The 57671-nt window shown below is 38.2% G+C and carries 56 protein-coding genes, 2 riboswitches and 1 other annotated feature (2 of these 59 running past the window's edge); of the genes, 43 read left to right on the plus strand and 13 right to left on the minus strand.

What is annotated here, in order from left to right; translation table 11 throughout:
- The 3 genes from CZ490_RS18735 to CZ490_RS18745 form a co-directional block, all read left to right on the plus strand.
- Nucleotides 1–519, plus strand: partial view of a DUF5722 domain-containing protein gene (locus tag CZ490_RS18735; RefSeq protein ID WP_142255401.1) — the final stretch only. The gene continues 3429 nt to the left of window position 1, outside the view; only the last 519 of its 3948 coding nucleotides appear in the window; its start codon lies off the left edge, out of view; the stop codon is at nucleotides 517–519.
- A 104-nt stretch (nucleotides 520–623) separates the two neighbouring features.
- Nucleotides 624–2315: a glycoside hydrolase family 71/99 protein gene (locus CZ490_RS18740; protein WP_077620286.1), complete on the plus strand. Its 1692-nt coding sequence runs from the start codon at nucleotides 624–626 to the stop codon at nucleotides 2313–2315.
- A gap of 42 nt (nucleotides 2316–2357) precedes the next feature.
- Nucleotides 2358–4409, plus strand: a complete 2052-nt coding sequence (locus CZ490_RS18745; RefSeq protein ID WP_077620287.1) for a prenyltransferase/squalene oxidase repeat-containing protein — start codon at nucleotides 2358–2360, stop codon at nucleotides 4407–4409.
- A gap of 62 nt (nucleotides 4410–4471) precedes the next feature.
- Here CZ490_RS18745 and CZ490_RS18750 read toward each other — a convergent pair whose 3' ends face one another.
- Together CZ490_RS18750 and CZ490_RS18755 are read right to left on the minus strand one after the other, a co-directional pair.
- Nucleotides 4472–5110, minus strand: coding sequence for a YesL family protein (locus CZ490_RS18750; RefSeq protein WP_077620288.1), 639 nt, complete (start codon nucleotides 5108–5110; stop codon nucleotides 4472–4474).
- A gap of 412 nt (nucleotides 5111–5522) precedes the next feature.
- Nucleotides 5523–6275, minus strand: a complete 753-nt coding sequence (locus CZ490_RS18755; RefSeq protein ID WP_077620289.1) for an SDR family NAD(P)-dependent oxidoreductase — start codon at nucleotides 6273–6275, stop codon at nucleotides 5523–5525.
- 236 nt (nucleotides 6276–6511) lie between these two features.
- On the opposite strand from CZ490_RS18755, the gene CZ490_RS18760 reads away from it, so the two are divergent.
- From CZ490_RS18760 to CZ490_RS18810, 11 genes are all read left to right on the plus strand, one after another.
- Nucleotides 6512–8209, plus strand: coding sequence for an alpha-L-rhamnosidase-related protein (locus CZ490_RS18760; RefSeq protein ID WP_077620290.1), 1698 nt, complete (start codon nucleotides 6512–6514; stop codon nucleotides 8207–8209).
- A 473-nt stretch (nucleotides 8210–8682) separates the two neighbouring features.
- Nucleotides 8683–8910, plus strand: coding sequence for a sulfurtransferase TusA family protein (locus CZ490_RS18765; RefSeq protein WP_077620291.1), 228 nt, complete (start codon nucleotides 8683–8685; stop codon nucleotides 8908–8910).
- 25 nt (nucleotides 8911–8935) lie between these two features.
- Nucleotides 8936–9415, plus strand: a complete 480-nt coding sequence (locus CZ490_RS18770) for a DsrE/DsrF/DrsH-like family protein (protein WP_077620292.1) — start codon at nucleotides 8936–8938, stop codon at nucleotides 9413–9415.
- 44 nt (nucleotides 9416–9459) lie between these two features.
- Nucleotides 9460–9819 carry a rhodanese-like domain-containing protein gene (locus CZ490_RS18775; RefSeq protein ID WP_077620293.1) on the plus strand — a complete coding sequence of 120 codons (360 nt, stop codon included), beginning with the start codon at nucleotides 9460–9462 and terminating at the stop codon, nucleotides 9817–9819.
- Between the two features lie 61 nt (nucleotides 9820–9880).
- On the plus strand, nucleotides 9881–10177 hold the full coding sequence (locus tag CZ490_RS18780; RefSeq protein WP_077620294.1) for a rhodanese-like domain-containing protein: 297 nt from the start codon (nucleotides 9881–9883) through the stop codon (nucleotides 10175–10177).
- 143 nt (nucleotides 10178–10320) lie between these two features.
- Nucleotides 10321–10896: a sulfurtransferase TusA family protein gene (locus CZ490_RS18785; RefSeq protein WP_077620295.1), complete on the plus strand. Its 576-nt coding sequence runs from the start codon at nucleotides 10321–10323 to the stop codon at nucleotides 10894–10896.
- Between the two features lie 58 nt (nucleotides 10897–10954).
- Nucleotides 10955–12082, plus strand: a complete 1128-nt coding sequence (locus CZ490_RS18790; protein ID WP_077620296.1) for an MBL fold metallo-hydrolase — start codon at nucleotides 10955–10957, stop codon at nucleotides 12080–12082.
- 57 nt (nucleotides 12083–12139) lie between these two features.
- A complete protein-coding gene (locus CZ490_RS18795; protein ID WP_077620297.1) occupies nucleotides 12140–12916 on the plus strand; it encodes a sulfite exporter TauE/SafE family protein in 777 nt (258 codons plus the stop codon).
- Nucleotides 12917–13021: 105 nt separating this feature from the next.
- Nucleotides 13022–13387: a rhodanese-like domain-containing protein gene (locus tag CZ490_RS18800; protein ID WP_200801605.1), complete on the plus strand. Its 366-nt coding sequence runs from the start codon at nucleotides 13022–13024 to the stop codon at nucleotides 13385–13387.
- A gap of 38 nt (nucleotides 13388–13425) precedes the next feature.
- Entirely contained in the window at nucleotides 13426–13686 is a 261-nt protein-coding gene (locus tag CZ490_RS18805; protein ID WP_077620298.1) for a metal-sensitive transcriptional regulator, read from the plus strand.
- An 83-nt stretch (nucleotides 13687–13769) separates the two neighbouring features.
- Nucleotides 13770–14216 carry a hypothetical protein gene (locus tag CZ490_RS18810; RefSeq protein ID WP_077620299.1) on the plus strand — a complete coding sequence of 149 codons (447 nt, stop codon included), beginning with the start codon at nucleotides 13770–13772 and terminating at the stop codon, nucleotides 14214–14216.
- Between the two features lie 63 nt (nucleotides 14217–14279).
- On the opposite strand, the gene CZ490_RS18815 is transcribed toward CZ490_RS18810, so the two are convergent.
- Nucleotides 14280–15479 (minus strand): phosphoglycerate dehydrogenase, encoded by a 1200-nt coding sequence (locus CZ490_RS18815; RefSeq protein WP_077620300.1) that lies wholly within the window; start codon nucleotides 15477–15479, stop codon nucleotides 14280–14282.
- A 136-nt stretch (nucleotides 15480–15615) separates the two neighbouring features.
- Nucleotides 15616–15693: riboswitch (ZMP/ZTP riboswitch) on the minus strand.
- 154 nt (nucleotides 15694–15847) lie between these two features.
- Nucleotides 15848–15960, plus strand: a riboswitch (SAM riboswitch).
- A gap of 111 nt (nucleotides 15961–16071) precedes the next feature.
- On the opposite strand from CZ490_RS18815, the gene CZ490_RS18820 reads away from it, so the two are divergent.
- Complete coding sequence (locus CZ490_RS18820) at nucleotides 16072–17217, plus strand: alpha-hydroxy-acid oxidizing protein (protein ID WP_077620301.1); 1146 nt, start codon at nucleotides 16072–16074, stop codon at nucleotides 17215–17217.
- Between the two features lie 50 nt (nucleotides 17218–17267).
- On the opposite strand, the gene CZ490_RS18825 is transcribed toward CZ490_RS18820, so the two are convergent.
- Nucleotides 17268–17978 carry an MOSC domain-containing protein gene (locus CZ490_RS18825; RefSeq protein WP_077620302.1) on the minus strand — a complete coding sequence of 237 codons (711 nt, stop codon included), beginning with the start codon at nucleotides 17976–17978 and terminating at the stop codon, nucleotides 17268–17270.
- A gap of 455 nt (nucleotides 17979–18433) precedes the next feature.
- Between CZ490_RS18825 and proC the strand changes: the two genes are divergently transcribed.
- The 3 genes from proC to CZ490_RS18840 all read left to right on the plus strand — a co-directional run bounded on the left by proC (nucleotide 18434) and on the right by CZ490_RS18840 (nucleotide 21806).
- Complete coding sequence (gene proC / locus CZ490_RS18830) at nucleotides 18434–19288, plus strand: pyrroline-5-carboxylate reductase (protein WP_077620303.1); 855 nt, start codon at nucleotides 18434–18436, stop codon at nucleotides 19286–19288.
- A gap of 88 nt (nucleotides 19289–19376) precedes the next feature.
- The gene (gene proB, locus CZ490_RS18835) at nucleotides 19377–20498 is read left to right on the plus strand and encodes a glutamate 5-kinase (RefSeq protein WP_077620304.1); all 1122 of its coding nucleotides are present in this window, start codon (nucleotides 19377–19379) and stop codon (nucleotides 20496–20498) included.
- Nucleotides 20499–20543: 45 nt separating this feature from the next.
- Nucleotides 20544–21806, plus strand: coding sequence for a glutamate-5-semialdehyde dehydrogenase (locus CZ490_RS18840; protein WP_077620305.1), 1263 nt, complete (start codon nucleotides 20544–20546; stop codon nucleotides 21804–21806).
- A 94-nt stretch (nucleotides 21807–21900) separates the two neighbouring features.
- Here CZ490_RS18840 and CZ490_RS18845 read toward each other — a convergent pair whose 3' ends face one another.
- Nucleotides 21901–22728: a TetR/AcrR family transcriptional regulator gene (locus tag CZ490_RS18845; RefSeq protein WP_077620306.1), complete on the minus strand. Its 828-nt coding sequence runs from the start codon at nucleotides 22726–22728 to the stop codon at nucleotides 21901–21903.
- A gap of 98 nt (nucleotides 22729–22826) precedes the next feature.
- On the opposite strand from CZ490_RS18845, the gene CZ490_RS18850 reads away from it, so the two are divergent.
- From CZ490_RS18850 to CZ490_RS18905, 12 genes are all read left to right on the plus strand, one after another.
- On the plus strand, nucleotides 22827–25910 hold the full coding sequence (locus CZ490_RS18850) for an efflux RND transporter permease subunit (protein ID WP_077620307.1): 3084 nt from the start codon (nucleotides 22827–22829) through the stop codon (nucleotides 25908–25910).
- A 122-nt stretch (nucleotides 25911–26032) separates the two neighbouring features.
- The gene (locus tag CZ490_RS18855) at nucleotides 26033–26800 is read left to right on the plus strand and encodes a MerR family transcriptional regulator (RefSeq protein WP_077620308.1); all 768 of its coding nucleotides are present in this window, start codon (nucleotides 26033–26035) and stop codon (nucleotides 26798–26800) included.
- 138 nt (nucleotides 26801–26938) lie between these two features.
- On the plus strand, nucleotides 26939–27175 hold the full coding sequence (locus CZ490_RS18860; RefSeq protein WP_077620309.1) for an indolepyruvate ferredoxin oxidoreductase subunit alpha: 237 nt from the start codon (nucleotides 26939–26941) through the stop codon (nucleotides 27173–27175).
- A 390-nt stretch (nucleotides 27176–27565) separates the two neighbouring features.
- Entirely contained in the window at nucleotides 27566–28417 is an 852-nt protein-coding gene (locus CZ490_RS18865) for a 2OG-Fe(II) oxygenase (RefSeq protein WP_077620310.1), read from the plus strand.
- 159 nt (nucleotides 28418–28576) lie between these two features.
- A complete protein-coding gene (locus CZ490_RS18870; RefSeq protein ID WP_200801648.1) occupies nucleotides 28577–29032 on the plus strand; it encodes a flavin reductase family protein in 456 nt (151 codons plus the stop codon).
- A gap of 72 nt (nucleotides 29033–29104) precedes the next feature.
- A complete protein-coding gene (locus tag CZ490_RS18875) occupies nucleotides 29105–29584 on the plus strand; it encodes a DUF1189 family protein (RefSeq protein ID WP_142255402.1) in 480 nt (159 codons plus the stop codon).
- Nucleotides 29585–29726: 142 nt separating this feature from the next.
- Nucleotides 29727–30653, plus strand: coding sequence for an ABC transporter ATP-binding protein (locus CZ490_RS18880; RefSeq protein ID WP_077620313.1), 927 nt, complete (start codon nucleotides 29727–29729; stop codon nucleotides 30651–30653).
- Nucleotides 30646–31884, plus strand: coding sequence for an ABC transporter permease (locus tag CZ490_RS18885; RefSeq protein WP_077620314.1), 1239 nt, complete (start codon nucleotides 30646–30648; stop codon nucleotides 31882–31884). Before CZ490_RS18880 ends, CZ490_RS18885 begins: the two co-directional genes overlap by 8 nt.
- 114 nt (nucleotides 31885–31998) lie before the next feature.
- Nucleotides 31999–32856 (plus strand): MBL fold metallo-hydrolase, encoded by an 858-nt coding sequence (locus CZ490_RS18890; protein ID WP_077620315.1) that lies wholly within the window; start codon nucleotides 31999–32001, stop codon nucleotides 32854–32856.
- 187 nt (nucleotides 32857–33043) lie between these two features.
- Nucleotides 33044–34495, plus strand: coding sequence for a cardiolipin synthase (cls, locus tag CZ490_RS18895; protein WP_077620316.1), 1452 nt, complete (start codon nucleotides 33044–33046; stop codon nucleotides 34493–34495).
- 108 nt (nucleotides 34496–34603) lie between these two features.
- On the plus strand, nucleotides 34604–35173 hold the full coding sequence (locus tag CZ490_RS18900; RefSeq protein ID WP_234987319.1) for an undecaprenyl-diphosphatase: 570 nt from the start codon (nucleotides 34604–34606) through the stop codon (nucleotides 35171–35173).
- A 71-nt stretch (nucleotides 35174–35244) separates the two neighbouring features.
- Nucleotides 35245–36087, plus strand: a complete 843-nt coding sequence (locus CZ490_RS18905; protein WP_077620318.1) for an SAM hydrolase/SAM-dependent halogenase family protein — start codon at nucleotides 35245–35247, stop codon at nucleotides 36085–36087.
- Between the two features lie 45 nt (nucleotides 36088–36132).
- On the opposite strand, the gene CZ490_RS22570 is transcribed toward CZ490_RS18905, so the two are convergent.
- Nucleotides 36133–36300: a hypothetical protein gene (locus CZ490_RS22570; protein ID WP_200801606.1), complete on the minus strand. Its 168-nt coding sequence runs from the start codon at nucleotides 36298–36300 to the stop codon at nucleotides 36133–36135.
- A gap of 405 nt (nucleotides 36301–36705) precedes the next feature.
- Between CZ490_RS22570 and CZ490_RS18910 the strand changes: the two genes are divergently transcribed.
- Nucleotides 36706–37503, plus strand: coding sequence for a polysaccharide deacetylase family protein (locus tag CZ490_RS18910; protein ID WP_159439986.1), 798 nt, complete (start codon nucleotides 36706–36708; stop codon nucleotides 37501–37503).
- 47 nt (nucleotides 37504–37550) lie between these two features.
- Here the strand turns inward: CZ490_RS18910 and CZ490_RS18915 are convergent, their stop codons facing one another.
- From CZ490_RS18915 to CZ490_RS18925, 3 genes are all read right to left on the minus strand, one after another.
- The gene (locus CZ490_RS18915; RefSeq protein ID WP_077620320.1) at nucleotides 37551–37952 is read right to left on the minus strand and encodes a DUF6220 domain-containing protein; all 402 of its coding nucleotides are present in this window, start codon (nucleotides 37950–37952) and stop codon (nucleotides 37551–37553) included.
- Between the two features lie 50 nt (nucleotides 37953–38002).
- A complete protein-coding gene (gene liaG / locus CZ490_RS18920) occupies nucleotides 38003–38854 on the minus strand; it encodes a LiaG family protein (RefSeq protein WP_077620321.1) in 852 nt (283 codons plus the stop codon).
- A 157-nt stretch (nucleotides 38855–39011) separates the two neighbouring features.
- Nucleotides 39012–39326 carry a winged helix-turn-helix transcriptional regulator gene (locus CZ490_RS18925; RefSeq protein ID WP_077620322.1) on the minus strand — a complete coding sequence of 105 codons (315 nt, stop codon included), beginning with the start codon at nucleotides 39324–39326 and terminating at the stop codon, nucleotides 39012–39014.
- 131 nt (nucleotides 39327–39457) lie between these two features.
- Here CZ490_RS18925 and CZ490_RS18930 point away from each other — a divergent pair, with 131 nt between their 5' ends.
- Nucleotides 39458–40309 (plus strand): VOC family protein, encoded by an 852-nt coding sequence (locus CZ490_RS18930; protein WP_077620323.1) that lies wholly within the window; start codon nucleotides 39458–39460, stop codon nucleotides 40307–40309.
- A 109-nt stretch (nucleotides 40310–40418) separates the two neighbouring features.
- Nucleotides 40419–40654: a binding site (T-box leader), on the plus strand.
- Between the two features lie 59 nt (nucleotides 40655–40713).
- Nucleotides 40714–41958, plus strand: coding sequence for a tyrosine--tRNA ligase (gene tyrS, locus CZ490_RS18935; RefSeq protein WP_077620324.1), 1245 nt, complete (start codon nucleotides 40714–40716; stop codon nucleotides 41956–41958).
- 52 nt (nucleotides 41959–42010) lie between these two features.
- Here tyrS and CZ490_RS18940 read toward each other — a convergent pair whose 3' ends face one another.
- From CZ490_RS18940 to CZ490_RS22425, 3 genes are all read right to left on the minus strand, one after another.
- The gene (locus CZ490_RS18940; protein WP_077620325.1) at nucleotides 42011–42841 is read right to left on the minus strand and encodes a CAP domain-containing protein; all 831 of its coding nucleotides are present in this window, start codon (nucleotides 42839–42841) and stop codon (nucleotides 42011–42013) included.
- A 154-nt stretch (nucleotides 42842–42995) separates the two neighbouring features.
- Nucleotides 42996–43511, minus strand: a complete 516-nt coding sequence (locus CZ490_RS18945; RefSeq protein ID WP_077620326.1) for a DUF3231 family protein — start codon at nucleotides 43509–43511, stop codon at nucleotides 42996–42998.
- Between the two features lie 335 nt (nucleotides 43512–43846).
- Nucleotides 43847–43996: a hypothetical protein gene (locus CZ490_RS22425; RefSeq protein ID WP_159439987.1), complete on the minus strand. Its 150-nt coding sequence runs from the start codon at nucleotides 43994–43996 to the stop codon at nucleotides 43847–43849.
- Between the two features lie 305 nt (nucleotides 43997–44301).
- Here CZ490_RS22425 and nagE point away from each other — a divergent pair, with 305 nt between their 5' ends.
- The 4 genes from nagE (at nucleotide 44302) to CZ490_RS18965 (ending at nucleotide 48838) form a co-directional block, all read left to right on the plus strand.
- Nucleotides 44302–45747, plus strand: a complete 1446-nt coding sequence (gene nagE / locus CZ490_RS18950; RefSeq protein WP_077620327.1) for an N-acetylglucosamine-specific PTS transporter subunit IIBC — start codon at nucleotides 44302–44304, stop codon at nucleotides 45745–45747.
- Between the two features lie 131 nt (nucleotides 45748–45878).
- Nucleotides 45879–47048 (plus strand): N-acetylglucosamine-6-phosphate deacetylase, encoded by a 1170-nt coding sequence (gene nagA, locus CZ490_RS18955; RefSeq protein WP_077620328.1) that lies wholly within the window; start codon nucleotides 45879–45881, stop codon nucleotides 47046–47048.
- Between the two features lie 2 nt (nucleotides 47049–47050).
- On the plus strand, nucleotides 47051–47845 hold the full coding sequence (gene nagB, locus CZ490_RS18960; protein WP_077620329.1) for a glucosamine-6-phosphate deaminase: 795 nt from the start codon (nucleotides 47051–47053) through the stop codon (nucleotides 47843–47845).
- 75 nt (nucleotides 47846–47920) lie between these two features.
- A complete protein-coding gene (locus CZ490_RS18965; protein WP_077620330.1) occupies nucleotides 47921–48838 on the plus strand; it encodes a DUF7916 family protein in 918 nt (305 codons plus the stop codon).
- A gap of 39 nt (nucleotides 48839–48877) precedes the next feature.
- Here CZ490_RS18965 and CZ490_RS18970 read toward each other — a convergent pair whose 3' ends face one another.
- The gene (locus tag CZ490_RS18970) at nucleotides 48878–49291 is read right to left on the minus strand and encodes a VanZ family protein (RefSeq protein WP_268762198.1); all 414 of its coding nucleotides are present in this window, start codon (nucleotides 49289–49291) and stop codon (nucleotides 48878–48880) included.
- Nucleotides 49292–49465: 174 nt separating this feature from the next.
- Between CZ490_RS18970 and CZ490_RS18975 the strand changes: the two genes are divergently transcribed.
- From CZ490_RS18975 to cshA, 6 genes are all read left to right on the plus strand, one after another.
- Nucleotides 49466–49870 (plus strand): rhodanese-like domain-containing protein, encoded by a 405-nt coding sequence (locus CZ490_RS18975; RefSeq protein WP_077620331.1) that lies wholly within the window; start codon nucleotides 49466–49468, stop codon nucleotides 49868–49870.
- An 83-nt stretch (nucleotides 49871–49953) separates the two neighbouring features.
- Entirely contained in the window at nucleotides 49954–50406 is a 453-nt protein-coding gene (locus tag CZ490_RS18980; protein WP_077620332.1) for a MerR family transcriptional regulator, read from the plus strand.
- 213 nt (nucleotides 50407–50619) lie between these two features.
- Nucleotides 50620–51942 (plus strand): hemolysin family protein, encoded by a 1323-nt coding sequence (locus tag CZ490_RS18985; protein WP_200801607.1) that lies wholly within the window; start codon nucleotides 50620–50622, stop codon nucleotides 51940–51942.
- Nucleotides 51943–52896: 954 nt separating this feature from the next.
- Nucleotides 52897–53982, plus strand: coding sequence for a D-alanine--D-alanine ligase (locus CZ490_RS18990; RefSeq protein ID WP_077620334.1), 1086 nt, complete (start codon nucleotides 52897–52899; stop codon nucleotides 53980–53982).
- A 63-nt stretch (nucleotides 53983–54045) separates the two neighbouring features.
- Nucleotides 54046–55419 (plus strand): UDP-N-acetylmuramoyl-tripeptide--D-alanyl-D-alanine ligase, encoded by a 1374-nt coding sequence (locus tag CZ490_RS18995; protein ID WP_077620335.1) that lies wholly within the window; start codon nucleotides 54046–54048, stop codon nucleotides 55417–55419.
- An 894-nt stretch (nucleotides 55420–56313) separates the two neighbouring features.
- Nucleotides 56314–57671, plus strand: partial view of a degradosome RNA helicase CshA gene (cshA, locus tag CZ490_RS19000; protein WP_142255403.1) — the 5' portion only. It continues 136 nt past the right edge of the window; the window shows 1358 of its 1494 coding nt (coding positions 1–1358); its start codon is at nucleotides 56314–56316; its stop codon lies off the right edge, out of view.

The following is a 57671-nucleotide window of genomic DNA, read 5'->3' on the forward strand; positions in this document are numbered from 1 at the left end:
CTTTATAAGTATAAAAACTCAGGCGGCGAACAATTACCAGGAGGAATAACGGTTCTTTATAATTTTGAAGATGATGTAAACGGTTGGAAGGCTGGAGGAAACGTTGCAAATATAATAAGTACAAAAAGTTTTGCAAATGCCCCAACAACAGCTTACTTAGGGTCGTCTGTTCTTGAAGTGACCGCAGAAGGTGTTGCGGCGACGGACTGGAAAACGGTTGTTATCGAACCTGAGACACCACTAAATCTAAATGCAGCTACTGATTTCTTTTATTACATCAATTCGTATGGGGGCCTACCTAATGGAACATATGAAAGTAAACTCACTCTGTATAGTGGTGAAGAGACCATTTCAGAGACAAAGGCGATTAACCCAGATTCGTGGAATGAAGTAAGAGTAAATATACATGATTGGGTCGGAAAACAAGAAGTAACAAAAATAGAGATATCTTTCCGTGGTGTTGGAAATGACATGGCGTGGGCACCAAAATTCCAACTTGATTTTATTGGTTATCAATAACAAAATTAATAGACTTTTTGAACTAGCATAAGAAAATACCTGCATGATCAACTATATAGAAGAGAATGCAGGTATTTTTAAAAGAAAGATAGGTGGTGTGTGTAATGGACTACAAGCAATATTGTCAACAATCTATAAGCAATTTAGGTGGGACAGATGGGCTCGGTAGAAAAATACCACAATATGGTGAAGTACCTGATAGAAGAACAGATCGATTTGTAGGTTTATTTTATTTTCTATGGTTAGGGCAGCATTCTACTGAAGGACCTTATGATATTACAAAAATCCTTGAGGAAGAGCCAAATGCTGTGAAGGATGCTCAGCATCCGTTATGGGGCCCAATGAAGGAATTCCATTTTTGGGGGGAGCCTCTCTATGATTACTATTTAGCTGATGATGCATGGGTGCTCAGAAAGCATGTTCAATTACTAACCAATGCGGGTATCGATTTCCTTGTTTTTGATACAACGAATTCAGGTATTTACAAAAAAGTATATGATAATCTTTTTGCTATTCTAGATGAAGTAAGAATTCAAGGATGGCAAGTACCAAAATTTGTTTTTTATACGAACACCGATACTGGGGATAGGATTCAGCAGATTTATGATGATATATATAAACCAGGTAGATATAAAGAACTTTGGTTTAATTGGGAGGAAAAGCCACTGATCATTGGGGATCCTGAACAATGCTCAGATGAAATAAAAGAATTCTTTACATTTCGCCTTAACCAGTGGCCAAATGAAGATCAAAAACATGGAGGCTTTCCTTGGATTGATTTTGTCCGCCCACAACGTGTATTTTCAGATCTTAATGGTAATCCAGAGGTTATAAATGTATCAGTTGCCCAGCATCCAAGTGTAGTACTAAGTGATACCCCTTTTTACGAATATGGTGGTAACTGGGGAAGAAACTATCATGATAACAAAAATGATCAATCAAAGGATGCAATCAACTGGGGATATAATTTCCAGGAGCAATGGGAATTCGCATTACAACAAGATCCCAAAATAATCTTTATCACAGGCTGGAATGAATGGATCGCGATGCGTTTTGAAGGCCCGCCTGAAAGACCAGTCCAATTTATTGATCAGGCAACTCTTGAGTTTAGTAGAGATATAGAGCCTTCTAAGAATGGGTATAAAGATCACTACTATATGCAAATGATTGCTCAGATTCGCAGGTTTAAAGGATTATCAGCACCTTTGAAAAATAAGGACAGGTTTACAATCAATATTCATGAACCGTTTTCTCAGTGGGAGAAGGTCGAAAATAGCTACCTTGACTTTACTAATGATATTAGTGAGCGGAATCATCCAGGATATGGTGGAGTTAAGTATGTAAATAATACAGGGAGAAATGATATTAAGTTGATGAAAATTACAAGGGACGATGATTCGCTTTATTTCTATGTCCAAACAGCAAATAAGTTAACAGCATATACAGATTCTAATTGGATGATGTTATTGTTGAAAACAACTGAAGGTCAACAAGACACATGGGAAGGCTATGATTATATGCTTAACCGCCGGATTATAGATAAATCAGTAACCGTGCTTGAGAAAAGCACAGGTGGCTGGAATTGGGAGGACGTGGGGCGTGTGTCCTACCTTGCAGAAGGAAATGAACTGCAACTCGCAGTACCACTAAAGATGCTCAATTTAGATGGGACAAAACCACTCAAATTTGAGTTTAAATGGGTTGATAATTTGCAAGATGAAGGGGACATTATGGGTTTTTACTTGAATGGGGATGTTGCACCAAAAGGACGGCTCACCTATTTATATGAGGAGTAATTTCTTTGTTAAATATTGATATAATTGGAGGCGTTAACTCTCATGCCAATCTATCAGAGTGCGAGTTTTGGAGGGAAGACTGTATCCTTAGGTAATGAACATATCCGTGTGGATATCCACAAACGGTTAACAGGTTGGGGTTGGGTGGAAATATTTTCTGCTGATGGAGCGTATTTAGGAGTAATAGATCATTTTGGTGAGGTCATGTTAAGGGATCAAGAAATACCGATTCGCTTAGAAGCAGAAGACTATGAGAAACAAACGGGTGACTTTGGTGAAAAGTTAATTTTCCATGTAAAATCAATGATTGTTCAGGATAAATTAAATGGGACATCATTTGAGCAATGGATTAAATATCCTTTTGGTGAGCATTGCTTAGAAGGTGTAGTGATCTTATGGCTTAAGCCTAATTCATCCGTTATCGAGCTTTCTTTCCGATTCGAGGCTAAGGCTAATCTATTTGTACGTTATGTTAGGGGACCATGGCTGAAGATAGGGGCAAATGGATCTGGTGTAAAAAAAGAGGATGCCATTTTCCCCGGTATTGAATGGCTACAGGCAGATGAATGGTCCAGTGGGACAGATTGGTTTAAAGACCCTTGGGCCCAGCGATTTGCACCACATCATCATAAAGTAGCGATTCCAATGATGACAGTCAGTAATGATAACCATGTAATTAGTTTGTCTTGGAATCCGAACCAAACCGTTACACAATGGTTTAATTACCGAAAACATGTTGCACAACCAGTATTTGCATCCCCAAATTTTATTGACAGGATGAATAACCACTTATTGGGCTTAATGGTTCCAAATGCAGCCACGGAGGAAGAAGAAAATAAGGTGTATGCGAATCCTGTTTTAGAACTGCATCCAGGTCAACCGATTGAATTTGATGCTGAATTATCGGTCGGAAGGGGTAATAGTCTAGATGGTGTTATTCAATGGGTGGAGAGAAATGGATTACCAGATGTCCCTGAACCAAGGTGGTCACTGGCTCAAGCATTGGATCGAATTGCACATGCCTATAATACTCACTTATGGTTTCAAGGAAAGGGATTTGGTACGAAGCAAACAGACAATGGGATAAAGCCAATTGTTCCGCGTTTTATCCATGACTATTTAGAAATGTTTCCAGAAAAAAGGGTATCAAAGGAACTTGAAGAGAATGTAAATTGGTGTAAGGAGCAGCCAGATTATCACCAAGCAAGCTTTAATCTAGGTAAAGTAGCTTCGATTCCATTATGGTCACAAGAAAAACAAGTAGCGTATGGTAGGGAATTACTGGACTACCAAAATGAGGATGGGTCTTTCTCTTTTGAGCCAGATGGAAGACATTATCAAAAAGATGATTTTGTTGTTGCAAGGGAATTTCTTGAACCGATGGCTCAATCAGGTGAGACGGCATTAGATATCTCAATAATTCCAGCAGCAGAGCTGCTTACTTTATGGAAGAATACGGGTAATGAAATTTATAAAAAAAGTGCGGTTAAAACGCTGGATTACTGCCTGAATATGAGACGACCTGAGGGTGGAGACTTTTGGGAGACTCCATTGCATAGTCCGAATCTTCTTGCCGCTGGCCATGCAGCAATCACTTATTATCTTGCGTTTCAAGAGTTTGGTGATGAGAAGTACAAGAATAAAGCAGTTTATTGGCTTCGCTCATTGTTACCATTTACTCATTTGTGGCAACCTGATGGTATGCAGATGGTCTATAATACAAAACCTTGTTTTTGTTCAAGTGATTGGTATTTCGCTAATTGGGTGAGAGATCATGTTCAGTGGGAAGTACTAGAAACGTTTGCTGCATCTTCTGCCTTGGAGATTGATTGGAATGCATTGGATGCTAAAGTCGATTGGGAGAAGTACCAGGAAGGTATTACTGTTGCAGCTTTAAGATGGATGCTTAACCATGAAGATAAAAACTGGCAGCCTCACAATCTCCCAATCACAAGAGAGTTATATAAAAATGGAGAATTGGATGAGTGTTTTGCTGACACACATAATAGCATCACAGGTCATTACGGGGGGATGGCCATTCTCCCTGATGTGATTGCAGTTAATCTAGTTTCCATCATCAAGCGAAATAGATAAACAAAACGCAAGCGGGGATTTGTTTTACTCCACTTGCGTTCTTTTAATAGAATGCTACCAAGTTAATTAAATGTCTCATTATTCCCCATTTTTTGCTGTGCTAGATGATACCTTAAGAAAGCAAGATTTGCACACCACATGATTACAAAAGAAACAAGGCTTACACTAAAAAAAATAATAAATATAGGAACCATATAAAGAATTAAATACACTAATGAAATTCCAATAACCATAAGTATGGAAATAATAGGACTAGAGATTGCGAATAAAAAGGCATTTTTAATGATGTGAATGAACTTTAGTTCGAAATGCACATAAACAGGGAAGATATATAGTACAGTAAACAAATAAAGAATAACGATCGGTATGTAAATAAAAGGTAAGTAGTCTACGAAACTATTTTCAATCGAACGAAAAAAATGCAAATCTAGATACAGGAATAAACCAAAGAATAATAAGAGATAACCTAAGAGATTTACTTTAAGGAATTCCTTCTTATATGTATCCCAAAATGTTATAAAAAGCTTTGGTTCTTCCTTCATTACCCATTTACGGGTAACGGCAAATACAGCAACTGTAGCAGGAAATAATCCGAATATACCTAAACCTAATAGAGTGAATACAATCCATAATATATTTAAACATGAAAGTCGGAATATCCAAATACATACTTCGTTTACCTTTAAAATGAACTTTTCCATTGATATCCTCCCTATACGTGACGCATTGTCAAAACTTTTACTAAAAGAGCTTTAAATAGCTTGATAGAAGGCTTTTGGATAAATAAATTGCTATTTCTTGATTTCTGGGATAATGGAGGTTGCTGTACACCCGAATTTCAGAAAGGAAGAGATACCCACAAATTATACCCTATTTATTGACATCTATAAATTATATCAAACAGATTATTCAAACTGTTTAAAATACACGCAACACCACATATAATGGGACTTATAATAACCTACCATCTGGACTATTAACAGTGATTAAACTATTTTATTTAGCAGATCCCTTTAAGATATTAAGCAACTGGCAGATTGGGCTCGTGACAACCGAGTGGGAAAAGGTTGAAAATTGGTAACGAAACTGGAAAAAAAGAACTAATGTGAGGGTTCACTTAACAAATGTCCCTCCATCAACTGGAATCAAAGCCCCTGTTACCCATGAACTGTCATTAGAACTTAAGTAAACAACGGCTTTTCCTATATCTTCAGGCTTACCCACTCGATTAGGAGATAGTTGGTTTTTCTCATCCATTAACTCTTTTTCATCAAACATCCATTTATTAATATCTGTCGGAATTCCTCCACATAATATCGCATTAACCCGAATTCCATATTCGCCAAGAGCATTTGCCATTGAGGTGGTTAATGAATCGACTCCACCTTTACTGGCTGCATAATGAACCTGTTTCGGGCCGCCTTTAAATGCAGTTACAGATGAGATATTAATAATAGAACCTTCCTTTTTGTCTACCATGTAATTTGCAGCAGCTTGAGAACATAAAAAAATTCCGCGTAGATTGACATTTATGGTTTTATCCCATGTCTCTAGGTCAATATCAAAAAAATTCCGAAACGGACAGATGCCCGCATTATTAACAAGTATGTCTATTCGTCCATAATGTTCAATTACCTGTTTAATTAGTCCATCAATTTGATCTTTCTCTGACACATCTGCTTTAACAATAATTCCGTTTCCTCCAAGACTTTTAACTTCTTGTAAAAGACTCTCAGCTTCCGAGCTATGCGAAAGATAATTAATTACGACCGTTGAACCTTCCTTTGCCATCTCTAAACATATACCTCTACCAATTCCACGGCTGCCACCAGTAACGATGGAGACCTTACCAGCTAACTTACCCATCTATCAAAACCTACCTCACGTTTCATTCTAAAATGTATTGTTTCTATCCGCAAAAGGAATTATTCAGAGGATGTACCCCTGGGACTGAAAACGCTTAATATTTTTCGGTAATAGTCTTGACTTTGTTTTAAGATTATATAATGATAAATGAAGTGTAAAGTATATTTTATCATAAGTAAGTATACTTTTTAATAGTCTATTTTAATCTGAAAATGAATCATAAAGGGGATAGTGTAATGGGGAAGGTATCAAATGTATTAAAATCGCAAATAAAGGGTCGCTCAGAAAAGGATAATAGAGTTAGAGAGTATATCCAACCAAACCGTATTCTATGGAAAACAGATGGAGAACATGCAAAAGTAGAGAATGAGTCCGGACTGTTGGAGAAAAGTAGTGGACAAATTACGTTAAATACAGGGAATGCCTGTGTTCTTAGAAATAATGGAGGCAATGCAGGTTTATTACTTGATTTTGGGGTAGAGCTACAAGGAGGAATTGAGATATTGGTTTGGGGTTGTGGTCCTTCGAATAAGGCAAAGCTCCGTGTAAGGTTTGGAGAGTCTGCCATGGAGGCGATGAGTGAACTGGGTGAAAATAATGCAACAAATGATCATGCTATACGCGATCAAATAATCGATGTAAGCTTTTTAGGTATGATTGAGGTAGGAAACACAGGTTTTCGATTTGCACGTGTTGATTTATTGGAAGAAGATAGCTTTGTAGAAATAAAATCGATTAGAGCTGTATTTCAATATAAAGATATTGAGTATAAAGGCAGTTTTGCAAGTAATGACCCACTCTTAAATCAAATTTGGGAGACTGGTGCATATACTGTTCATCTGAATATGCAAAATTATTTGTGGGATGGGATTAAACGAGATCGATTAGTATGGGTTGGTGATATGCACCCCGAAACATCTACCATTCAAGCTGTGTTTGGCTATGATGATTCAGTCCCAAGAAGCCTTGATATTATAAGGGATGATACAGAGATTCCTAACTGGATGAATAGTTTTCCATCTTATTCAATGTGGTGGATTATTATTCAGCATGATTGGTATATGCAAAATGGTGATCTGAGTTATTTAAAGGAACAAGAGGATTATTTGGTAAAATTATTGGATTTATTGTCTGAATATATAGAAAAGGACGGAAGGAGCATGACACCAAATCAATTTTTAGATTGGCCATCCTCTGAAAATCCGAGAGCGGTCGAAGCTGGTGTGCATAGTTTGCTAACGATAGCAATGGAAAAGGGAGCAAAACTAGTAGACATTTTAAAAGGAAAAGAAGTTTCCGGCAAATACATTGGGTTTGTCAACACCCTAAAACAATATATCCCAGATCATGCAAATAATAAACAAGCAGCAGCTTTAATGGTGTTAGCGGGACTTGAAAATGCGAATTCGATTAACAACGATGTACTCGCGGTGGATGGGGCCCATCGTATTTCAACATTCTTAGGATATTATGTTTTAAAGTCTAGAGCACTTGCAGGTGATATTAAAGGATGTTTGGAAAGTATACGTGAATATTGGGGAGGAATGTTAGCGCTCGGTGCAACAACTTTCTGGGAGGATTTCGATCTTAATTGGTTGGAAAATGCAGCTAGAATCGATGAGCTCGTTCCAGAAGATAAGGTCAATGTTCATGCCACGTATGGTAATTACTGCTATAAAGGCTACCGTCATAGCCTCTGTCACGGATGGGCTTCAGGACCTACAGCATGGATGGCAGAATACATTTTAGGTATTAAAGTGCTGGAACCTGGATGTAAGGCAGTTGAAATTAAACCATCTCTAGGAGACCTAGAATGGGTTGAAGGTACCTACCCAACTCCATTAGGCACTATTTATGTGAGACATGAAAAGCAGACAGATGGAACGATAAAAAGTGATATTCAAGCACCTGATGGGGTAAAAATCATCCATTAAGGTCGGTACGATCCAACCTGGAAAAAGCCGTCTTAATCATGGAGAGAAACCATTTGTCTTTACAGAATATGAAAAAACTGGGTTTGTTACAACTAAATTTCTATAACTAAAAAGACGACTCAACTTTTTTTGAATTAAGAGTCGTCTTTTTTAATGGCTGTTTCCGAGGGCGTGGCTTGAGCCTCCTCGTCGCTCTCGCTCCTGTGGGGCCTCAAGTCTCACGATCTGCCCGCAGGAGTCACCGCCTTCTTCTACAATCAATTAATTTGTACTTGTTCCTAAGAGCAACAATCTAATTGAAAAGAACATCAGCTTATTATAGTATTGACATTATACCTACAGGGGTATATTATATAAATTGTGAGTTACTCACAGAGACTTGAAAGACAACTAGATTGGGTTGACACCCGTTTTTATTTTAGTTAACATTATACCCATAGGGGTAATTGTAAAATAGCATAGGAGGTAATAACATGAATGTAGATAAAGTATTAGATGCGAAGGGCTTAGCTTGCCCGATGCCAATCGTAAAAACAAAAAAGGCAATTGATGGTCTTGAATCAGGACAAATTTTAGAGGTACTTGCAACTGACAAAGGTGCGAAAAGCGATTTAACAGCATGGACAGCATCAACTGGGCATGAATTAATTGAGTCAAAAGAAGAAAATGGAATTCTATATTTTTATATTAGAAAAGGCTAATTCATTATAACGGGGAGGTAACAAAATGACTGAAAGAAAAAAAACAACGATCGTATTATTTAGTGGAGATTATGACAAAGTAATGGCTGCTTATATTATTGCAAATGGTGCAGCAGCATATGATCATGATGTGACAATATTCCATACTTTTTGGGGATTAAATGCTTTACGTAAAGATGAGGAAATTAAAGCGGATAAAAGCTTTATTGAAAAGATGTTCGGCAAAATGATGCCAAGAGGCGCAAATAGAATGGGTCTATCCAAAATGAATATGGCAGGCATGGGGCCAAAAATGATTAAAGATGTTATGAAGAAACACAATGCGCTATCGTTACCACAGCTTATTGAAATGGCTCAAGAGCAAGACATAAAGCTTGTAGCTTGTACAATGACAATGGATTTACTTGGGCTTAAACAGGAAGAGCTTCTAGACAATGTTGAATTAGCGGGAGTTGCAGCCTATTTGGCAGATGCTGAAGATGGCAACGTGAATTTATTTATCTAATAATATAGGGCATTTTGCCCATCATAATTAGGAGGCATTAGACCATGGATTATATCAATTACATCATTTTTGCATTAATCGTAATCTTTATCGTACAGCGCCTCATCCCAGTAAAAGGAATCAGAAATATGACTACAGCTGAATTGAAGAATGAGCTAAAGGACAAGAACAAGCAATTTATTGATGTACGTACTCCAGGTGAGTTCAAAGGCTATCATATCAATGGATTTAAAAACATGCCTCTCCATCAGCTTTCTCAGAAAGCCAATCAGCTTTCAAAGGATAAAGAAGTGGTTGTTATTTGCCAAAGTGGCATGAGAAGTCAAAAAGCTAGTAAGCAGCTTAAAAAGCTAGGTTTTAAACAAATAACGAATGTTAAGGGTGGCGTAAGTTCTTGGAGATAAGAATCTCTTGAACGATAACCAAAATAAAAATTTAACAATAACCAAATAGGAGGAAACTATAATGAAACGATTAACAGCTAAAGAAGTTGAAACTTTACTAAGTGAAGGAAACACATTAAATATTATAGATGTACGTGAAGTTGATGAGGTTGCAGCTGGAAGAATCCCTGGGGCAGTTAATATTCCATTGGGACTAATTGAATTCCGTACGCAAGACTTAGATAAGTCAAAGGAATATGTAATGGTTTGTCGATCAGGTGGTAGAAGTGGAAGAGCTTCGGAATTCCTTGAGGGACAGGGATTCAAAGTGATTAACATGGAGGGCGGAATGCTCGCTTGGGAAGGTAACGTCGAATAATTTTTTGAGATTTTAAATACCCCTCTAGGTATATGTGTGTTGCGTAGTTTCCTATTAAATATGGACATCTATAAAGCTTTTGTATAGATGTCCCAAGACTGATTTTGGTTGTACAATTTATCATTTTTTCAGGAGGTAATCGAATGGAGTCATTAAAAACGAATCTTGTATTAGATGCAAAAGGATTGGCATGTCCAATGCCAATTGTGAAAACAAAGAAAGCGATCAATAATTTAGAAGGCGGGCTAGTTATCGAGGTGCAAGCAACTGATAAGGGGTCAAAGGCAGATCTTAAAGCATGGGCTGCGAGCACTGGACATCAATACCTTGGCACAATAGAAGAAGGCGATGTACTGAAACATTATATTCGAAAAGCAAGCGGTGAAGAAGTTGCGGAGAAAAAACACTCTCATGTAGCATCGAACGAGGATTTAGAAAATGTTATTTCTTCTGGTAAAGAGGTTCTTGTCCTCGATGTGCGTGAGGCTGCCGAATATGCATTTAATCATATTCCAGGAGCTGTCTCTATTCCATTAGGAGAATTAGAGGAAAGAATAAATGAACTAAGTGAAGAAAAAGAAATCTATGTCGTTTGCCGCACAGGTAGCCGAAGTGATTTGGCATCACAAAAACTTACAGAAAAGGGCTATAAAAACGTAATCAATGTTCTTCCTGGAATGAGTAATTGGACTGGAAAAACAACAAGTATTACAAATTAAGGTGATTAATAAATCAAAAATTTTTAAACTTAAATATACCATAGGGGGTAATTGGTAGATGACTGTTAATGTAATGACTGCAAAAGATGTTACGAGAAAAGTGTTTGATAGAGAACCGTTTTTTATCTTAGATGTTCGTAACGAGAGTGATTTTAACGATTGGAAAATTGAAGGTGAAAACTTCGACTATTTAAACATTCCTTACTTCGAATTACTAGACGGGGTTGAGGAAATCCTAGAAAAGTTGCCTAATGATAAGGATATCTTAGTAGTTTGTGCCAAGGAAGGTTCATCCATCATGGTAGCAGACATGCTTTCTGAGGCTGGGCTAACTGTATCCTACCTTAAAGGTGGCATGAAGGCTTGGAGTGAGCACTTAGAGCCAGTTAAGGTAGGGGACTTACAAGATGGTGGAGAAGTCTATCAATTCGTTCGTATCGGAAAAGGTTGTCTATCTTACATGGTGGTATCAAACGGTGAAGCAGCTATTATCGATGCAACTCGTATGACGGATATCTTCCTTGATTTTGCTACTAGCAAGGGTGTGAAAATTAAACATGTATTTGATACTCATTTACATGCTGACCATATTTCTGGAGGAAGAAAAATAGCTGAAGCGACAAATGCAACTTACTGGTTACCACCTAAAGATGCTACAGAAGTTACGTTTGAATACGCGGCTCTAAAAGGTGGTCAGGATGTGACGATTGGAAATACAACCATTACCATTCATGCATTATATTCTCCAGGTCACACAATTGGATCTACTTCATTTGTTGTTGATGAAAAGTTCTTACTTTCTGGTGATATTCTATTTATCGATTCAATTGGTAGACCGGACCTTGCTGGTTTAGCTCAGGATTGGGTAGGAGATCTTAGAGAAACTCTCTATAACCGCTATAGAGAATTGTCTGATGATCTAGTTGTTTTACCAGCTCACTTCATGATTATCGATGAATTAAAGGAGGATGGTAGTGTATCTGAACGACTTGGAACACTATTTGTGAAAAACCACGGTCTTAATATTATGGATGAAGCAGAATTCAGAAAAATCGTAACAGAAAACTTACCACCACAACCAAATGCATATCAAGAAATTCGTGAAACAAATATGGGGAAAATCTCTCCTGATGAAGAAAAACAACGCGAAATGGAAATAGGTCCAAACCGCTGTGCCGTTCGTTAATGAATATTGTGAGGGAACCAATAGCAGGTTCCCTTTTCTGTAGAAGGGGGAAAAACGATGGATTTTGCATTTATAATAATAATCTTTTTAATTGGTTTTATAGGTTCATATATATCTGGTATGTTAGGAATCGGTGGATCTATCATTAAATATCCAATGCTATTATATATTCCACCTTTATTTGGATTAGCAGCCTTCAGTGCCCATGAAGTGTCAGGGATCAGTGCTGTTCAAGTATTTTTTGCAACCATTGGTGGTGTCTGGGCATACCGTAAGGGTGGGTATTTAAATAAAAAACTTATTCTCTATATGGGGATTAGTATTTTAGTAGGTAGTTTTGTAGGTGGGTTTGGTTCGAAGTATATGTCAGAAGGCGGAATTAATGTTGTCTATGGTTTGTTAGCGTTAATTGCTGCAATCATGATGTTTATTCCGAAAAAGAATGTGGATGATATTCCGTTTGATCAAGTCACATTTAATAAATGGCTTGCTACCATACTTGCACTTATTGTAGGTATTGGTGCTGGAATTGTAGGAGCAGCAGGAGCTTTCTTGCTTGTGCCAATTATGCTTGTTGTATTAAAAATTCCTACCAGAATGACCATCGCATCTTCACTTGCGATTACGTTTATATCTTCAATTGGTTCAACTGTAGGGAAAATAACGACAGGACAAATTGAATACTTCCCAGCAGTTATAATGATTGTAGCTAGCTTAATTGCATCACCACTAGGTGCAAACGCAGGAAAGAAGATGAATACAAAGGTTCTTCAGATTATCCTCGCAATCTTAATCGCTGCAACCGCCGTGAAGATATGGATGGATATTTTATAATAATGAAAGATTCCCTATATCGGTGGGTGGATGCTTAGTAGAACCCTACTAGAGTAAGGAGTTTATCTAGAGTGTTCCTTAATTTATTATATTAAGGGGGTTGGTGTGCTATTGATTTTGTTTTTCCTTTTGGTACTATTTATACTATGGGAGTTATATAAGAGGTATTTCCCTGTAGTTGGTATTCGTTGTGAAGATGCGTTAAAAGTAAATTTAATGGATATTGAGGTCATAGATGTAAGAGACTACAATATATCATACAAGGATGTAATTGAGAAATCTATTAATATACCTGTGGCCTACTTGGATAGGTATTGTTATGAAATACCAGACAAAAAAGTCCACATAGTGGCTTCATCTAGATTAGATAAAAACGTAGCGATCCGAATCTTAAGACGTAAAGGATTTCAGGTGACTGGATATACAGTGAGTGATTCTCATAAAATGACTAGAAAATTGGCATTAAAATAGGAAAATCATTCACCCTACGATGAAAGGGGGCAATATACATGGATTACGATGATAAAATAAAGAACCGCGTAAAACGTATTGAAGGACAACTACGTGGTATTTTACGAATGATGGAAGAAAATAAGGATTGTAAAGACGTTATTACCCAACTTTCTGCAGCTCGTACAGCTATTGATCGAACAATTGGAGTGGTTGTTAGCTCCAACCTAGTGGAGTGCGTACGTAACGCTGATGAAAAAGGGGAAAATACAGAGGAACTAGTAAAAGAAGCAGTTAATTTACTTGTGAAAAGTAGATAAAGACCTAAAAAGGTCTTTTTTTTATACAATAAATGTTACAAGGGTTATGAGGAGTTAATATAGGAGGGGTGGAGGATGAATTAATGGAAAGAATTCACTTAATGAAGTGGTTACTGGATGTCGATCTAACTAAGACAAGAGATTTCTATAGTAAAGAAATTGACCTGTGTAATTGTTTGTACTGTCAAAATTATTATGAAGCGTGTAAGCATTTGGAATCGTCGGTAATGGATCCATTTAAAACGCTGGGAATGAATCCTTTAACACCAAGCCACTTATCTGAGTTTGGTGAGGTAGAAGGTGGTTTTCGATTATACACGGGGAGCTACCATATAGTTGGTACTATAGTAGATGGTGAACTTTGCACAGATTCTGATTGGAATGATACGAATACAGCTACTCTAGAAAACTTTACCTTTGGATTTAAGAAGGAGTTACAGTTTGTTCATGACGAGATGCCACTTCCAGTATTGCAAATGGATTTCGAAGCCCGAATTCCGTGGTTATTGGATGAAAATCCAGAGGACTAAACATTAGAGGGTCAAAATTTACTTTAAGACATTAAAAAGCAAGGGGAGAACCCCTTGCTTCTTTTAGATTACACGTGCTGATATGATTCCACTAATTTGCTCGATTCTTTCAAGTAGGCTAGGTATGATTTCACCACTTACTTCATTATCAATATCAATCATCGTATATGCGTATTCGCCACGACTTCTGTTCACCATGTCAGCGATGTTTAATTCATAGTTTGAGATAGCTGAAGTGATTTGACCAACCATATTTGGTACATTCTTATGAAATGCAGTTACACGTGTTTTTCCTGTGTATGGAAGAGCTGCATTTGGAAAATTGACTGAGTTTTTAATGTTTCCTGTTTCTAAGAATTCTTTCGTCTGACGAGCAGCCATAATCGCACAGTTCTCTTCTGACTCGTTTGTAGAGGCACCGAGATGTGGTGTGCAAATGGTATTCTTCATTTTTAATACATTTTCATTCGGGAAGTCTGTCATATATTTTCCGACGATGCCATCTTCAAGGGCAACTGCCATATCAATTTCGTTCACAAGTTCACCACGAGAGAAGTTGATGATGTGAACACCAGGCTTCATAATGCTGAACGTCTCTTTATTAAACATATGTTTTGTATCGTTAGTTAGTGGTACATGTACTGTAATATAGTCAGACTCTGCAAATAGGTGTTCAAGTGACATTGCACGCTGAACATTACGAGATAGGTTCCAAGCTGTATCTACGGAAATAAATGGGTCAAAACCAATGACATCCATATCCAAATCAAGCGCATCATTTGCAACTAGTGCACCAATTGCACCCAAACCGATGACACCGAGTGTTTTACCCTTAATTTCTTTCCCAACAAATTGCTTCTTACCTTTTTCAACTAGCTGTGGAATCTCATCGCCTTTATCTTCTAATGTCTTTGTCCAAGCGATACCAGAAAACACATTACGTGAGGTTGCCATTAAAGAAGTTAATACCATTTCTTTTACCGCGTTTGCATTGGCTCCTGGTGTATTAAAAACGACGATCCCTTTCTCTGTGCATTGTTGAATTGGTATATTATTAACTCCAACACCAGCACGAGCAATTGCTTTTAAGTTTTCTCCAAATTCAAGGTCATGCATGTTGAAACTTCGCACGACAATTGCATCGGGATTCTCGCTATCATCGTCTAAAATAAAACGGTCGTTTCTGAACACCTTTAGTCCGCTTTCTGCAATATTGTTTAATGTTTTAATTGTTTTTACCTTATTTTCAATTAATGTACTCATCTCGTCTACCTCGCTTTTATTATGGATTTATAGGAAAACTTTCACTCTTTGAAAATAGGACTTTGGATCTGCTTCAATCGAAGGTTATACCCTAGATTGAACAAAAATAAACAGAAAGAGGCAAGGGACTTTCCCTTACCTCTGCCCAGGCGAACGGCTCCGATACTATATGCTCCCTCGCGGTTCTCCGCGTTCGCCAGTCACATATAGCGCTTTTGTTTTTAAGTATAATATCAGATTTTTTGGTATATTTCAAGCTTTAATTGAGGAATGGAATAGATTTGTTGCCCAATATATTGTTGACAGTACTCCTAATTTCCTGTAGATTTTAAATCTATAAGCTATTCAAAAACTTAATATTTGATATACCTTTATCGAGAGTAGCGGAGGGACTGGCCCGTTGAAGCTCAGCAACCGTTCATGTGTTTTGCATGAGAAGGTGCTAATTCCAGCAAAACAAGAGTGTTTTGATAGATAAGGGGGACGACTTGCTTTAATTAATGTATAGATTCGCCTCTCTTTCATACGGAAGAGGGGTTTTTTATTTTTACTTATGAGTTGTTATATTAAATAATGAAAGAAGGCCTATACGATGAGTACAACAAAGGTGAAAGATGCATACATTGAAAATATCGTGAACGAGGATGACTATTTCCCAGTTTCCTTTGAAGAACTAGAAGCCGAGGCACAAAAGAAAATGTCGGTGGGGGAATATGGGTACGTACGTTCAGGTGCTGGTGGTGAAGAAACGTTACGGAAAAACCAAGAGTCATTTAAGAAATTCTCTATTTTACCAAGGGTTTTACGAAATGTGTCGAATGTAGACACAAGTATCAATTTGTTTGGCAGAACCTATCCCCACCCATTTTTATTGGCTCCCGTTGGTATGTTAAAGCTTGCACACGAAGAGGCGGAATTAGCGGTTTCAAAAGCGGCTGCTACATATAATGTTCCTTTTGTTCAAAGTACAGTATCTAGTTATTCGATTGAGGATGTGGCGGAAGTTTCCGGGGATAGTCCGAAGTGGTTTCAACTTTATTGGTCGAATAATAAAGAAGTTTCCTTTCACATGGTAAAACGTGCAGAGGAAGCGGGTTACGAAGCAATTGTCCTAACGGTTGATACAGTTATGTTGGGCTGGAGAGAAGAGGACATGAAAAATCGTTTTTCGCCATTAAAGCTTGGCTTTGGTAAGGCAAATTATGAACAGGATTCAGTCTTTTTAGCGTCTTTAGAGAATACTGATCAAGATTCAATCATTCAAGGAATCTTAGATAATATTTTTCATCCGACTTTAAATTGGGATGATGTAGCAGAGTTAAAAGAGCGCACGTCATTACCAATCATTTTAAAAGGAATTCTACATCCAGAAGATGCGAGGTTAGCAATCTTAAGTGGTGTTGATGGACTCATTGTGTCCAACCATGGAGGTAGACAACTTGATGGTGTGGTAGCTGCAATTGATGCATTGCCACAAGTTGTAGAAGAAGTTAATGGTGAAATTCCCGTCTTATTTGATAGTGGTATTCGTAGAGGGTCAGATATTGTAAAGGCACTTCGATTAGGTGCAGATGCTGTCCTTATTGGAAGACCATTTGTATATGGTCTCGCGGTTGCAGGACAAACAGGTGTTGAAAAAGTAATCAATAATTTTATTCAAGATACAAAAGTCTCAATTGCACTGGCAGGAGCTTCATCAATCCAGGACCTGTCCACAATTAAACTCGTAAAATCATAGTGGGACGGAGGGACAGTCCCTTGTCCCACTTCTTCACTTTTAACATACCATCATTTATTTGGCCCATATACTCGGCTATCTATCGATTTTGACTCACCGTGGAGGCGTTTGATTAACGTATCTTTCCAGTTTGGCGCAAGGTATTCACAGTTGGCCAACTGCTTGGTTGCCTCCACATCCTCTTTCTTTTCGTGCATGACTTCGTTACAACGGGCAATCGTCCAATCAGGGTATTGGCGTTCTATCAACTTCATCGAATCTTTTTCCATTACAAATCCTTCTTTGATAACACGGAAATACCATCCAGTACGCCCAGTCTTCTGAATCTGTAATGCAAGATCCAGTATTTTATAGCGGCGAGCGGGTTTCCAGCATGGCTGACGAGGTTGTGAAACTTGGATCAAGACCTCACCAACTTCAAAAATATCTCCAATACATACATTGGTTTCATCTAGCCCTTTGATTGAAAAGTTTTCTCCCATAGCTCCAGCCTGAATCTGTACGTTTTCTAATTCACTCGTCCATTCTTTGTAATGAGATGCAGGATAAACGAAGACTGCCTTTTCTGGTCCACCATGATTTTTTAAATCGGCTTGTCCATCTCCTTCTAGGCCAACCTTGCTTATCCGAACTGGTTTATTAACTGGTTCCTTAAAAATACCACTTGTCCATTCCTTATCCATGAGCTTCTTAGCATTAGGGTCACCAACTGTTTTGGGTTTACCGATAAATATTTGATCTATGTAAGGTTGTTTTTCCATCTTTTCCATCCCTCCAGTTTTAGTTTACCACGTTTTTGGGACAAGGAACCTGTCCCTTTGTCCCATCGTCAAATAGCGCCAGAACTCGACATTGCTGGGATTCTTGTCCAACTGGCAAATTCTTTCCTCAGCCACGTTATGAGCGGATAATTAGGGGTTTGATGGAAATAGCTTACTGTGGTAACGCTTACACTCACTAATTGAATCAAATACACCCGACTTTCCGAGAATCCCTTGATAATGAATGTAAAGATGGTACGATAGGGACGTTGTTAAAATTTATGAATGAGTGTTTAAAAAGGAGGTTGAAAAGGACCGAGAAGTTCAAGGCGGCGCAGCTTTGAGTACCAGAGCGTATGTAATTAATACGTGAGGAACGGAGAAGCAAGCCAACGCAGAAATTCGATGTGTCATTTTCACCGGACTTTTTAACTCATCTACAAGGGAGTTATTTGATGCTACATGAAAAAACAATAGCCTTTATAGGGGCGGGTTCCATGGCAGAAGCAATGATTTCAGGTATAGTTGCAGCCGGTAAAGTCCCATCTCAGCAAATTACCGTAACAAACAGAACAAATTCAACTAGACTACAACAGCTCGAAGCAGATTATAAAATAAACGGTTTATCAAGCCAACAGCTGAATTTAAAGAATATCGATATAATTGTCCTCGCAATGAAACCTAAGGATGCAGAAGTTGCATTACTGTCCATCAAAGATTCACTTCTACCAAGCCAACTTGTTTTATCTGTATTAGCAGGTATTTCCACTACTTTTATGGAACAGCATTTACCTGAGGGACAACAGGTGATTCGGGTGATGCCGAATACATCTAGTATGATTGGGGAATCTGCAACGGCGATTTCAGCCGGTTCTTATACCACTACTGATAATATGTCACTAGCAAAAGAGTTACTTGAATCCATTGGAGAAGTCTACGAGATTCCCGAAGAACAAATGGATATTTTTACAGGAGTTGCTGGCAGCGGTCCAGCCTACATTTATTACTTAATGGAGCATATGGAGGCTACCGTTAAAAAGTTTGGTCTGCAGGAAGATATGTCAAGAGACATCATTGCTCAAACAATTGTTGGGGCAGCAAAAATGATTCAACAACAGAACGAAACACCGACCACATTGCGAGAAAATGTGACTTCACCAAACGGAACGACCGCTGCAGGATTAGCTGCACTCGAAAAAAGTGGTGGAGGAAAGGCGATTTCACAAGCCATAAAAAATGCTGCAAAACGTTCACACGAGATCAGCTCACAGCTTGAAGGTGCGTCTAAAGAAAAAGTTCAAGCTGTCTAACATATTCCTTTTACGGGCGATAAGCGCTTGTAAAGGTTGATTATCGTCCGAAAACTACTCAAAAACAATAAAGATAAGGGTTGATCGGATGTCTATAAAAAAGAGAGTTGTTATTAAAATCGGCAGTAGTTCATTAACGAGCCGTCACGGAGAAATTAGTAGAATCAAGTTGGAGAAAATCGCCAATGAGGTTGCGCAGCTTAAGGATGCTGGTCGCGAAGTTGTCCTCGTTTCATCTGGAGCAGTCGCTGCTGGTTATAGAAAGTTAGGTTTTCTTAAACGTCCAGAATCATTGCCTGAAAAACAGGCAGCTGCATCCATTGGTCAAGGGTTATTAATAGAAACCTATTCTCACCTATTCTTATCACACGGCTATGTGGCTTCACAAATCTTAATTTTAAGAAGTGATTTCTTAGATGAGTCACGTTACCAAAACGTCAGAAACACTTTAAATGTCTTGTTAGAACGAGGGATTATCCCCATCGTAAATGAAAATGACACGCTCTCTACTGAGCGATTGAACTTTGGTGATAATGATACATTGGCGGCAAAAGTAGCTGGATTAGTGGATGCCGACCAGTTGGTCATTTTATCTGATATAGATGGCTTGTATGATAAAAATCCAACATCGCATAACGACGCTACCCTTATTGAGCGTGTATCTGAAATAACAGAAGAAATCGAAAGTGCTGCTGGTGGATCTGGAAGTGCGGTTGGAACCGGTGGGATGAAATCAAAAATTGAGGCTGTCAAAATTGCAATGGCATCGGGTATCTCCACCTTTTTGGGGAATGCGAATAAAGAAAATATTATTGTGGATGCAGTGGGGGAGAAGGCAATTGGCACGTATTTTAATTGTAAAGAATCCATGCCAACACTGAATCAGAAGAAACAATGGATTGCCTTTAATTCGGGATCTAAAGGGGAAATTATCATACATCCCGATGCCTCTGAGCGTATGGTTACGAAAAGAAAAGGCCTGCGTCTAAAGGAGATCCTTGAAGTGAATGGTAGATTTGAAAAAGGTGCAGTCGTCAGGGTTATTGATACAGAAGGGGACGAAATAGGTCGTGGTGTTGTAAAAATATCTTCTATAGAAATGGAACGAATGTTACAGGCCCCTACAGATCAGATGAAGGATTCTACTATCATTATGGAGATGGGAGATTTCGTTGGACATAGCGATGCTCCGATAACAATTGGAGTTTAATTATACATTCAAACCAGTGTAAATGAGATTAAAAGGAGGAATTTGGTGACTTTAGTAAAAGATAATGTCGATATTAAAACACAAGCGCAAGAGGCAAAGAAAGCTGCAAAACAATTGGGTATCTTATCAACAGATGATAAAAATAGAGCTTTATATATACTGGCAGAACATTTAGAAGCGGGATATGAATCCATTTTAGAGGCGAATAAGGTCGATTTAGAAAAAGGAAAAGAAGCCGGTTATACACCAGCGTTTATGGATCGATTAACGTTAACGCAGGATCGAATTGTTGACTTTGCAGATGGACTTCGACAGGTGGCTGCTTTAGAGGACCCTACAGATCGAGTTATCTCGGATTGGACATTGGAGAACGGCTTACAAGTGAAAAAAGTAACGGTCCCATTAGGTGTCATCGGGATGATTTATGAAGCGCGCCCAAACGTAACGGTAGATGCAACGGGGCTTGCGTTAAAATCGGGGAATGCGATTATACTTAAAGGTGGCTCATCTGCCATACACACAAATAAGGCTATTGTTGAAGTGATTCAACATGCGCTCGAACATACGAAGATACCGAAGCAGGCTGTTCAATTTATCGCAAGTACGGATAGAGGGGCAACCCAGCAGTTGTTTACGATGAAGGAATATATTGATGTCCTTATTCCACGCGGTGGTGCTTCTTTAATTCAAACGGTTGTTGAACAGGCGACAGTTCCCGTACTCGAAACAGGTGTTGGAAACTGCCATATCTATATTGACGCTGATGCAGATGTTCACAAGGCCTTGCCGATTCTTATAAATGCAAAGACTGACCGTCCAGCCGTTTGTAATGCTGCAGAAACAGTCCTTGTTCATAAGGAATGGTTACAAAATCACAAGGACGTACTTGTGAAAGCTCTACAAGAACACTCAATTACCGTTCATGGAGATGAAGCGGCGCTCTCAGTAATCCCAAATGCAATTCCAGCTGGTGAAGAGGATTGGGCAAATGAATATTTAAGCCTACACATTGCGATGAAAACTGTTCATGATGTTCACGAAGCAATTGACCACATTGAAACGTATGGGACGAAGCATTCGGAAGCGATTATTACAGAAAACAATGAAACAGCAAATGTATTTATGAAGCTTGTCGATGCATCAGCCCTTTATCATAATGCCTCAACAAGATTTACAGATGGCGGTGCGCTCGGTTTTGGTGCCGAGATTGGGATATCAACCCAAAAACTACATGCACGTGGACCGATGGGCCTACCTGCATTAACAACAGTCAAATTCTTAATGTCCGGAAATGGTCAAATTAGATAATTATAATTAACCCGGTAGAGTGCTGAGCATTCTGCCGGGTTTTTGCGTTCGGGAAATGACAGTGTTTGTTATTATACATTCTCCTGTACATGTCTTAAAAATGTCGATTTAGTAAATAAGCAATCCATTTGCAGTCCGGTTGACTTCGAATATTTTCTATAAGGCCTTTAATAATGGCTGGACTATACGTTTGATTGTCTATCTGAGTCAGAAGGAGTTGTAGTGACTCTTTTTCAATGGAATCATCCATTTCTTTTACCTTCTCTTCAATCAGCGAAATCAACTGATCATTAGGTACGCTACTTTCTGATTGATAAACAGGTATGTCTATATGCTCCTTTTTTAGAAATGGAATGGTCATACCTTTAGCTAGTAGATCGGTTTTTTCCACAAGAGATTGACATAGTTCATCCATTTCCAATGGTACTACTTGAAACAAAAAGAGCTCAGAGTACATTCTCATAAAACCTTTAATACAATAGAGTAAATCATATCTTGTCTGTTTGATACTCTCACCATAGATACGGTCAATCATAGTAAGGATGGTTGTATTCACAAGTTTGTCATAATAATGTATTTTATGAATTAATTTTTCGTTAAGAGACTGAGTGTACTCCTTCATTAGGATATTCGCAAATTCAGTATGTTGCTTAAATGATTGAAAGCTTACATAATAATAATCAAATAAAAGAGTAGCTGAATCCTTTTTGTTTCTGACTAAATGGTCAATGTCAGCGAAAATTTGCTCCATAAACTGGTCTACAAGGGCGATAATGAGCTCATCCTTCGACTTAAAGGAAAGATAAAAGGCCCCCTTTGATATCCCACACTTATCGGTTATTTGTTGAACGGAAGTTGCCTCGAAACCTTGCTTCGCAAAAAGCTCTAAAGCACTTTCCATAATCAATTGCTTTTTTACCATTCTTCATTTCTCTCCCATAGCTTTTTCATTGACAAATGACTAGATGGTCATTATTATAAGTAAATGAGATTAATAAGTCAATCAGGGTAGGTGTAAGTGTGAGAGGTATAGCCAATTTTGTACTAAAGAACAAGTTAGCAGTCTGGTTACTAACGATTATTGTGACAGTGTCAGGGATTTATTCAGGTACACAGATGAAGACAGAAACAATACCTGATATATCAATTCCTTTCCTTATGGTGATGGATGTATATCCAGGAGCAACTCCTGAACAGGTCATGGAAGATGTCTCGATGCCAATTGAACGAGCAGTTGAGGGTCTTGAAGGGGTTAAGTCAGTTTATTCGAATTCATATTCTAATATGGCGAATATTCAAGTCGAATATGAATACGGCGAGGATATGGATGAGGCGAAACGTGCCCTACAATCTGCGTTAGATGCAGTGACCTTACCAGAGGGAGCACAAGAGCCAATTATTACTGCAATTAGCATGAATATGATGCCAGTTGTGGCATTAAGTGTGAGTAGCTCAACGGAAGATATCGTTGATTTAACTTCAACAGTCGAAGAAATTTTACTTCCAAAGATTGAAAAGCTGGATGGTGTTGCTTCAGCATCGATTACAGGTCAGCATATCGAGGAAGTACAGTTAACATATAACACAGAAAAGATGGAAGCACTAGATTTAACAGAAGATACTGTTAAACAAATGATTCAAGCAAGTGATATGGCTGTATCGTTAGGTCTTTTTGAATTTGAAGAAGGTGAACAAGCTGTTTCGGTTGATGGAAAGTTTATGACAGCTACTGAATTAAAGGAAATGTTAATTCCTGTTACACCAACTGAAAACAATCCAGTACCATTCGTAAAACTTGGTGATATTGCAACAATTGAGGAAGTAGGACGCGTTCAATCTGTGTCCCGTACGAATGGAAAGGATGCAATTGCGGTTCAAATTTTAAAAGGACAACAAGATAATACAGTTGATGTTGTTAACGAAGTAAAAGATTTAATTGAAGAGGAACAAAAGAACATTGACGGGCTAATTATTGATGTATCGTTGGATCAAGGTGAACCAATTGAAAAGTCCGTAGCTACAATGGTGGAGAAGGCGCTCATCGGTGGTTTGATTGCGGTCCTTATCATTTTACTTTTCCTACGCAATTTCAAATCAACCGTTATCTCAATCATATCTATACCAGTATCCATTTTTATGGCGCTGTTATTATTACACTGGTTGGATATTACATTGAACCTAATGACACTTGGAGCGGTTACAGTTGCAATCGGGCGTGTAATTGATGACTCCATTGTAGTCGTGGAAAACATATATAGGCGACTTCATTTGAAAGAAGAAAAACTAAATGGTCGTGCATTAATACGAGAAGCAACACTAGAAATGTTCAAACCAATTCTTTCATCTACATTAGTAACGGTTGCAGTATTTGCACCGCTTATCTTTGTAGGAGGAATGGTTGGTGAATTGTTCATTCCATTCGCACTGACAATGACTTTTGCGTTGGGAGCATCTTTGCTAGTTGCGATTACAATTGTTCCTGCACTATCTCATACTCTGTTTAAAAAACAGCTGTATGCTGAAAAAACAGAAGCAAAGCATGAGGAAGCAGGTAAACTTGCAAACTGGTATAAAGGTATCCTAAATTGGACACTCAACCATAAAATCATTGTATCAGCTATTTCTATCTTACTATTAGTAGGTAGTTTAATGTTGACACCACTCATTGGTTTCAGCTTTTTAGGCAGTGAAGAAGAAAAGGTTATGTATTTGACGTATACACCAGCTACTGGTGAGTTAATGGATGAAACGCTTGAAAATGTGGCAGCAGTTGAAGATGAATTGCTAAAACGCAAAGATATTGATATTGTTCAAGTTTCGGTAACGGAAAGTGGAGATCCAATGGCTGCAATGATGGGCGGCGGCGGTGACGGTGCGCTCATGTACCTCATTTTTGATCCGGAAATGGATGACTTCCCAGAAGTCCGTGAAGATATAGAAGAATATGTATTCAACATTGGCCAATCAGGTGAGTGGAAGAGTCAAAACTTCTCGGCTATGTCTATGAGTACAAATGAAGTAAGCTATACGCTTTACAGTGAAGATTTAAATAAACTTTATGATGCTGTAGATCAAGTAGAAGCTGTTATGAAGGATGTAGACGGTTTGGAGGATGTTTCTTCAAGTACAGAGGATGCGTATGTTGAATACAGCTTCAAAGTTGAACAGGATGAACTATTACAATATGGATTAACAACAGGTCAAATTGTGATGATGCTGAATCCTAATCGTTCAGAAGAGGTTTTAACAACAGTTGAAAAAGATGGAAATACGTTAGAAGTAATTGTTAAGCAGGAAGAAGTAGCTGCACCTAAATCAATTGATGATCTTCTTGCGACACAAGTTCCGACAGCGATGGGTACCGAAATGCCACTTTCTGAGCTAGTTACGGTTGAGAAAGGCACAACCTTAAATGCACTTGCTCGTAGTAAGGGTGAGTATTATGCTTCCGTGACAGGAACAATTAGTGAAGATGATATTTCTAAGGTGACAGCTAAGGTCAGCGAAGAAGTTGATGAACTTGACCTTCCGAAGGGTGTATCACTAGGGGTTGCTGGAGTTCAGGCTGACATGAATGAAACATTTACGCAGTTAGGTCTTGCAATGCTTGCGGCAATTGCGATTGTATATTTCATCCTAGTTGTAACATTTGGAGAAGGAGTTGCGCCATTTGCGATTTTATTCTCACTTCCGTTTACAATAATCGGTTCATTTGTCGGGCTGCTTATTGCAGGTGAAACCATCTCTGTGCCTGTTATGATGGGTATGTTGATGTTAATAGGTATTGTAGTAACCAACGCGATAGTATTAGTAGACCGAATTATTCATATGGAACGTGATGGAATGACGATGCGTGAAGCTGTTCTTGAAGCTGGTTCAACACGTCTACGTCCAATTCTAATGACGGCAATTGCGACAATCGGTGCATTAATTCCGTTGTTATTTGGTGAAGGCGGCGGTGGCTTAATTTCTAAAGGACTTGGTATTACCGTTATCGGTGGTCTTGCAAGTTCAACACTATTGACGCTACTAGTTGTTCCAATCGTCTATGAAGTGTTATCAAAAATGTTTAAAAAGGATCGTAAAAATATCCAGGAAAATTAATCAATTAAGCCCTACAAGGTAATACATATCTTGTAGGGCTTTTTTTATTAAATTTTTTCGTTAGATGTGTTGACCTTGACGTTGCGTAAAGGTGTAAAGTGAAGTTATCAGGGGGTGATGAGTTGGAATACACGGTCCAAAAACTAGCAAAATTAGCGGGAGTTAGCACAAGAACATTACGATACTACGATGAAATTGGGATTCTTAAGCCGGCAAGAATCAGTTCATCGGGATATCGTATCTATGGCCAAGATGAAATTAATCTTCTCCAGCAAATCCTTTTCTACCGTGAACTCGGTGTCAATCTAACTGATATAAAACAAATCATGACAGACCCTGCATTTGACGGATCCAGGGCTTTAAAGGAACACCGAAAGCAGCTCCTTGATAAACGAAACCAAATTGATCAATTGATTGCCAATGTAGAAAAAACCATTGCGCAAAAGGAGGGGAGAATAACTATGTCTGATCAGGAAAAATTCGAAGGCTTTAAAAAGAAAGCGATAGAAGAAAATGAGAAAAAGTACGGAAATGAAATCCGTGAGAAATATGGTGAAGACACCGTTCGGAAATCCAATGAAAAATTTATGAATATGTCAAAAGAGGATCATGATGCTGCGACACTTCTTTCTGAAGAACTAATGGAGACATTACGTGAAGCAATGCAGACTGGAGACGCAAAGGGAGAACTGGCGCAAAAGGCAGCCGAATTGCACAAACAGTGGCTTATGTTTTACTGGCCAAGTTATTCAAAAGAAGCGCACGCAGGTTTGGCACAAATGTATGTAGATGATGAGAGGTTCACAGCATATTACGATAAAGAACAGCCGGGGACGGCAAAATTTTTACGCGACGCAATCATCGAATTCACAGGACAAAAGAGTGAATAAATATTTTAGAGGTACGGGTACGCTCGTATCTCTTTTTGGTTCAAGATGCCAGTGATAGGAATACTTCACCCTTATGCATCATAAGGTGTACTAAATGTCCAAGATTTTAAGAGTATCTTCAAAAAAGGGGGAATTTAGTTGGCATATGTAATTACGTCTCCTTGTGGAGCGGAGAAAGCGGCTGAATGTGTAGAGGTATGTCCGGTTGATTGTATTGAACCAGGTGATGACCAGTTTTATATCAATCCCGACATTTGTATTGATTGTGGGGCTTGTGTGTCCGTTTGCCCGGTTGACGCCATTTTTCATGAGGATGAAGTCCCTGACGATGAAGTTGGATTTATAGACTTGGCACGAGAGTTTTTCGACGTCTAAAACGAACCTACATATATAAGTTAGTAACCTATTAAGTAACTACAAACAAAATGTGGTTACTTTTATTTTGGTTTAGGAAATTATAAAATCAAACGATGTGGATAACTTGTACATGGTTTTCTACATCCAGCTCCAGCGCCTAGCCCCTCTCTGGTCTAGCCAATCAGTCAAGAAGGTTAAAGAACAACCTTCTCGCCGTCTCGACTTATGCCTGTCAAGGCTGATTAAGGCGCTCGCGCATTTATTTTATCTATCATGTGTAAACCCTAGATTAAAGGATTTGTTACCACATTTTAACTTTTATATATTAAAATAGATTGTAAGGGGTTTCTTGGGCGCGGGTTCACTTCCACGTCGCAGGAACGATTAGGAGTTAAAGGAGAGGAAGAAATGGAGAAAGTGAATCAAATTCCAGGTGCACTCATGGATTGGATTGTTAAAACCTTAAACAGTGGCGTAAACCCAGAAGCGATTGTAGATGCAATGATTCGAAAAGGCTATGACCCAAGACTCTCTTACACAACTCTGTTTCGAATTGTAGGAAATAAATCGACGCATACAGCAGGTGTACAAGCTCCATATGAATATGAACAGCCCGAGATTGCAAAAAAGGGAAGCACAATACAAGCAAGCGACCGTGAAATTAAGGTATTATCCATAGTCGAAAAACCGTTTATAATGCATGTAGGCAATTTTATGAGCTTTGAGGAATGTGATCAGCTGATTGAACTATCTAGAGAGCGTCTAAAGCCTTCAACCGTTATTGACCCTAAGACAGGGGAAGAAAAGGCTGCTACCGGTCGAACAAGTAAAGGGATGTCTTTTTATTTACGAGAAAATGAGTTTATAAAAAAAATAGAAAATAGAATAATGGAATTAACCGAGTTTCCAATTGAAAATGGGGAAGGCCTTCAGGTACTAAATTATGGAGTCGGTGAGGAATATAAAAGTCATTTTGATTATTTTCCGCCGAGTAAAATTGATCCTGAAAAAGGGGGACAGCGGGTGGCTACGCTTCTAATCTATTTGAATAATGTACCCGCAGGAGGACAGACTGTTTTTCCAAAAGCAGGAGTATCAATTGTTCCAACGAAAGGTTCTGCCGTATATTTTCATTATGGGAACAGCAAGGGTGAGGTAGACCGCTTGTCCCTACACTCCAGTATTCCTGTTTCTGAAGGTGAAAAATGGGTCGCAACGAAATGGATTCGCCAGGATAATATATATAGAAGTCAAATATAAGGCTTTCGATTAGAATTGTCACGGCAATCATGATATAGTTAAGACAATTGGTTGAACTGAAAATGAATTTTTTCAAAAGTCAAATAAATGCATTTCATCGTAGAGAAAGGGGTTCGAACATTGGATAATCAGACAAAAGTGCAGACTTTTAAAGACGTAATGGGTAATTATCCAACTGGCGTAACGGTTGTTACAACGACTGATGAAAATGGGGTGCCGCTTGGGCTTACAGTAAACTCATTTGCCTCTGTTTCATTAGATCCATTATTGATTTTATGGTCGATTGATAAGAGAGTTTCTACTTATGATATCTTTACTAAAACTGATAAATTTGCAGTGCATGTATTGGCTGGTGACCAAGCAGATATATGTGCTCTCTTTGCAAGTAAAGGTACTGATCGTTTTGGTAACTGTGAATGGGAGATGTCTGATAATAATCTTCCAATTCTTAAGGGCGCTGCGGGTGTGTTACACTGTAAAACAATTAAAACGGTCGAAGCTGGTGACCATATGATTCTAATTGGTGAAGTAGTCAAGGTTGAAAACGACAGTAAACCACCGTTACTTTACCATAACCGCAAGTTTGATAGAATACCTGACGAATTTTACAAATAATGTTTAGATACCTTTCCTTCACTAACGCCAAAGGTATATTTATGAAGAAGCGAGTGGCTATATGTGAAACTCATGTCGACATTTATAGATAGTTTGCGATTGCCGAACAAGGCAGCGATGAAGCGGCTGAATAAGCTGGAAATGAGACATACGATTCTTTTTCTACTATCATTGCTGTTGGTTATCGCATTACCAATTGAAATTAATTTACTTTTGGATGACTCTTATAAGGAAAGTGAGATTCCTCAGAATATCTATATCATCCAAATCCTTCTTTTTTACCCGTTTCTGATGCTATTTTTAGGGATCGCGGGGATTTCCGTATTAGCAGGTATAGGCGTAGGTGTAAGTAAACTCGTACACCGCCATTTGAAATTTCAATTTCTATGGAAAATGTGCGCGTTTGCCTTAACAAAACCGATTATCATTTTTTCGGTCGCCAATGTACTGATTGGAACCCATTGGATTGTAAATACAGTTATATATGTATTGTTGTTTTACACAATCTTACGAATGATTTTTCATTATCCGAGAAGAGTAAAAACACGTTAGAGAGGACCGGTATCCCGGTTCTTTTTTATTGGGAAAAAACTTGAAACTTTTTGCAGGAATAACCGTACATACCTAATGTAACGAAAAAGCTAGATTATTAAGGCAATAGTCTCCTAGGCTAGTCTATAAAGGAGGAACACGAATGGAAGCTTTTCTGAAAGTAGTGGGTATGAGAAAGTCCTTCAAAAATGTAGAGGTATTAAAAGATATATCCTTCGAAGTGTTTAAAGGGGAAATTATGGCGATTCTCGGCCCGAATGGGGCGGGGAAGTCAACAACAATCCGTAATATTATGGGGATTATGTATCCAGACGAAGGTTCGGTCACCTTCCAGGGGCATAAGGAAATACCTCGAAATACGATTGGGTATTTACCTGAGGAACGTGGGCTCTATAAAAATGTCAAGGTTATGGATATCCTCCTGTACTTTGCGGAGCTAAAGGACTATCCTTTGAAAAAGGCCAAAGAACGTGCTCTTGCTTATTTAAAAAAGTTTGGGTTAGAAGGTAAGGAAAATTCGTCGGTTGAAGAATTATCTAAAGGTATGGGGCAGAAGGTGCAATTTATCGCTTCAATCTTACATGAACCAGAGTTCCTTATCTTAGACGAACCTTTTTCAGGGCTTGATCCTGTAAGTCAGGAATTATTTAAGGAAGAGATACGGAGCCTTGCTAAAAATGGCACTGCTATTTTATTATCGTCCCATCAGATGAACTTAGTAGAGGAAATGTGTGATCGCTTATTTCTTATCCATCGGGGACAAAAGGTCATTTATGGTTCGATGGATAATGTGAAAAAGGAGTATGCCAACTTCAAATGTACGATCCGTGGTAAGAATGATTTGGAAATACTTCAAGACCTTCCAGAAGTACAACGAGTTGAGCAGCAAGATGAACTTTCAATTTTGTACCTGTCAAAGGATGTTCAGGTAGCGAGTTGGTTAAAGCATTTACCAGACCAACTTGAAATTAATGAGTTATCGATCGATCGTATCTCTTTGCATGAGATATTCATCGATATTGCAACTGACAAGAATTTGTTGCGAGAGGAGGCTACTCTACATGCGTAATGCCTTAAAAGTCGCAAAATGGGAAATAAAAAGGAATATGAAGAATAAGTCCTTTTTAATTGGTTTGTTTTTAACGCCTGCTTTATTCTTAGCGTTTATGTTCATTGGAAGTTTATTTGGCGATTCAGAAGGTGATGAAGAACCAGCAACCACTGTACTCATTCATGATGAGATAGGTGTTTTTGGCATTGTTGAGGAAACAGTTGCTATACAAGAGCTTAATTGGGAACTTGAGACCACAGACAAGAGTAAAGAAGACATAACCGCAGAATTGAAGGAGACCGATAATACTGCATTTATCTCCTTTGAGCAAGAGTCTTTTGATGATGGTGTGATTCCGGTTCAAACGAGTGATGAGATAAGTCCATTTTTCATGAATCAGGTTCGTGTTTTAGAAGTTCCGTTAAAGACTTTACAAATGGAAAAGCTAGGGCTTTCAAATGAACAACTAGCAGCAGTCTCCAAACAACTAACCTTTGAGGAAACCTCAATTGAGGAAACAGAGACTACTGTTGAAGAAGAGTCTAATACAGTAGGTGAAGACCCATTAGAACGCGTAATTCCGGGAGCTTTTGCAGGGATTATTCTGTTATCCATTATATTTTCTGGGATGTATATTTTTCAAAGTGCATCACAGGAAAAGAAGGATAAGGTTGCGGAAATTGTGTTATCGTCTCTCACTCCTGGTGAATTAATGCAAGGGAAAATAATTGGCTATTTTATTCTAGGTATGATTCAAGCAGTTGTGTTTCTTGGGTTCGGAATACCGATAGCGATTTGGAAACTAGATATTCCAATTTTAGAATATTTAATGGGTCCAGAGCTTCTGCTGTTTGTATTGATTGCGATTATGGGGTATCTCTTGTTTGCTGCGATGTTTGTCGGGGTTGGTGCAACGATGGCAGATATGTCGTCAGCAGGTAATTTTCAAGGGATGGTCATGATGTTGCCATTTCTACCGTTTGTATTTATTGGACCGGTTATTGGAGATCCAAGTGGCCTTATTGCTCAAATCGGCTCTTATATTCCGTTTACATCACCAGGTATTTTATTATTACGTCTCACCTTCCTAGAAGAGTGGCCGTGGATTGAGATTATGATATCGTTGGTGATATTAGCTATTAGCATTTGGTTATGTATGAAGCTAGCAGGGAAGATATTTAAAACAGGTATCCTTATGTATGGTAAGAATGCCACACCTAAGGAAATTTGGAAGTGGATACGTTCATAAGGTAATTTATCAATTTGTAAACTTGGATAAGTGTCCTTCTTCACTTTTTTTAAATAAATAAAAAAATGGTCCTGTGAGACACTAACACTATGTGAAATGTTTAGGAGGATTTATATGGAGAAGGACATGCAATACGGAAGTGATTATAAATTTATCCCGGCAACATCCATTGGGAGTGGGGTCGGGATTCAGGTATTACCGGATATCTATACATATACCATCCAAATCGTAAACTTTATAGCAATTGGTGAGCCTAATTCATCCGATTACGTAATTGTTGATGCGGGAATGCCAGGTTCCGCTGAGGAAATAATTGAGGTGTGTAGCGATCGTTTCGGAAAAGATAGTCGCCCGAAAGCAATCCTGTTAACTCACGGCCATTTTGATCATGTGGGTGCCATTATCGAACTAATAGAGCATTGGAATGTGCCTGTATATGCGCATGAGCTAGAAATACCGTTTTTAACTGGCCAAAAAAGCTATCCAGAACCAGACCCTACTGTTGAGGGTGGAATGGTCGCGAAAATGTCACCGCTCTTTCCAAATGAGCCAATTCAGTTAGGGAGTCATGTAGAAAAATTACCAGCTGATGGAACAGTACCACATCTACCGGATTTTCGTTGGATCCATACCCCGGGTCATGCACCGGGACATGTTTCCTTTTTCCGTGAAAAGGATCGTGCCTTAATTGTTGGGGATGCCTTTGTGACAGTGAAACAAGAATCGCTGTATAAAGTTATGACACAGGAGCAGGAGATCAGTGGACCACCACGATATTTAACAACGGATTGGCAAGCATCGAAAAAGTCCGTAGAAACACTAGCGGAACTAAAGCCGGTTGTCGCAATTACGGGACACGGTCTACCAATGACAGGTCAATACTTGGAAGAATCTTTATCGAGACTAGTTAGAGATTTTGACAACATTGCGGTTCCAGACTATGGACGCTATATAGACAAAAATATCCATTAGAAAGGAAACCTGGCTATCAAAAAGAGCCAGGTTTCTTCTACTTAAGCTTATCCACATAAAATAGATAGAACGACAATAAAACGTAAATTAGCATATCTAACGTTCTGAGTATTGCAAAAATATTTCATAAACAGTCTCTTATATAGTATATTGAATAGTAGAATGAATCGGTGAGAGAGGGAAAAATGTGAATATCTCTTCGTTATTATTAGGGTTAGTTATGGTATTAAACATTGTTTTTGCCGTAGTTGTCATTTTTCGTGAAAGAAGAGATGCGAGTTCGACTTGGGCTTGGTTATTAGTATTATTCTTTATACCAGTAGCCGGTTTTATGTTGTATTTATTATTAGGCCGAAATTTAACACGCGATCATCTTTTTCAATGGGATGACTTAAAAAAGAGTGGAATTGAAGAAGTTTTAGAGAAACAAAAGGAACTGTTACGGACACGGAAATTTCAATTTAGTGATCGAGTAACAGAAGATAACCAAGATCTTATATATATGAATCTTGTAAATGACCAAGCGTTGTTTACAAAAAATAATGCGGTTGAGGTTTTTACAGACGGACAGGAAAAATTCAGACGTTTATTTCAAGATATCGAGGACGCAAAGGAATCCATTCATTTGCAATATTATATTATTAAAAATGATAATCTTGGTCGTAAATTAATGGCACACTTAACAAAGAAGGCAAAAGAGGGTGTTATGGTCAGGGTGCTCTATGATGAATTAGGTTCAAGAGCATTGACAAAACGATTTTTTAAAGAGTTCCGTGAAGCGGGCGGTATAGTCGAGGTCTTCTTTCCGTCAAAACTTAGATTTATTAACTTACGGATGAACTTCCGAAACCACCGTAAGCTAGTGATTATTGATGGTAAGGTTGGGTATGTTGGTGGATTTAATGTAGGTGATGAGTACTTAGGGTTGAATTCTAGATTTGGTTATTGGCGTGATACACATTTGAGAATCAGAGGAAATGCAGTTGATACTATGCAGGCCCGCTTTATTTTAGATTGGAACCAGGCCTCTCGTGACTTTGATATTATGTATGATCCGGAATTATTTCCGATCGAGAATGTCAGACTGGGTAACGTCGGGATTCAGATTGTAACAAGTGGTCCTGATTCAGAGTTTGAACAGATTAAGAATGCCTATATTAAAATGATTTACTCGGCGAAAAAATCAATCTATATGCAAACACCTTATTTTATTCCGGATAAGAGTTTGCTTGATGCTCTTCGAGTGGCATGTCTTTCAGGCGTAAAAGTAAATATTATGATTCCTGATAAACCTGACCACCCTTTCGTTTATTGGGCAACCCTTTCCCATATTGGAGAATTACTCCCTGTTGGGGCGAATGTGTACATATATAGCAATGGCTTTATCCATTCAAAAACGCTCATTGTTGATGAGGAGATTTCTTCAGTGGGTACTGCTAATATCGACGTGAGAAGCTTCCGATTAAACTTTGAAGTAAACGCATTTTTATATGATGAACATATATCAAAAGAGCTTACAGAAATTTTTAGACAAGATATTAAACAATCGAAACTCTTGACGTACGAAGAATATGGAAAAAGAGGCGCTAATATAAAATTCAAAGAATCCATCTCAAGACTACTATCACCAATCCTGTAGTAAATCATTTTTTCGATGGGCGTACATCACTGTATGGGCTCCATCGATTTTTTTATTCAACATTCACTACATATAGGTAGGTTTAAAGGGGGAATATATTTGAATCTAATGAAGATTAATACAGAAGTATTTTACAGTATTAATGGGTTAAGTGAGGATCTATCGTTTTTGAATCAACCGATGATTTTAATTGCAAATTATACGTTGTATTTCCTTATTCTCGCTATAATTATCTTTTTAATAATGGGTAAAAAAAATCGCATGATGGTCGTTAGTGCCTTGCTTTCAGTTGGAATAGCAGTACTACTTGGAAGAGTGGCGGGGCTGTTTCATACCAATAAACAGCCATTTGCTGAATTGCCTAATGTCAATCAATTAATTGAGAAGGCAGTGGATAATTCATTTCCAAGTGACCATACGATGATATTCTTTGCCGTTTGTTTCACTATTTTCTTATTTAAGAAACCAGGTAGATATCTTTGGATGACACTTGCATGTTTGGTAGGATTTGCGCGGATATGGGTGGGAGTCCATTATCCTGGCGATATCGTAGTAGCTGCATTGCTTGCCATGCTGTCAGCTTTTCTTTTACATGTTACGTTGTCAAAAAGCAGGTTCAGGTTATTAATACGAAAAAAAGAGATCGAAATGCCTACAACAAAAGAGAAAAACGTATGATTCGTATTTTTAGGACGTGATTTCTGACTTTCAGATCATAAATGAAGGGCAGTATAAGGGAGGAATAGTTGATGAATAATCATTTAGTATTGCAGACTGACTTTGGAATTGGAGACGGAGCCGTAAGTGCAATGTATGGTGTTGCCTTATCGGTGAACCCAACTCTCCCTATATTTGACCTTACTCATGATATCACGCCTTTTAACATCTGGGATGGTTCTTATCGTCTTTTCCAGACTATTAAGTATTGGCCAGAGGGTACTGTCTTTGTTTCAGTGGTTGATCCTGGTGTTGGTTCCGATCGTTTAAGCATAGTGGTGAAGACGGAAACCAATCACTATATAGTGACACCTGATAATGGAACAATCACCCATGTAAAACATACATTTGGGATCAAAGAGGCAAGGATTATTGATGAAGACAAGAACCGTTTGCCTCATTCTGGAGAATCATACACCTTTCATGGTAGGGATGTATATGCATACACTGGAGCAAGGCTTGCTTCTCATGTTATTACGTATGAGGAGGTTGGCCCCACTGTTCAGGTTGAGTCTTTAGTGGAATTGTCTATGTTTGAGGTAAGTGTTGATAATGATTCAGTCATCGGAAATATTGATATTCTAGATGTTCGTTTCGGAAATCTGTGGACCAATATTAATAGGGACCATTTTCTTCAACTAGAATATAAGTATGGCGATCTGTTCGATGTTCTTATTAATCATGATGGAAGGAATGTCTATAAAAGCACAATGAAATATGGACGTTCCTTCGCTGATAGTGAGCTTGGCGAACCATTAATCTACGTAAACTCATTAGATAAAATGGCGGTTGCCCTTAATCAAGAGTCCTTTGCAGAAAAGTACCAAATTGGAACGGGTGCAGACTGGACGATTACAATAAGGAAAAAGCAATAATACATAAAAAAACACCGTTCACATTTTAAACGGTGTTTTGTCGGTTTAAGTTAGTGGCTTATTTTGCTTTAAAAGATTTGAAGCAGGGAGTGTAATAATTTTTCCTCCGATTTGCACGTGGATGGAATCGTTAAAAATGGCTTTTACTATCCCTTTTAGTTGGACAGTTGAATTAACCGCGATCTCTTTTTTGGTATCGTTATTGGTGGTCATGGCAATTCTCCTCTCAGGGTTCTTCTTATTTATTTAGAGGCTAAAAAAACAAACATAATCAGTATGAGTTTATTTTCAACTGATTAAAGTTATATCCTATAATTATGAAGATTATACTCTTAAATATATCATTATATTATTATTTTACATTGAATATTTTGTCTTGTGCAAGTTTCACATACTGGTAAGATATGCTTTTCTTATTCTAATAATAAAATAGATTGAAAATTTTGTCATTACTATTTTTAGAATGTGTTAAAATAATTTTTTCTTCAAAGTATTTGGATGCCAAGAAAAAGAGAAGGGGGCATAATCATGGTCCAAAGGTTCATTTTGCTTTTCATTATATGCTCGGTATGTGTATTATCTTCTTGTGATTTGAAGGAACCTAAAGAGGTAGAGGAGATGGCGCATAGTAACCACAATTTGGAGAAAAGGGAAAAGCCTGATTCTGAATCAAGGTCTACTGATGAAGGTTCTTGGAAGTACGAATACTTACTTGAAATTGTGGGAGAATCTCCAGTTCTAGGAAAAAAGGCTTTCACATCTATGCAAAAATGGCGGAAGGATATCTTAGAATTCTCAAAATCTCAAGATAATGTGTTTATCAATGGTCCAAATAAAAAACAAGTCGCTTTAACATTTGATGATGGACCAGATCTTGAAGTGACTCCAGCGGTTATTGACGTTTTGAATAAATATGGGGTAAAGGGGAATTTTTTCTTTTTGGGAAAAGAAGCGGAAAAGTATCCGGAAATCGTGGAGAAGGCATATAAAAACGGGCATCTTATCCTAAGTCATAGCTATAACCATGTCGAACTAGATAAATTGGGGATAGCAGAAATTCACAACGAACTCAAGCAAGCGGGGAATGTAATTGAATCAATTATCGGTAAAGAGCCAGCCTTGATAAGGACACCTTTTGGAGAGACGAATGCATTAGTGGCAAACGTAGCGAAGGAAAATAATTATTCAATTATCCTTTGGTCTATTGATACACTTGATTGGGCTCAGAATAGCACAGATGTAATCTATTCAAATGTAGTTGAGAACATCCGTAATGGCGATATCATTCTCATGCACACGGATACTGACGAGTACGATACATATGAGGCTTTGCCAAGAATCATTGAAGAATTACAGAGACAGGGTTTTGAATTGGTGGACTTAGAAACAATGCTTGGAAAACCGGCCTATCAATAAAGACAGAATCGTAGGCTAATAAAGATACAGCCTACGATTCTATTTATTTACTTTTTCATTATGTGCTTCCAAGTATCGATGACAACACTAACCGATATAATGAATAATATCAGAGCTAGAACTGGGTGTAGTGCTCCGACCCATGGTGTAACACGTATGAAATTAGCACTAAAGTACATACCAAAAACCAAAGAGGCAATACCTAATACGTACCAAAAAGCCCAACGAGGCATTTTTCCAATAATGGCAGTTATCAGCATGAGTATGGGTACATTCAGTCCTAAGATATGAACGAGTGTTGTGTGTTTTAACCAATTTTCTGCTCCTACAAAGATTGCCATTCCAGCGGTAAAAACCTGTGCAATCACAAAAAGTGCAAATAAGAATGCTAAAGTTATATAAAGGCCTTGGCCAACTCGAATCCGTGTAGTTAAGGTGGTTTGTTCCACTAGGTATTCATCCCTTCTTAGAAAAACGCCCATCAAGAGGGCGTTTTAATCTATTTAATACTTACTTTTCCACTTCTTACTTCAATATTTACATCATAGGTACCTGCACCATATGTACCTTGAATACTTCCTTTATTTCTTACTGATTCATCAAGGGATAAGTCGTTTGAGATGTAGCCGCTACTTGCTTTACCGTTTAACGTGAAGTCAGCATTATTTGGTAAATCAAGGTCAAATGCACCTGATCGAACACTTGCATCAATCGAATCATTCAGTTCGGCAATGGTTGCTTTTAATCGACCAGAGCGTACCTCAGCCTCAAGTTTTCCTTTATACTCATCTACTGTTACATTCCCAGAACGAACTTCAATTTCACCGTTATTGGTTGTTATCGTCTCGACTCTAGAATTTCCTGAAGCAACATTATGTGTGAAAGAGTCAACAGTAAGGTTTTGTAATCTGAAATTTCCGGAATGAACATCTGCTGAGAGTTCGCTAAGTTTCATAGTTGAACCATCAAACTCCATATGACCAGAGCCGACTCTAAGTGAGAGATTACGGTCAAAATCTTCCGGAATATACACAGTTAGTTCGGTGCGATCAAAGAAAGGGAACCAGCCCCAGTTTAAAAAACCACGCTCATAGCTTACTTCTATTGAATCTCCACTCTTTGAAACATGAACTTCTCCTCTACCTTGCAATTCGGCTTTTACATCCTCGCGGTTATCTGGCACAACCTTCGTACTAATTGATGATATATCGATTTCAATTTCATCAATCTTCTCAGTAACTTGGGCCGAATCTCCGGAATTTCCAAAAGGGAGCCATGGAATGCGATAAAGATTTGTCATTAGTAAATAAACTCCAATTAGAATGAAAAATATGATGATGATTTTCTTCATTTTTCTAACCTACCTTTTTATTTAAGTAATTGTTCTATCCTTATGGTACTGGAAGAATCATTGCTATGTAACGAACTACCGATATATTTCCAAATACGACCTGAGGCGTATAAAAAAAGCAGATTGTGTAAGTTACAATCTGCTCTACGTTGATGATTTAATCTATTTTAACCCAGTCCTGTGACCATTTTTGAATTTCATCCATTAGAGGCTTTAGTGCTAAACCCTTTTCGGTTAACGAGTATTCAATGCGAACAGGAGTTTCCGGGTAAACATGTCTTTTTACAATTCCTTGATTTTCTAGATCCTTAAGTCTTTCTGAAAGGACTCTTCCGCTTATTCCTATTGAAGATTCAATCGTGCAAAAGCGCTGTGGACCGGAGAGGAGTTGATATATTAAAAGTCCCGTCCAGCGTTGACCTAGTAAATTCATAGCTTTTTCAAATTTAGGACAAATTACATTTGTATCCATATTTTCTTCACCTCTATAAACATATATTATAACGCATTGTAAGAAATAATAAACTAACTTGACATAATATGATTACAAAAATATAATTACTTACATAAAGTAAGTAAATAAAAGTTAATAGGAGGCACAAAATGAAATATCAACGTCCACCATATACATTTGTTGAACTTGTAGAATTAAAGGTAACTGATTTACAACGATCTTTATCTTTTTATGAAAATATAATTGGTTTTAAAGTATTAGAACAACAGGAGAAAAAGGTGCTTTTAACAGCTGACGGTAAGACGCCATTGGTATCGATTGAGCAACCAGACAATATCACACCAAAAGAACCGCGCAAAACAGGACTTTACCATTTCGCACTGCTTTTACCTACTCGCGCTGATCTTGGTAAGGTGTTATTTCACTTAGTCCAAAATAATGTTCCGATTGGCGCATCTGACCATGCGGTAAGTGAAGCCTTATACTTAGATGACCCAGATGGGAACGGCATTGAAATCTATGCGGACCGTCCTGACACAGAATGGGAATGGTCTAATGGCGAAGTGAAAATGGTGACAGAGCCATTAGATGGTCAAGGTGTACTTGCTGCTGCAAATGGCGAAAAATGGAATGGCCTTCCAAAGGAAACGGTAATGGGACACATTCATATGCATGTCTCAGACTTGGTTAAAACAGAGGAATATTATACGAAAGGTCTAGGGTTTGATGTGGTGACTCGTTACGGAGGGATGGCATTGTTCATTTCAACTGGTGGATATCACCATCATATTGGGCTTAACACATGGAATGGCGTAGGCTCACCTGCACCATCTGAAAATAGTGCAGGTATCAAACAATTCACACTTGTATTTCCAACTGAAGCTGCCATTCAATCAACTGTTGAAAACCTAAAGAAAATCGGTGCAAATATCGAGGAGGAAGATGGTGTTTTATTTACAAAAGATCCTTCTCAGAACAAAATAAAACTTGTTGTTGCGTAAACTAACCGTACCCCAAAATCAATTCCTGATCCTCAATGAAGAAAAAGGAAGTAGGTTCTAGCTTGTTAAATAGTGAATTATCCGATAAAATAGCCATTATATTAATAAACATATAGTGATGATAGGAATGAGTAGCGGTTTATCTCCCTGTTGCAGAGAGCCGGTGGTTGGTGCAAACCGGAACATAGTTAACTGTGAATTACCTCCTTGAACTTTCTTTGTGAACCCATAAACTTATATATTGAGTATGGAAACTAGCAAAGAACGGACGAGCCGTTAATTCGATTGAGCGGAAGATAACGTATCTTCAACAAGGGTGGTACCGCGTGCAACCACGTCCCTTTTAGTAGGGGCGTGGTTTTTTGTGTTTTTTAATAAGAAAAATTACTAAGGAGGAAAAGATAATGGAAAATTTTATCGAACAGCTTACAGCCGATCAAAAAGTCGAACTAGAAAGGCAATTTGCCATTTATACAAACGGTATTCAGGAAGTTGTCCCTGCATATGAGTTAAAGCAGAAAATTGCAAAGTCCATTGTGACAAACAAACCATTAAAAGTAAAATTAGGCCTCGATCCATCTGCTCCTGATGTTCACCTAGGCCATACAGTTGTCTTAAATAAATTAAAGCAGTTTCAGGAAAACGGCCACGTGGTTCAGTTATTAATTGGTGACTTCACAGGGAAAATCGGTGATCCAACCGGAAAGTCTATTGCTAGAAAGCAGCTGACAGATGAAGAGGTTAAACATAATGCAAGAACATACTTCGAGCAGTTTGGAAAAGTACTAGATACGGAGAAGGTTGAGCTTCATTATAATTCAAAATGGCTATCTTCACTACAGTTTGAGGATATTATCAACCTAGCTGCAAGTATAACTGTTGCGCGTCTTCTTGAAAGAAATGATTTCTCGGAGCGCTTGGCTACTGGTAAGCCTATATCACTTCACGAATTTTTCTACCCTCTCATGCAGGGATATGACTCTGTTGAGTTAGAAAGTGATATCGAGCTGGGCGGAAATGATCAGCATTTTAACGTTTTAATGGGAAGACATTTACAAGAGCATTTTGGAAAAGAAAAGCAGGTCGTCATCCTTCTCCCATTATTAGAGGGTCTTGATGGTGTTGAAAAGATGTCGAAGTCTAAAAATAACTATATTGGTGTTGATGAGGCACCAAATGAAATGTATGGAAAGACGATGTCCATCCAAGACGAAATGATGGCGAAATACTTTGATTTAATCACCGACTTATCATTAGAAGAAAAAAATGAAATCAAAGAAAACATCCAAAACGGTACTCTACACCCGCGTGATGCTAAAATGCTTTTAGGAAGAACAATCGTGAGAATGTACCATGGAGAAGAGGCGGCACAGCAGGCAGAAGAACATTTTAAGACAGTTTTTCAAAAGGGAGTAATTCCAGAAGATATCCCTGAGGTCCTTTGGTCTGGTGGGGATACGATTTCAATCATTGACCTTCTAGTTCAATTGGATTTACAAAAATCTAAAGGTGAAGCCCGAAAGATGATTCAAAACGGTGGAGTAAAACTAAACGGAGAAAAGGTGGAGGAAATCCATCTAGAAGTTGAAGTGGAAAATGACTTAATTATTCAAGTTGGTAAGCGAAAGTTTGCTAAAATAAAAAAATAATGAAAATGGGGTGGCATTTGTGATGTCGCCCCATTTTCTCTTCAATCAGATGTTATTTTCCAATAAACATTTGTGTCCAGTAGTTACCGCTTGCTTGATGACCCACTCCGATATGAGTGAAATCTGGATTTAGAATGTTTTTACGATGTCCCTCACTATTCATCCATGCGTTTACAACGGCTTCAGGGGAAGATTGCCCTTTTGCAATATTCTCACCTGCAGTCTTGTATGACACTCCGAAGTCCCTAATCATATCAAATGGAGAACCATAAGTCGGACTTGTGTGGGAAAAATAATTTTTTTGCTGCATATCATTCGATTTTGTTTTTGCAACCTTGCTCAAGGATGTATCAGTTTGAAGAGCTGGCAAGCCGTTTTTCTTACGTTGTGCATTTGTTAGGTCTATTACCTGTCTTTCAAATTGACTTATTCCGGCTGTCCCTTGATTAGTAGGGGCTGGTGCAGGAGTAGGTGCAGGCTTTTGTGCCTCTGGCTGACGTTGTTGCTCGGTAGGAGCTCCTTGTCTGCTTTGATTATCCTGTGCCGGTGCATTATTGGTAGGTGGAGGCACTGCGTTATTGGGGCCTCCAGAATATTGATAGTTCCCATTTGGATGCTGTACAACAATTTTTTTATTAATGAAACGAAAATATTTTCGTTCTCCCTGTGAATGTTGAACACTTGATGTATGTGGATATCTATCACTAGACATGGATGTCCGATACGGACGATCTTGTTTAATGAGATGGCCGTTATTTACATTTTCTACATTTGCGGAGCGGTCTTGGTCTGCTGCATTATTGTTATCAGTGTTGTTACAGCCAGACAATAAAAGTATGGCAGAACCAAGAATCGCGAAACCTGTTTTTGTAAATCTGTGCAAGATTAATTCCTCCTTTGCTTAATTCGATTTACCTTCATATTTTGCCATCATCCAAACAAAAGTATTGGTGGTAATAAAAGAGAAAGCCTAATCGAGCACAGTGTAATATTTAACAAAAAAGACAGATTCAAAAAGAATCTGCCTCACTGATTATTTAGCAACCTTCAGCATTATTGATATGAAGGGGAGGAGGTACTAACCATCCTTTTTCTTTGTTTAAGCGTAGTGCTTTTGCACCGAATTGGGCCTTCTTCATATGAAACTGGCCGTACATTGTTGCGATATCTTCCCGAATGGATTGACCAATAATCGTACTACACGTTACAAGTCCTGCTGCTATATCAGCTGAAACTTTTGCAGCAATTTCGGGGTCAGTGAAACGTGCACCTGGAGGTATATTTTCAAGGCATGCATTTGGTCGTTCTGGAGGTGCTGGAGGTAGGCCAACACCATTTTCTTTTAGAACTATTTCAATTTCTTCTATTTCCATCTTAAGGCCATTTTCAAGTATGTCTTCGAGAAGCTTTCTTAGATCTTCATCACCTGTATGGTTAAGTAAGGTTTGGTAAGCTGAAACCATTCCTTTTGCAGCTAATAAATGTGACCATACACTAAAAACTTCACCGTAGTGCAATGGCTCTTCTTTTGGATTTCCGCTTAGAATTCCCATCATCATCCTCCTCAATTTTTGCGTTCTCATAACATCACCTTCTTTTTGAGAAGACATAATTAGAATTCGCAGGAGGATAGGGTTTTATGTGAAGAATAAAATGACAAAATATCGTCTGAAAATAACGATAATAACTTCAGTATCAATTACTCAATCAAGGCATATATATTTTTTAGGGGTTGTATTCACACTTTAAGGACAAGTTTCTGAGGTAACTGGGGCTCTCAATGGAAAGGAAACGTAGTGTGGTTTTGTAAATTTGGTTGAAACAGAAAAATCCATTGTTGCAAATCCAATGGATTTTTATAGACCTCTGGAAAGGGGGAATATCTTTATTAGCAAGCAACTAGTATGAGATCGCTCTCGTTAACGAGCTCTACCTTGAATAGGAATTCCATTTGTTTGATCTCATACATCCCATTTTCATACGCAAAGACAACTTCATACAAAGCGTTATTATAGACAACCTTATCACCTTGTTTCATGGAAGACCTCCTAATCACATAAGCTTATCCTTAGTGTAATATAACAATCCCCCATCAGCTATACACCTTTAGTAATATAGTGTTTGTAAAAAAGTACTGTTTTTATAGATTTATTGTAGTTATTGTGTAAAAAAACCATGTATAGACAACTTCTTATCATGGTGGTAAAATGAACTGCTGTAATTAAGTTAATGTCCTTTGGTTACACTAAATTGTAATCGTTGTCTTGTTTGAAATCATTGATTTTTTAGAGTGAAGTTGTTCAGAGGACTAGAAGGAAAAAATATATAGGAGGAATGTACATCATGATGAAATATCTTCAAAAACTTGGTCGCTCATTGATGTTACCTGTTGCAGTATTACCAGCAGCAGCCATCTTGATGGGTATCGGGTATTGGATTGACCCTCAAGGTTGGGGTGGAGGAAGCCCAATTGCGGCTTTCTTAATCAAAGCAGGGGGATCGATTATTGACAACATGTCAATCCTGTTCGCAGTAGGTGTAGCGTTAGGAATGTCAAAGGATAAAGACGGGTCAGCTGCATTAAGTGGATTGGTAGCGTTCTTAACAGTAACAACATTACTTTCGACAGGTACAGTAGCGATGCTTCAAGGGGTTGACCCAGGAGAAGTAAATGCCGCTTTCGGAAAAATTAACAATCAGTTTATAGGAATTATCTCAGGTATTATTGCATCTATTATGTATAATCGTTTTAGTAATGTACAGTTACCAGATGCGTTAGCCTTTTTTAGTGGAAAGCGACTGGTTCCAATCATGACATCGGTTGCAATGCTAGTTGCTTCCCTAATTTTGCTATTTGTATGGCCGGTAATCTATTCTGGATTGGTTTCGTTTGGTAAAGGAATTCTGGACTTAGGAGCAGTAGGCGCTGGTTTATATGGATTCTTTAACAGATTATTAATCCCAACAGGTCTTCATCATGCGTTAAACTCCGTATTCTGGTTTGACGTGGCTGGTATTAACGATATCAATAATTTCTTAAGTGGTACAGGTGAAAAAGGTGTTACTGGTAGATATCAAGCTGGTTTCTTCCCGGTGATGATGTTTGGATTACCTGCTGCGGCTTTAGCGATGTATCACACTGCAAAGACAGCAAGAAAGAAACAAGCTGCTTCATTATTAATGGCAGCAGCATTTGCAGCATTTTTTACAGGTGTTACAGAGCCACTTGAATTTGCATTCATGTTCTTAGCACCTGCATTATATGTTGTTCACGCAGCTTTAACTGGTATTTCATTGTTTATTGCAGCAACATTTCAATGGACTGCAGGGTTTGCGTTTAGTGCCGGTTTTGTTGACTTTTTCTTAAGTTTGCGAAATCCGATTGCTAATCAACCTTGGATGTTATTACTACAGGGGCTAGTAATAGGAGTTATCTATTATCTCTTATTCCGCTTCTTGATTGTTAAATTCAATCTTAAAACACCTGGCCGTGAGGATGAAGAAGCCGGCGAAGCTACTTCACAGACAGACGGTAAATCTAAATTTGCAGCCATGGCAGCTCAAATTTATGAGGGGCTTGGTGGAGATGAAAATGTAACGTCTGTTGATAACTGCGTAACTCGCCTACGACTTGAAGTGAAAGATATGGATAAAGTCGATCAGAAGAAAATTAAAGCAACTGGCGTTCCGGGAATCAATATCGTGGGTAAAAACAGCATCCAAGTTATAGTTGGTACCAACGTTCAATTCGTTGCTGATGAGGTTCATAAAATTCGTAAAGAGAATTAATGATGAGGGCCGTCCTAAGAAGGACGGTTCTTTTTTTACATACAAATCACAATAATTTTATCATGAAAAGGGAAAAGTAAAGTAAAATTAAGGTGGTGCACAGAAAAGAGAAACGTAGAAGGAGTTTAGACATGATTATTGCAAATCTAACTATCTATTCTGAAGAAGGCATTATTGAAAAAGGATTCGTAGAAATCGTTGGAGAAAAAATTGCGCGGGTAGGTGCAATGAGCGAACTTCAAAAAACAGATCAGGATGAGGTTATTACATTTGATGATTCATACTCATTGATCCCGGGAATGATCGATTTACATATCCATGGGGCAAGCGGAGCAGATGTAATGGACGCAACTCCTGAGGCATTAGATACAATGGCAACGGCACTACCAAAGGAAGGTACAACTAGCTTTCTTGCGACGACAATGACGAAGTCAAAAGAGGATATCGAAATAGCAATTCGTACAATTGCATCATACATTCCGAAGCAGGACATTGGAACTGCGGAGATTTTGGGAGCCCATCTAGAAGGTCCGTTTTTATCACCCAAAAGAGCAGGTGCACAACATCCGGGTAATATTATAAATCCCGATGTAGAGCTATTTAAAAAGTGGCAATCTTTATCGGGAAATCATATTCGACTTGTCACATTAGCGCCAGAGGAACCGGGGGGACTTGAGTTAACAACCCATTTAAAAAATACAGGCGTAGTTGCTTCTATTGGTCACTCAGATGCAGTCTATGATGAAGTGGAAGCAGCAATAGAGGCTGGTGTTACACATGCTACCCATCTATTTAATGGGATGCGAGGAATTCATCATCGTGAACCAGGTGTAGCAGGCGCGGTGCTATTACATGACGAAGTGAAGTGTGAAATGATTGTCGATGGCATTCATATAGCACCTAAGATGGTAAGGTTCGCTTATAAAAATAAAGGAAGCGAGGGCTCTATTCTTGTAACCGATGCTATGCGTGCAAAGTGCCTCGGAGCAGGGATGTATGACTTAGGTGGCCAAGAGGTAATTGTCAATGAAGAACGAGCTGTATTAAAAGATGGAACTTTAGCAGGAAGCATATTAAAATTAAATGATGCAGTTCGAAACATGATGAAATATACGGGGTGTTCTCTTCGTGATATTACCCAAATGACAGCTGTTAATCCAGCAAAGCAAATTAATGTGTTTGACCGAAAAGGAAGTATTAAAGCTGGTAAAGATGCAGATGTTGTAATTGTGAATGATCAATTAGAGGTAATCATGACATTTTGTCGTGGAAAACTAGCTTATTCAAACAGGGGGGAATAATAATGAAAATTGTAGCGGTAAAAGATTTTGCTGAAATGAGCAAAATGGCAGCAGCAAAGATATCTCATCAAGTAAAAGAAAAACAAAATTCAGTTTTAGGTCTAGCTACCGGTGGTACTGTTGTCGGTACATATGAGGAGTTAATTAAGGATCATAAGCAAAATCAAACGTCTTATGAAGAAATACATACAGTGAATCTCGACGAATATTTAGGAATCGATAAGGACAATCCAAACAGTTACCATCAGTTTATGATGGAGAATCTTTTCTCTCAAATCAATATTAATCCAGAAAATATCCATATCCCATATGGATTGGCAACGGATTATGAGGAAGAAAGCAAGAAGTATGAAAAAGTGATTTCTGATTTAGGTGGAGTAGATCTTCAATTGCTTGGAATTGGGGTAAATGGACACATTGGGTTTAATGAGCCTGGAACATCTTTTGATTCAGTCACACATGTTGTTGAGTTAGAAGAATCAACACGTCAAGCCAACAAACGATTTTTCAATAGTATTGATGAAGTACCAACGCACGCCATTACAATGGGAATTTCAACAATTATGAAAAGTAAGGAAATCCTATTGCTCGTATCAGGTAAAACAAAGGCTGAAATCCTAGAAAAGGTTATAAACGAGGGTATTACTGAAACGATTCCTGCTACCGTATTGAAAAATCACCCTAATGTAACCATTATTGCGGATGAAGAGGCACTTTCATTAGTAGATGATGAAAAAAAGAGGGAATTTGATCAAGATAAAGAAGAATTCTCTAATAAGTACATACTTGCAAATTAAAGTTGTGATTATTTCTATCCTGACAGTGGAAGTATAAAGTGGAAATGGTTCAATCATTGCAAAGGGGGTATCAACATGAAACGCCTACTAGATTGTACAGCCTCGGATTTCAAAAAAATGAACGGACAGGACTTAAAACAATCCATAAAAGCTTCAGAAGGAAGGGTTATTTTATCAGAGGTGATTGGTTCTTTCCAACCAATGTACCCAAGTGTGACAAATGCTGAAATGGCATCAGCCTTTGGCGCTGACCTACTTATCTTTAATTACTTTGATGTCTTCTCACCTTTTGTTGAAGGTTTTCAAGCCCAAGAAGGTGAATCAATTGTTGAGAAGCTAAAAGAACTAACAGGTAGACCGATTGGTTTAAACCTTGAGCCCGTCGATCCGAATGCGATACAGCTTGAAAAACTAAATCAACTTCCGAAGGGTCGATTAGCGACAGAAGAATCATTAAGTGAAGCAAAGAAACTTGGTTTCGACTTTGTATGTTTAACTGGTAATCCCAAAACCGGGGTAACAAATAGTGAAATTGTAGTAGCCATAAAAAAGGCACGTGAGGTTTTTGGTAACGAGGGTCTCATTATAGCCGGAAAAATGCACGGCGCGGGAGTAGCCAATGAATCGGGTAGTGGTATCATTTCGGAAACCGCTCTTGAAAGCTTTGTTGAAGCGGGGGCAGATGTAATTTTAATGCCAGCACCTGGAACTGTTCCAGGAATTACGCTCGAATCGACAGAGAAAAATGTCCGTTTTGTTCATTCAAAGGGAGCGTTGGTGATGTTGACTATAGGTACTAGTCAAGAAGGCGCGGATGAAGCGACTATTCGTCAAATTGCCTTAACAAGCAAAATGGCAGGTGCAGATATCTACCATATCGGTGATGCGGGTTACCATGGTATAGCAGTTCCAGAAAATATCATGACATATTCAATTGCTATCCGAGGAAAGCGTCATACTTACATAAGGATGGCTGCATCAGTTAACAGATAATAGTAGGGAGATGAGGTGAACATAATTTGTGTGTTTCCCTCATCTCCGTTTTTTACGACCTCGTTTGCGTCCCCTTATGACAAACAGCAAAATGAAACCAATTACAGCCCCAATCGTATTTAAAATAATATCGTCTACATCAAAGCTACCAAGCATACTGAAAAGTTGCAAGACCTCGAGTGAAGTGATCCCTATGATGAAAACTACGATAAACCTGAAGAAATTTGTAAGCCTTGGAAAAAGAACCGGCAAGATGATACCAAACGGTATAAATACTCCGATATTTCCAGCCATATTTATAACCCAGATGTGAAAAGGAAAATGATCGTAGTAGGTAAAGTAATTCCTTATCGTTGAAAAAGGCGTGAGGTTGTACCGGAATTCAGAACCTTTTGTCCGGGAAAATGCAAAAAACATCCAATAAAAAAGGAATAGTGTATAGGTGATTAACACCGTACCAGCCAAAAAACGTTTTGTAGCTTGTCCCAACTTTTTTATTTCTCCAATCCTCGAATATTATACTCATCTACTCTACCGTAAAATAGAAGCAATGTCACATGTGTTTTTCGTTTTTAGTTATTTCGATTATAATGAGGGTAACGCTTACGAAAAAAGGATGTTGTAAAAATGGATATGATTACTTGGTTGCAAATTGGACTAGGAATAGTCTTTATTTTTCTTATCATTAATTCTTTTGGACCTGTAAAGGACCTTGCTCATTTATCAGAGGTAGATTTTAAGGAAAAAATGAAAAAACCACAGAATGTGACACTTATTGATGTGCGTAACCCCTATGAATTTCGAGCAGATCATATTGAAGGCGCAATTAATATTCCGCTTAATAAAATCAAACGAAACAAAGCTGAAATTCCAACTAATAAAGACATCGTTTTATATTGTCAAACTGGAATTCGTAGTAAGCAAGCTGCGAAAGCGATTAGAAGAAGACATAAGGACTTGCCCCTTGCACATTTAAAGGGTGGCCTTTTTAGTCTGAATACTACCTCTACACCTGATAAAAAACAAAAGTAAGTTATGAAACCGTACAGAAACCATCACGTTTGACTGTACGGTTAATTATACATATAATAAAAGAGTAGGAGAATGCTAGAAGAGTGCGTTCAAAATTCTTTAGAAGGGGTGATGTCGTTGGGAAGTTATACCGTATTGGTGAGTTAGCAAGAGAAGCAAATGTATCAAAACGAACTATTGATTATTACACACAACTAGGTATTTTAACTCCTATACGAACAGACTCTAACTATCGTATTTATGGTGATGACGCGGTTGATACTCTTCATCTAGTTGCACAGTACAAGGAGTTAAACATTCCTTTACTTGAAATCAAGGAAAAGGTGGCATTGTTTCATACAAGTCGCCTAGAACAGGAGAGTGTTTTAAAATACACTCAGGCTCTTTCAAAGCGTATCGAGTATTTAGAAACTGAACTCAAAGAAATGAAGCCCATTTTAGAGTCTCTGCCTGAAGAGCAACAAAAATTTGTGATAAACAAAATGTCTACACAAAGCATGGCACTCGCGAAGCTAATTACAGTTCTGTTTACTTAATTAAGCGAGCTTGCGGGTCTCTAATGAATAAAATTAATAGATTAATAAATTTACAGAATAAATAATTAATAATACAAATACTTTATATAAACAACATTTCTTTAACATGCAATGTAAGAAATGAAATAAAACTAAAACTTACCTATTTAGGAGGTGTAATCCTTACTCGTTTCGAACGTGTAAGGAAACTATTTGGAGATATTTAATTTGGTCATGGTTGCAATTTTAATTGCGTTAACTGCCTTTTTCGTAGCGTCGGAGTTTGCGATTGTAAAAGTAAGAAGCACTCGCATCGACCAACTCGTGTCAGAAGGGAGGAAAAGCGCAATTGCAGCTAAGACTGTAACCTCAAATCTGGATGAATACCTGTCTGCTTGTCAGTTAGGTATTACAGTAACAGCTTTAGGACTTGGATTCCTTGGCGAATCGACATTCGAAGCATTACTACATCCATTGTTCGGTATGATAAATATCCCGGATTCTGTTTCAACTGCTTTATCAATTACAATTGCGTTCCTGATTATTACGTTTTTACACGTAGTCGTCGGAGAACTTGCACCAAAAACAATCGCAATTCAAAAGGCTGAAAGAATCACAATGATTTTTGCTAGACCTTTAATCTTTTTCTATAAACTTATGTTTCCGTTAATTTGGGTGTTGAACGGTTCAGCTCGTTTGTTAACAGGTCTTTTCGGTTATAAGCGAATATCAGAAAACGACATTGCCCATACAGAGGAAGAATTGCGACTTATTTTATCTGAAAGCTATAAAAATGGTGAAATTAACCAATCTGAATATAAATATGTAAACAAAATCTTTGAATTCGATGATCGTGTGGCCAAAGAAATCATGGTGCCACGAACGGAGATTATCGCTCTTGATAAGGAAAAATCAGTCGAAGAAATTTTACAGATCATGACGAGTGAAAAATACACACGTTACCCAGTCGTTGATGGGGATAAAGACCATATAATTGGATTAGTTAACTTAAAAGAATTGCTGACCGATGTTGTAACTGGCACCGGAGCTCGTGAAAAAACAATAGAAGATTATACACGTCCAATAATCCATGTGATTGAGTCAATTCCAATCCAGGAATTACTTGCAAAGATGCAAAAAGAAAGTGTTCACATGGCAATCTTAATCGATGAATATGGTGGAACTTCTGGATTAGTTACGGTTGAAGATATCCTTGAAGAAATCGTTGGTGAAATCCGCGATGAGTTCGATACGGATGAAAAGCCGGCAATCCAAAAAATTAACGATACAACAACCGTTTTAGACGGTAAGGTCTTAATTGGTGAAGTTAATGACTTGTTTGGTTTCCAGATTGACGATACAGATGTTGATACAATCAGTGGATGGATCCTAACTGAACAAATTGATGCCCACCCTGGTGACAAAATCCCGTATGGTGATTATGAGTTTAGAATTATCGAAATGGACGGTCACCATATTAAATCACTAGAGATCAAAAAAATAATACAACAAGAACAACTCTATGCCATTGGTCAGAGTGCAAGCGCACTTGAATAATTAATTAAAGCCTTGACGGATTTCAAAGCCGTCAAGGCTTTTTAGTTTGTCGAGAGAGTGGTATGATTGTTTGGTTGGTTTGGTTATTCCGATTTAAAAGTAATGTGATAAAAAGAAGGTTGCGCATGCTTTAGAAAAGGTGATCCGGAGGAAACTATGCGCATCATCCATAAAAAGGGAAAAATGGCACGAGAAGCGGCACTTGCTTCCAAGTTTATCCACATGCGCATGACTTTTAAGTAAACGTATGCGAAAAGCATGCGGAAAAGCAGGTTGCGCATGATTCAGGAAAGGTAAGCTGGGCAAACCATGCGCATCATCCATAAAAAGGAAAGGTAAGCTCAAATAAAGTCCTTCATTTCCTAACTACCCAAATGCAAGGACAAAAGCAGCCTTTACAGGTCCGCATTCTCCTAAATTTACCCAAATGCAAGGACGAAAGCTGCTTTTGCAGGTCCGCATTCTCCTAAATTTACCCAAACGCAAGGACGAAAGCCGCCTTTACAGGTCCGCATCCTCCTAATTTTACCCAAATGCAAGGACAAAAGCAGCCTTTGCAGGTTCATATCCTCCTAATTTCACCCAAATGAGAGGAGGGAAGCAGCCTTTACAGGTCCGTATCCTCCTAATTTTACCCATATGCAAGGACGAAAGCTGCTTTTATAGGCTCGCTTCCACATCCTCCTAATTTTTAAGTGAAAGTATGAGAAGAGCATTAAGCAGAATGCGCATGCTTTAGCTACCGTATGCTCGACGAAACCATGCGCAACATCTATATAAAGTACCTAACAAAACACCCAACCCTAATCGAACTCCCCTAAATATAGAACAAGCCTAGACAGACACTTTTCTGGACTCTTGTAATAAATTATAGAAATGTCATGTATTTGTTATATAATATAAAAGCGTAAATGTTAGAATAAAGGCTATACGAATTTATTAGGAGGAAGCTTAATGAAAGTAAAACTAGGCTTGCTATACGGAGGGAAATCAGCTGAGCACAAGGTTTCCTTGCAAACCGCATTGGCTGTTATTAAAGCATTAGATCACTCAAAATATGATATTCATCCCATTTATATATCGGAACAAGGCGAATGGATTCGCGGCGGTCAATTGACGGGACCAGTCGAAGACGTCAAGAAATTAATATTAACAGAGTCAGGAACTTCGATCTCGCCAGTTTCATTAAATACGGAACTTTTTCCGGCGCAGTCTTCTGAACATCAGGAAGCAATTGATGTAGTGTTCCCACTATTACATGGACCGAATGGAGAGGACGGAACGGTTCAGGGCTTGCTTGAATTAGTAAACATCCCTTATGTAGGTAACGGAGTACTTGCTTCATCAGCTGGTATGGATAAAGTTATTATGAAAAATATCTTCGCCCAAGCAGGTCTGCTTCAGGCGAAATATGTATCATATATTCGTAGCGAATGGAAGCAAAATCCAGAAGAAGCCTATTCTAAGGTTGAGGCAGAACTTGGTTACCCATGCTTTGTAAAACCTGCAAATCTTGGATCAAGCGTTGGAATTAGCAGGGCTACAAATCGTGAGAGCCTTGAAAAGGCGTTTGAAGAAGCTTTCATCTTTGATCGTAAAGTCATTATTGAAGAGGCAATCATTGGACGTGAAATTGAAATAGGAGTATTAGGTAACGATAACCCGAGTTGCTCAGTCGTTGGGGAAATTGTCCCTAAAAAAGACTTCTATGACTATAAAGCTAAATATGAGGATGGCGATACAGCTCTTATCATCCCTGCAGATATCACAGAGGAGCAATATGAAACTGTAAAATCAGAAGCAATCAAAGCGTTTAAGGCACTTGATTGCTCAGGTTTAGTAAGAGCAGACTTCTTCCTGACTAAAAAAGGAGAAGTAATTATAAACGAAGTAAACACAATGCCTGGATTTACACCGTTTAGTATGTTCCCACTATTATGGCAGGAAGCTGGTGTTAGCTATCCAGAGTTAATTGAAAAACTAGTAAATCTTGCAATCGAACGTCACGCTGAAAAACAAACGATTAAATATACGATGTAACCAACAAAACGAAACACTATTCTTTTTATTGAATAGTGTTTCTTCATGAAAGGAGAGATACTTGTGATAAAGAAAACCCTAGCTCAAATTTGCCAAATGGCAAAGGGAGAAAAACTGGACTCGCAATTCCAAGATATCTTAATCGAAGGTGTATCCATTGATACAAGAACCATCTCACCTGGTAATCTGTACATACCAATCATTGGTGAGACGTTTAATGGCCACCGGTTTATAGAGGCGGCAATTGAAAATGGTGCAGCGGCAGTCCTATGGGGAAGTAATCAACCGAATCCACCAGAGCAACTGCCAGTAATTTATGTAAAGGATACGTTAGAAGCCCTTCAAACTCTTGCTAAAAGCTACCGAGATGAACTTGCGATTAAAGTTGTTGGTATTACAGGAAGCAATGGGAAGACAACTACCAAAGATATGGTTACATCTATCCTTTCAACTACCATGAAGGTCCAAAAGACTGAAGGTAATTTCAACAATCATATTGGCTTACCTTTAACGATTTTACGCCTCAAAGAAGATACAGAAGTAGCAGTACTAGAAATGGGCATGAGTGCATTTGGAGAAATTGAATTTCTCACTTTATTAGGACGTCCCGATGTTGCGGTTATTACGAATATTGGTGAATCCCATATGCTTGATCTCGGTTCCCGAGAAGGAATTGCAAAAGCAAAATTGGAAATCGTAGAGGGACTATCGAACGATGGGTTGCTTGTATATCATGGTGATGAACCGCTGTTAACGGAGCGGGTTAGATCAATGGATATTCAAACGATTACATTTGGTGAGTCAGAACAAAATGACTTTTACCCATTACGCATTAAACAAGAAAATGAAGGTACTTATTTTACAATTAATAAGCTTGAAGATAAAGAGTTTTATGCACCAGTACTTGGTAAGCATAATGTAAATAATGGGATGGCCGCTATGGCTGTAGCTCGTCACTTAGGTTTATCATGGGATCATATTGAAGCTGGTTTAAAGCAGATTAAAATCACCAATATGAGACTGGAATTAATTGAAGGGATCAATGGTACGAAATTAATAAATGATGCCTATAATGCAAGTCCATTATCGATGAAAGCGGCAATTAGTCTCGTTCATGATTTAGATGCCTCAGGTAAAAAGCTGGTTGTGTTAGGTGACATGCTAGAGCTTGGTGACAAGGAGAAAGACTATCATGAAGAAGTAGGACGCTTCATCCAACCAGATAAGGTTGATTATGTATTTACATTCGGAGTGTTAGGGGAGCACATCGCGAATGGCGCAAAGCAATATTTCTCACCAGACCGAGTGTTTGCATACCAAGACAAAGAACAGCTCATAGATGCAGTACGAAAGCTTTTATCCAAAGGTGATATTCTATTAGTAAAAGGATCACGTGGTATGAAGCTCGAGGAAGTCATAGTTGCTTTCAAAAAATAAAAAAAAGCTCGGTTCCTATTGCCGAGCTTTTTTAGATGATAAAAGGAAGTATAACTAGCATTGATAATAGAATTCCTAGAGAATATGCGAATAGTTCTTTCATAAAACCTGTGTTTTCGTTGAATAGCTTGTCCATAAAAAAACCTCCTAAAATTTGTTCTTACTTATTAGTACGTATGAGAACGTTAAATGTTACAAAAACATTACAATTATTTCAAAAATATTTTTATTTGGAATAAAAGGTCTCTATATATCAAATGAATATTTAAAAGTAATTTAAATCTTGAATGAAACTGTTTAATAAAGTTTATACTAATCATTGAAAATTCCGCTTTATTGCATTTCTAAATGTGTAGTGGTAAGATTACAAATACAGTGTTAAAAAGGGTACAGCTTGTCTACCAGATGGTGACAATGCCCTTTTATTAACTTTTTGGACGTGAACCCTGAGGGCATTACTTCCGTTATTTCACGGAAAATGTCCTTTTTTTAAGCAGAATTCAACTTAAATAAGCTTGGATTATAACCCGGGCTGATTTAAGTAAGCCTCCAGCGGATGCCACGATTTTTCAAAGGAACTTTTCGAGCATAGGATCAAAGACTAAGAACGCCACTTCCTGTGGCAACGTCTTTGTGACCTACCTCGTGTGGGCCTAAAAAATCGGGCGCAAATACGCCAAGGCGCATTTGATTTCTGATCTACTATAAATACTAGGCAGAAGCCTACCTACGGCGCATACATCATGTGTAGGTTATGCGATCATGATGCAAACTTTTGTATCCAGCTTAATATCGTATTTATTTGAGGCGAAAGCCCAGTGTCTATAAAGATTTCCCGTCTAAAAGTCAATTTTGTCATTGTACAAATAGATTAACAAAAGGAGTATGAAAAAATTGGCAGCATTTAACGAACTAGGGATTAGTCAGGATTTAATGAAATCGATAAGTAAAATGGGGTTTGAAGAAGCAACTCCCATTCAATCACAAACGATTCCATTAGCACTCGAAGGGAATGACGTTATTGGTCAAGCCCAAACAGGAACAGGAAAAACAGCAGCATTTGGAATTCCGCTTATTGAAAATGTCGATGTAAAAGACGACAATATTCAAGGAATTGTCATTGCGCCAACTCGTGAACTTGCGATTCAAGTATCAGAAGAACTTTATAAAATTGGTCACTTTAACCGTGTCCGAATTTTACCAATCTATGGTGGACAGGACATCTCTCGTCAAATCCGCTCATTGAAAAAACACCCACATATCATTGTTGGAACGCCAGGTCGTGTCATTGACCACATCAATAGAAAAACATTGAAGCTACAAAACGTAAAAACTGTTGTACTTGATGAAGCAGATGAAATGTTAAACATGGGCTTTATTGAGGATATTGAGGCGATCCTAAAAGGAGTTCCTGAAGAACGTCAAACATTACTTTTCTCTGCAACAATGCCAGGTCCGATTCAACGCATTGCTGAGCGTTTCATGAAAGACCCGAAAATTGTAAAAGTAAAAACAAAAGAAATGACTGTACCGAATATTCAACAGTACTATCTAGAAGTACAAGAAAAGAAAAAGTTTGATGTGTTAACTCGTTTATTAGACATACAATCACCAGAGTTAGCGATAATATTTGGTCGTACAAAGCGTCGTGTTGATGAGTTGTCAGAAGCGTTGACTTTAAGAGGCTATGCGGCTGAAGGTATTCATGGTGACCTTAGTCAGGCAAAGCGTATATCTGTTTTACGTAAATTCAAAGAAGGTTCTATTGAGGTCTTAGTTGCAACAGATGTTGCGGCACGTGGTTTAGATATTTCTGGAGTAACACATGTTTACAACTTCGATATCCCACAAGACCCTGAAAGCTATGTACACCGAATTGGACGTACTGGTCGTGCAGGAAAAACAGGTATGGCGATGACATTTGTTACACCTCGTGAGATTGGCCAACTTAAAAATGTAGAAAATACGACAAAACGTAAAATGGACAAAATGAAGCCACCAACATTAGATGAGGCTTTAGAAGGTCAACAAAAGATCACAATGGAAAAAATCACATCAATGATTGAGTCCAATAACTTATCTTACTATACACGTATTGCAGAGGAATTATTGGAAGAGCATGATTCAGTTTCTGTTGTAGCGGCTGCAATTAAGTTAATGACGAAAGAGCCAGACGCTACACCAATTAAGCTAACTGAAGAGGCACCTATGCGTGTGAAGAGAGACAATAGAGATAATAACCGTGGAGGCGG

The sequence above is a fragment of the Litchfieldia sinesaloumensis genome (assembly GCF_900156865.1).
In the GTDB taxonomy this organism is placed as follows: domain Bacteria; phylum Bacillota; class Bacilli; order Bacillales; family Bacillaceae_L; genus Ferdinandcohnia; species Ferdinandcohnia sinesaloumensis.

Excerpts from the sequence above, each read along its gene's own strand:
- CZ490_RS18740 (WP_077620286.1), top strand. The coding sequence starts at position 624 with ATGGACTACAAGCAATATTGTCAACAATCTATAAGCAATTTAGGTGGG.
- CZ490_RS18745 (WP_077620287.1), top strand. The coding sequence starts at position 2,358 with ATGCCAATCTATCAGAGTGCGAGTTTTGGAGGGAAGACTGTATCCTTA.
- CZ490_RS18750 (WP_077620288.1), bottom strand. The coding sequence starts at position 5,110 with ATGGAAAAGTTCATTTTAAAGGTAAACGAAGTATGTATTTGGATATTC.
- CZ490_RS18755 (WP_077620289.1), bottom strand. The coding sequence starts at position 6,275 with ATGGGTAAGTTAGCTGGTAAGGTCTCCATCGTTACTGGTGGCAGCCGT.
- CZ490_RS18760 (WP_077620290.1), top strand. The coding sequence starts at position 6,512 with ATGGGGAAGGTATCAAATGTATTAAAATCGCAAATAAAGGGTCGCTCA.
- CZ490_RS18765 (WP_077620291.1), top strand. The coding sequence starts at position 8,683 with ATGAATGTAGATAAAGTATTAGATGCGAAGGGCTTAGCTTGCCCGATG.
- CZ490_RS18770 (WP_077620292.1), top strand. The coding sequence starts at position 8,936 with ATGACTGAAAGAAAAAAAACAACGATCGTATTATTTAGTGGAGATTAT.
- CZ490_RS18775 (WP_077620293.1), top strand. The coding sequence starts at position 9,460 with ATGGATTATATCAATTACATCATTTTTGCATTAATCGTAATCTTTATC.
- CZ490_RS18780 (WP_077620294.1), top strand. The coding sequence starts at position 9,881 with ATGAAACGATTAACAGCTAAAGAAGTTGAAACTTTACTAAGTGAAGGA.
- CZ490_RS18785 (WP_077620295.1), top strand. The coding sequence starts at position 10,321 with ATGGAGTCATTAAAAACGAATCTTGTATTAGATGCAAAAGGATTGGCA.
- CZ490_RS18790 (WP_077620296.1), top strand. The coding sequence starts at position 10,955 with ATGACTGTTAATGTAATGACTGCAAAAGATGTTACGAGAAAAGTGTTT.
- CZ490_RS18795 (WP_077620297.1), top strand. The coding sequence starts at position 12,140 with ATGGATTTTGCATTTATAATAATAATCTTTTTAATTGGTTTTATAGGT.
- CZ490_RS18805 (WP_077620298.1), top strand. The coding sequence starts at position 13,426 with ATGGATTACGATGATAAAATAAAGAACCGCGTAAAACGTATTGAAGGA.
- CZ490_RS18810 (WP_077620299.1), top strand. The coding sequence starts at position 13,770 with ATGGAAAGAATTCACTTAATGAAGTGGTTACTGGATGTCGATCTAACT.
- CZ490_RS18815 (WP_077620300.1), bottom strand. The coding sequence starts at position 15,479 with ATGAGTACATTAATTGAAAATAAGGTAAAAACAATTAAAACATTAAAC.
- CZ490_RS18820 (WP_077620301.1), top strand. The coding sequence starts at position 16,072 with ATGAGTACAACAAAGGTGAAAGATGCATACATTGAAAATATCGTGAAC.
- CZ490_RS18825 (WP_077620302.1), bottom strand. The coding sequence starts at position 17,978 with ATGGAAAAACAACCTTACATAGATCAAATATTTATCGGTAAACCCAAA.
- proC (WP_077620303.1), top strand. The coding sequence starts at position 18,434 with ATGCTACATGAAAAAACAATAGCCTTTATAGGGGCGGGTTCCATGGCA.
- proB (WP_077620304.1), top strand. The coding sequence starts at position 19,377 with ATGTCTATAAAAAAGAGAGTTGTTATTAAAATCGGCAGTAGTTCATTA.
- CZ490_RS18845 (WP_077620306.1), bottom strand. The coding sequence starts at position 22,728 with ATGGTAAAAAAGCAATTGATTATGGAAAGTGCTTTAGAGCTTTTTGCG.
- CZ490_RS18865 (WP_077620310.1), top strand. The coding sequence starts at position 27,566 with ATGGAGAAAGTGAATCAAATTCCAGGTGCACTCATGGATTGGATTGTT.
- CZ490_RS18870 (WP_200801648.1), top strand. The coding sequence starts at position 28,577 with ATGGGTAATTATCCAACTGGCGTAACGGTTGTTACAACGACTGATGAA.
- CZ490_RS18875 (WP_142255402.1), top strand. The coding sequence starts at position 29,105 with ATGTCGACATTTATAGATAGTTTGCGATTGCCGAACAAGGCAGCGATG.
- CZ490_RS18880 (WP_077620313.1), top strand. The coding sequence starts at position 29,727 with ATGGAAGCTTTTCTGAAAGTAGTGGGTATGAGAAAGTCCTTCAAAAAT.
- CZ490_RS18885 (WP_077620314.1), top strand. The coding sequence starts at position 30,646 with ATGCGTAATGCCTTAAAAGTCGCAAAATGGGAAATAAAAAGGAATATG.
- CZ490_RS18890 (WP_077620315.1), top strand. The coding sequence starts at position 31,999 with ATGGAGAAGGACATGCAATACGGAAGTGATTATAAATTTATCCCGGCA.
- CZ490_RS18900 (WP_234987319.1), top strand. The coding sequence starts at position 34,604 with ATGAAGATTAATACAGAAGTATTTTACAGTATTAATGGGTTAAGTGAG.
- CZ490_RS18905 (WP_077620318.1), top strand. The coding sequence starts at position 35,245 with ATGAATAATCATTTAGTATTGCAGACTGACTTTGGAATTGGAGACGGA.
- CZ490_RS22570 (WP_200801606.1), bottom strand. The coding sequence starts at position 36,300 with ATGACCACCAATAACGATACCAAAAAAGAGATCGCGGTTAATTCAACT.
- CZ490_RS18910 (WP_159439986.1), top strand. The coding sequence starts at position 36,706 with ATGGCGCATAGTAACCACAATTTGGAGAAAAGGGAAAAGCCTGATTCT.
- liaG (WP_077620321.1), bottom strand. The coding sequence starts at position 38,854 with ATGAAGAAAATCATCATCATATTTTTCATTCTAATTGGAGTTTATTTA.
- CZ490_RS18925 (WP_077620322.1), bottom strand. The coding sequence starts at position 39,326 with ATGGATACAAATGTAATTTGTCCTAAATTTGAAAAAGCTATGAATTTA.
- CZ490_RS18930 (WP_077620323.1), top strand. The coding sequence starts at position 39,458 with ATGAAATATCAACGTCCACCATATACATTTGTTGAACTTGTAGAATTA.
- tyrS (WP_077620324.1), top strand. The coding sequence starts at position 40,714 with ATGGAAAATTTTATCGAACAGCTTACAGCCGATCAAAAAGTCGAACTA.
- CZ490_RS18945 (WP_077620326.1), bottom strand. The coding sequence starts at position 43,511 with ATGGGAATTCTAAGCGGAAATCCAAAAGAAGAGCCATTGCACTACGGT.
- CZ490_RS22425 (WP_159439987.1), bottom strand. The coding sequence starts at position 43,996 with ATGAAACAAGGTGATAAGGTTGTCTATAATAACGCTTTGTATGAAGTT.
- nagE (WP_077620327.1), top strand. The coding sequence starts at position 44,302 with ATGATGAAATATCTTCAAAAACTTGGTCGCTCATTGATGTTACCTGTT.
- nagA (WP_077620328.1), top strand. The coding sequence starts at position 45,879 with ATGATTATTGCAAATCTAACTATCTATTCTGAAGAAGGCATTATTGAA.
- nagB (WP_077620329.1), top strand. The coding sequence starts at position 47,051 with ATGAAAATTGTAGCGGTAAAAGATTTTGCTGAAATGAGCAAAATGGCA.
- CZ490_RS18965 (WP_077620330.1), top strand. The coding sequence starts at position 47,921 with ATGAAACGCCTACTAGATTGTACAGCCTCGGATTTCAAAAAAATGAAC.
- CZ490_RS18975 (WP_077620331.1), top strand. The coding sequence starts at position 49,466 with ATGGATATGATTACTTGGTTGCAAATTGGACTAGGAATAGTCTTTATT.
- CZ490_RS18985 (WP_200801607.1), top strand. The coding sequence starts at position 50,620 with ATGGTTGCAATTTTAATTGCGTTAACTGCCTTTTTCGTAGCGTCGGAG.
- CZ490_RS18990 (WP_077620334.1), top strand. The coding sequence starts at position 52,897 with ATGAAAGTAAAACTAGGCTTGCTATACGGAGGGAAATCAGCTGAGCAC.